General features: G+C 72.9%; 67 protein-coding genes, 1 tRNA gene and 1 pseudogene. 12 read left to right on the forward strand and 57 right to left on the reverse strand.

Translation table 11 applies throughout. The features are described from left to right. Window positions 1–142: 142 nt before the first annotated feature. The 24 genes from ACL02U_RS09560 to ACL02U_RS09675 form a co-directional block, all read right to left on the reverse strand. Window positions 143–1,210, reverse strand: a complete 1,068-nt coding sequence (locus tag ACL02U_RS09560; RefSeq protein ID WP_412790384.1) for a DUF5047 domain-containing protein — start codon at window positions 1,208–1,210, stop codon at window positions 143–145. Between the two features lie 10 nt (window positions 1,211–1,220). Continuing rightward, window positions 1,221–2,690, reverse strand: a complete 1,470-nt coding sequence (locus ACL02U_RS09565) for a hypothetical protein (protein WP_412790256.1) — start codon at window positions 2,688–2,690, stop codon at window positions 1,221–1,223. Next, window positions 2,687–5,698, reverse strand: coding sequence for a phage tail tape measure protein (locus ACL02U_RS09570; RefSeq protein ID WP_412790257.1), 3,012 nt, complete (start codon window positions 5,696–5,698; stop codon window positions 2,687–2,689). Before ACL02U_RS09570 ends, ACL02U_RS09565 begins: the two co-directional genes overlap by 4 nt. A 3-nt stretch (window positions 5,699–5,701) precedes the next feature. Beyond that, the gene (locus tag ACL02U_RS09575; RefSeq protein ID WP_412790258.1) at window positions 5,702–5,890 is read right to left on the reverse strand and encodes a hypothetical protein; all 189 of its coding nucleotides are present in this window, start codon (window positions 5,888–5,890) and stop codon (window positions 5,702–5,704) included. A 116-nt stretch (window positions 5,891–6,006) separates the two neighbouring features. Continuing rightward, complete coding sequence (locus ACL02U_RS09580; RefSeq protein ID WP_412790259.1) at window positions 6,007–6,522, reverse strand: hypothetical protein; 516 nt, start codon at window positions 6,520–6,522, stop codon at window positions 6,007–6,009. Further along, window positions 6,522–7,001: a hypothetical protein gene (locus tag ACL02U_RS09585; RefSeq protein ID WP_412790260.1), complete on the reverse strand. Its 480-nt coding sequence runs from the start codon at window positions 6,999–7,001 to the stop codon at window positions 6,522–6,524. The genes ACL02U_RS09580 and ACL02U_RS09585 overlap by 1 nt, the downstream gene beginning before the upstream one ends. A 70-nt stretch (window positions 7,002–7,071) precedes the next feature. Then, window positions 7,072–7,404 carry a hypothetical protein gene (locus tag ACL02U_RS09590; protein WP_412790261.1) on the reverse strand — a complete coding sequence of 111 codons (333 nt, stop codon included), beginning with the start codon at window positions 7,402–7,404 and terminating at the stop codon, window positions 7,072–7,074. Window positions 7,405–7,414: 10 nt separating this feature from the next. Beyond that, window positions 7,415–7,816 (reverse strand): hypothetical protein, encoded by a 402-nt coding sequence (locus ACL02U_RS09595; protein WP_412790262.1) that lies wholly within the window; start codon window positions 7,814–7,816, stop codon window positions 7,415–7,417. Beyond that, window positions 7,813–8,199 (reverse strand): hypothetical protein, encoded by a 387-nt coding sequence (locus ACL02U_RS09600; protein WP_412790263.1) that lies wholly within the window; start codon window positions 8,197–8,199, stop codon window positions 7,813–7,815. Before ACL02U_RS09600 ends, ACL02U_RS09595 begins: the two co-directional genes overlap by 4 nt. Beyond that, the gene (locus ACL02U_RS09605; protein ID WP_412790264.1) at window positions 8,196–8,612 is read right to left on the reverse strand and encodes a DUF6093 family protein; all 417 of its coding nucleotides are present in this window, start codon (window positions 8,610–8,612) and stop codon (window positions 8,196–8,198) included. The genes ACL02U_RS09600 and ACL02U_RS09605 overlap by 4 nt, the downstream gene beginning before the upstream one ends. After that, on the reverse strand, window positions 8,609–9,172 hold the full coding sequence (locus ACL02U_RS09610) for a hypothetical protein (protein ID WP_412790265.1): 564 nt from the start codon (window positions 9,170–9,172) through the stop codon (window positions 8,609–8,611). Before ACL02U_RS09610 ends, ACL02U_RS09605 begins: the two co-directional genes overlap by 4 nt. Window positions 9,173–9,190: 18 nt before the next feature. Further along, entirely contained in the window at window positions 9,191–9,526 is a 336-nt protein-coding gene (locus ACL02U_RS09615; protein WP_412790266.1) for a hypothetical protein, read from the reverse strand. 1 nt (window position 9,527) lies between these two features. After that, the gene (locus tag ACL02U_RS09620) at window positions 9,528–9,890 is read right to left on the reverse strand and encodes a hypothetical protein (RefSeq protein WP_412790267.1); all 363 of its coding nucleotides are present in this window, start codon (window positions 9,888–9,890) and stop codon (window positions 9,528–9,530) included. 18 nt (window positions 9,891–9,908) lie between these two features. Continuing rightward, on the reverse strand, window positions 9,909–10,763 hold the full coding sequence (locus tag ACL02U_RS09625) for a P22 coat protein - protein 5 domain protein (RefSeq protein ID WP_412790268.1): 855 nt from the start codon (window positions 10,761–10,763) through the stop codon (window positions 9,909–9,911). 18 nt (window positions 10,764–10,781) lie between these two features. Continuing rightward, window positions 10,782–11,570: a hypothetical protein gene (locus tag ACL02U_RS09630; protein ID WP_412790269.1), complete on the reverse strand. Its 789-nt coding sequence runs from the start codon at window positions 11,568–11,570 to the stop codon at window positions 10,782–10,784. A 49-nt stretch (window positions 11,571–11,619) separates the two neighbouring features. Further along, window positions 11,620–12,699, reverse strand: a complete 1,080-nt coding sequence (locus tag ACL02U_RS09635) for a hypothetical protein (protein WP_412790270.1) — start codon at window positions 12,697–12,699, stop codon at window positions 11,620–11,622. After that, window positions 12,696–14,162 (reverse strand): phage portal protein, encoded by a 1,467-nt coding sequence (locus ACL02U_RS09640; RefSeq protein ID WP_412790271.1) that lies wholly within the window; start codon window positions 14,160–14,162, stop codon window positions 12,696–12,698. The genes ACL02U_RS09635 and ACL02U_RS09640 overlap by 4 nt, the downstream gene beginning before the upstream one ends. A 15-nt stretch (window positions 14,163–14,177) precedes the next feature. Beyond that, window positions 14,178–15,809 carry a hypothetical protein gene (locus tag ACL02U_RS09645; RefSeq protein ID WP_412790272.1) on the reverse strand — a complete coding sequence of 544 codons (1,632 nt, stop codon included), beginning with the start codon at window positions 15,807–15,809 and terminating at the stop codon, window positions 14,178–14,180. Then, on the reverse strand, window positions 15,796–16,266 hold the full coding sequence (locus ACL02U_RS09650) for a hypothetical protein (protein WP_412790273.1): 471 nt from the start codon (window positions 16,264–16,266) through the stop codon (window positions 15,796–15,798). The genes ACL02U_RS09645 and ACL02U_RS09650 overlap by 14 nt, the downstream gene beginning before the upstream one ends. A gap of 309 nt (window positions 16,267–16,575) precedes the next feature. After that, entirely contained in the window at window positions 16,576–16,929 is a 354-nt protein-coding gene (locus ACL02U_RS09655; protein WP_412790274.1) for a holin, read from the reverse strand. Window positions 16,930–17,262: 333 nt separating this feature from the next. After that, a complete protein-coding gene (locus ACL02U_RS09660; protein ID WP_412790275.1) occupies window positions 17,263–17,715 on the reverse strand; it encodes a hypothetical protein in 453 nt (150 codons plus the stop codon). A gap of 83 nt (window positions 17,716–17,798) precedes the next feature. Then, window positions 17,799–18,383: a hypothetical protein gene (locus ACL02U_RS09665; protein ID WP_412790276.1), complete on the reverse strand. Its 585-nt coding sequence runs from the start codon at window positions 18,381–18,383 to the stop codon at window positions 17,799–17,801. Further along, window positions 18,380–18,892, reverse strand: coding sequence for a hypothetical protein (locus ACL02U_RS09670; protein WP_412790277.1), 513 nt, complete (start codon window positions 18,890–18,892; stop codon window positions 18,380–18,382). Before ACL02U_RS09670 ends, ACL02U_RS09665 begins: the two co-directional genes overlap by 4 nt. Then, a complete protein-coding gene (locus tag ACL02U_RS09675; protein WP_412790278.1) occupies window positions 18,889–19,422 on the reverse strand; it encodes a hypothetical protein in 534 nt (177 codons plus the stop codon). Before ACL02U_RS09675 ends, ACL02U_RS09670 begins: the two co-directional genes overlap by 4 nt. Between ACL02U_RS09675 and ACL02U_RS09680 the strand changes: the two genes are divergently transcribed. Next, on the forward strand, window positions 19,417–19,539 hold the full coding sequence (locus ACL02U_RS09680; RefSeq protein WP_412790279.1) for a hypothetical protein: 123 nt from the start codon (window positions 19,417–19,419) through the stop codon (window positions 19,537–19,539). The genes ACL02U_RS09675 and ACL02U_RS09680 overlap by 6 nt on opposite strands. Here the strand turns inward: ACL02U_RS09680 and ACL02U_RS09685 are convergent. The 3 genes from ACL02U_RS09685 to ACL02U_RS09695 form a co-directional block, all read right to left on the reverse strand. Next, complete coding sequence (locus ACL02U_RS09685) at window positions 19,518–20,327, reverse strand: protein transporter Sec31 (RefSeq protein ID WP_412790280.1); 810 nt, start codon at window positions 20,325–20,327, stop codon at window positions 19,518–19,520. The two genes, ACL02U_RS09680 and ACL02U_RS09685, sit on opposite strands and share 22 nt — an antisense overlap. A 69-nt stretch (window positions 20,328–20,396) precedes the next feature. Continuing rightward, window positions 20,397–20,579, reverse strand: coding sequence for a hypothetical protein (locus tag ACL02U_RS09690; RefSeq protein WP_412790281.1), 183 nt, complete (start codon window positions 20,577–20,579; stop codon window positions 20,397–20,399). After that, the gene (locus tag ACL02U_RS09695) at window positions 20,576–20,755 is read right to left on the reverse strand and encodes a hypothetical protein (protein ID WP_412790282.1); all 180 of its coding nucleotides are present in this window, start codon (window positions 20,753–20,755) and stop codon (window positions 20,576–20,578) included. The genes ACL02U_RS09690 and ACL02U_RS09695 overlap by 4 nt, the downstream gene beginning before the upstream one ends. Window positions 20,756–20,889: 134 nt before the next feature. Here ACL02U_RS09695 and ACL02U_RS09700 point away from each other — a divergent pair, with 134 nt between their 5' ends. Then, window positions 20,890–21,159: a hypothetical protein gene (locus ACL02U_RS09700; RefSeq protein ID WP_412790283.1), complete on the forward strand. Its 270-nt coding sequence runs from the start codon at window positions 20,890–20,892 to the stop codon at window positions 21,157–21,159. Window positions 21,160–21,274: 115 nt separating this feature from the next. Here ACL02U_RS09700 and ACL02U_RS09705 read toward each other — a convergent pair whose 3' ends face one another. The 23 genes and pseudogenes from ACL02U_RS09705 to ACL02U_RS09815 form a co-directional block, all read right to left on the reverse strand. Next, the gene (locus ACL02U_RS09705) at window positions 21,275–21,982 is read right to left on the reverse strand and encodes a hypothetical protein (protein ID WP_412790284.1); all 708 of its coding nucleotides are present in this window, start codon (window positions 21,980–21,982) and stop codon (window positions 21,275–21,277) included. A 93-nt stretch (window positions 21,983–22,075) separates the two neighbouring features. Then, window positions 22,076–22,636 (reverse strand): hypothetical protein, encoded by a 561-nt coding sequence (locus ACL02U_RS09710; RefSeq protein ID WP_412790285.1) that lies wholly within the window; start codon window positions 22,634–22,636, stop codon window positions 22,076–22,078. After that, entirely contained in the window at window positions 22,633–22,983 is a 351-nt protein-coding gene (locus ACL02U_RS09715; RefSeq protein WP_412790286.1) for a hypothetical protein, read from the reverse strand. The genes ACL02U_RS09710 and ACL02U_RS09715 overlap by 4 nt, the downstream gene beginning before the upstream one ends. Continuing rightward, window positions 22,983–23,162 (reverse strand): hypothetical protein, encoded by a 180-nt coding sequence (locus ACL02U_RS09720; protein WP_412790287.1) that lies wholly within the window; start codon window positions 23,160–23,162, stop codon window positions 22,983–22,985. The genes ACL02U_RS09715 and ACL02U_RS09720 overlap by 1 nt, the downstream gene beginning before the upstream one ends. Window positions 23,163–23,235: 73 nt before the next feature. After that, window positions 23,236–24,042, reverse strand: coding sequence for a WhiB family transcriptional regulator (locus tag ACL02U_RS09725; protein ID WP_412790288.1), 807 nt, complete (start codon window positions 24,040–24,042; stop codon window positions 23,236–23,238). Next, window positions 24,039–24,371 carry a hypothetical protein gene (locus ACL02U_RS09730; protein ID WP_412790289.1) on the reverse strand — a complete coding sequence of 111 codons (333 nt, stop codon included), beginning with the start codon at window positions 24,369–24,371 and terminating at the stop codon, window positions 24,039–24,041. Before ACL02U_RS09730 ends, ACL02U_RS09725 begins: the two co-directional genes overlap by 4 nt. Window positions 24,372–24,418: 47 nt before the next feature. Beyond that, window positions 24,419–24,574: a hypothetical protein gene (locus ACL02U_RS09735; RefSeq protein WP_412790290.1), complete on the reverse strand. Its 156-nt coding sequence runs from the start codon at window positions 24,572–24,574 to the stop codon at window positions 24,419–24,421. Then, window positions 24,574–24,741, reverse strand: coding sequence for a hypothetical protein (locus tag ACL02U_RS09740; RefSeq protein WP_412790291.1), 168 nt, complete (start codon window positions 24,739–24,741; stop codon window positions 24,574–24,576). The genes ACL02U_RS09735 and ACL02U_RS09740 overlap by 1 nt, the downstream gene beginning before the upstream one ends. Continuing rightward, a complete protein-coding gene (locus ACL02U_RS09745; RefSeq protein WP_412790292.1) occupies window positions 24,738–25,628 on the reverse strand; it encodes a hypothetical protein in 891 nt (296 codons plus the stop codon). Before ACL02U_RS09745 ends, ACL02U_RS09740 begins: the two co-directional genes overlap by 4 nt. A 75-nt stretch (window positions 25,629–25,703) precedes the next feature. Beyond that, window positions 25,704–26,141: a hypothetical protein gene (locus ACL02U_RS09750; RefSeq protein ID WP_412790293.1), complete on the reverse strand. Its 438-nt coding sequence runs from the start codon at window positions 26,139–26,141 to the stop codon at window positions 25,704–25,706. Then, complete coding sequence (locus tag ACL02U_RS09755; protein ID WP_412790294.1) at window positions 26,141–26,380, reverse strand: hypothetical protein; 240 nt, start codon at window positions 26,378–26,380, stop codon at window positions 26,141–26,143. The genes ACL02U_RS09750 and ACL02U_RS09755 overlap by 1 nt, the downstream gene beginning before the upstream one ends. Beyond that, window positions 26,377–26,871: a hypothetical protein gene (locus tag ACL02U_RS09760; protein WP_412790295.1), complete on the reverse strand. Its 495-nt coding sequence runs from the start codon at window positions 26,869–26,871 to the stop codon at window positions 26,377–26,379. The genes ACL02U_RS09755 and ACL02U_RS09760 overlap by 4 nt, the downstream gene beginning before the upstream one ends. Next, the gene (locus ACL02U_RS09765) at window positions 26,868–27,182 is read right to left on the reverse strand and encodes a hypothetical protein (RefSeq protein ID WP_412790296.1); all 315 of its coding nucleotides are present in this window, start codon (window positions 27,180–27,182) and stop codon (window positions 26,868–26,870) included. Before ACL02U_RS09765 ends, ACL02U_RS09760 begins: the two co-directional genes overlap by 4 nt. Then, on the reverse strand, window positions 27,179–27,502 hold the full coding sequence (locus ACL02U_RS09770) for a hypothetical protein (protein ID WP_412790297.1): 324 nt from the start codon (window positions 27,500–27,502) through the stop codon (window positions 27,179–27,181). The genes ACL02U_RS09765 and ACL02U_RS09770 overlap by 4 nt, the downstream gene beginning before the upstream one ends. Next, window positions 27,502–28,296, reverse strand: coding sequence for an ERF family protein (locus ACL02U_RS09775; protein ID WP_412790298.1), 795 nt, complete (start codon window positions 28,294–28,296; stop codon window positions 27,502–27,504). Before ACL02U_RS09775 ends, ACL02U_RS09770 begins: the two co-directional genes overlap by 1 nt. Then, window positions 28,293–29,345 (reverse strand): YqaJ viral recombinase family protein, encoded by a 1,053-nt coding sequence (locus ACL02U_RS09780; protein ID WP_412790299.1) that lies wholly within the window; start codon window positions 29,343–29,345, stop codon window positions 28,293–28,295. Before ACL02U_RS09780 ends, ACL02U_RS09775 begins: the two co-directional genes overlap by 4 nt. Beyond that, entirely contained in the window at window positions 29,345–29,575 is a 231-nt protein-coding gene (locus tag ACL02U_RS09785) for a hypothetical protein (protein ID WP_412790385.1), read from the reverse strand. The genes ACL02U_RS09780 and ACL02U_RS09785 overlap by 1 nt, the downstream gene beginning before the upstream one ends. Beyond that, window positions 29,575–29,769, reverse strand: a complete 195-nt coding sequence (locus ACL02U_RS09790) for a hypothetical protein (protein ID WP_412790300.1) — start codon at window positions 29,767–29,769, stop codon at window positions 29,575–29,577. The genes ACL02U_RS09785 and ACL02U_RS09790 overlap by 1 nt, the downstream gene beginning before the upstream one ends. After that, window positions 29,766–29,888, reverse strand: a complete 123-nt coding sequence (locus tag ACL02U_RS09795) for a hypothetical protein (RefSeq protein WP_412790301.1) — start codon at window positions 29,886–29,888, stop codon at window positions 29,766–29,768. Before ACL02U_RS09795 ends, ACL02U_RS09790 begins: the two co-directional genes overlap by 4 nt. Further along, window positions 29,885–30,637 carry a hypothetical protein gene (locus ACL02U_RS09800; protein WP_412790302.1) on the reverse strand — a complete coding sequence of 251 codons (753 nt, stop codon included), beginning with the start codon at window positions 30,635–30,637 and terminating at the stop codon, window positions 29,885–29,887. The genes ACL02U_RS09795 and ACL02U_RS09800 overlap by 4 nt, the downstream gene beginning before the upstream one ends. Further along, on the reverse strand, window positions 30,634–31,002 hold the full coding sequence (locus ACL02U_RS09805) for a hypothetical protein (RefSeq protein ID WP_412790303.1): 369 nt from the start codon (window positions 31,000–31,002) through the stop codon (window positions 30,634–30,636). The genes ACL02U_RS09800 and ACL02U_RS09805 overlap by 4 nt, the downstream gene beginning before the upstream one ends. A gap of 86 nt (window positions 31,003–31,088) precedes the next feature. Next, window positions 31,089–31,427 (reverse strand): hypothetical protein, encoded by a 339-nt coding sequence (locus tag ACL02U_RS09810; protein ID WP_412790304.1) that lies wholly within the window; start codon window positions 31,425–31,427, stop codon window positions 31,089–31,091. Window positions 31,428–31,482: 55 nt separating this feature from the next. After that, window positions 31,483–31,692 (reverse strand): annotated as a pseudogene (locus tag ACL02U_RS09815) (hypothetical protein); the annotation flags it as partial. 235 nt (window positions 31,693–31,927) lie between these two features. On the opposite strand from ACL02U_RS09815, the gene ACL02U_RS09820 reads away from it, so the two are divergent. Then, on the forward strand, window positions 31,928–32,308 hold the full coding sequence (locus ACL02U_RS09820; RefSeq protein WP_412790305.1) for a hypothetical protein: 381 nt from the start codon (window positions 31,928–31,930) through the stop codon (window positions 32,306–32,308). A 164-nt stretch (window positions 32,309–32,472) separates the two neighbouring features. Further along, a complete protein-coding gene (locus tag ACL02U_RS09825; protein ID WP_412790306.1) occupies window positions 32,473–32,661 on the forward strand; it encodes a hypothetical protein in 189 nt (62 codons plus the stop codon). Between the two features lie 54 nt (window positions 32,662–32,715). Here ACL02U_RS09825 and ACL02U_RS09830 read toward each other — a convergent pair whose 3' ends face one another. Both ACL02U_RS09830 and ACL02U_RS09835 read right to left on the reverse strand, forming a co-directional pair. Beyond that, complete coding sequence (locus tag ACL02U_RS09830) at window positions 32,716–33,687, reverse strand: tyrosine-type recombinase/integrase (RefSeq protein WP_412790307.1); 972 nt, start codon at window positions 33,685–33,687, stop codon at window positions 32,716–32,718. Between the two features lie 114 nt (window positions 33,688–33,801). Beyond that, window positions 33,802–33,874, reverse strand: a tRNA-Arg gene (locus ACL02U_RS09835). A 320-nt stretch (window positions 33,875–34,194) separates the two neighbouring features. On the opposite strand from ACL02U_RS09835, the gene ACL02U_RS09840 reads away from it, so the two are divergent. Further along, window positions 34,195–35,814, forward strand: coding sequence for a dynamin family protein (locus tag ACL02U_RS09840; RefSeq protein WP_412790308.1), 1,620 nt, complete (start codon window positions 34,195–34,197; stop codon window positions 35,812–35,814). A 282-nt stretch (window positions 35,815–36,096) separates the two neighbouring features. Here ACL02U_RS09840 and ACL02U_RS09845 read toward each other — a convergent pair whose 3' ends face one another. Continuing rightward, the gene (locus tag ACL02U_RS09845; RefSeq protein WP_412790309.1) at window positions 36,097–36,471 is read right to left on the reverse strand and encodes a hypothetical protein; all 375 of its coding nucleotides are present in this window, start codon (window positions 36,469–36,471) and stop codon (window positions 36,097–36,099) included. A gap of 42 nt (window positions 36,472–36,513) precedes the next feature. On the opposite strand from ACL02U_RS09845, the gene ACL02U_RS09850 reads away from it, so the two are divergent. From ACL02U_RS09850 to ACL02U_RS09860, 3 genes are all read left to right on the forward strand, one after another. Continuing rightward, window positions 36,514–38,304 (forward strand): GTPase, encoded by a 1,791-nt coding sequence (locus tag ACL02U_RS09850; protein WP_412790310.1) that lies wholly within the window; start codon window positions 36,514–36,516, stop codon window positions 38,302–38,304. A gap of 326 nt (window positions 38,305–38,630) precedes the next feature. Beyond that, the gene (locus ACL02U_RS09855) at window positions 38,631–39,098 is read left to right on the forward strand and encodes a single-stranded DNA-binding protein (RefSeq protein ID WP_412790311.1); all 468 of its coding nucleotides are present in this window, start codon (window positions 38,631–38,633) and stop codon (window positions 39,096–39,098) included. Window positions 39,099–39,442: 344 nt separating this feature from the next. Then, a complete protein-coding gene (locus tag ACL02U_RS09860; protein ID WP_412790312.1) occupies window positions 39,443–40,837 on the forward strand; it encodes a Cys-Gln thioester bond-forming surface protein in 1,395 nt (464 codons plus the stop codon). 70 nt (window positions 40,838–40,907) lie between these two features. Here ACL02U_RS09860 and ACL02U_RS09865 read toward each other — a convergent pair whose 3' ends face one another. After that, window positions 40,908–41,444, reverse strand: coding sequence for a hypothetical protein (locus ACL02U_RS09865; RefSeq protein WP_412790313.1), 537 nt, complete (start codon window positions 41,442–41,444; stop codon window positions 40,908–40,910). A gap of 264 nt (window positions 41,445–41,708) precedes the next feature. Here ACL02U_RS09865 and ACL02U_RS09870 point away from each other — a divergent pair, with 264 nt between their 5' ends. The 4 genes from ACL02U_RS09870 (at window position 41,709) to ACL02U_RS09885 (ending at window position 45,094) form a co-directional block, all read left to right on the forward strand. Continuing rightward, complete coding sequence (locus tag ACL02U_RS09870; protein ID WP_412790314.1) at window positions 41,709–42,029, forward strand: hypothetical protein; 321 nt, start codon at window positions 41,709–41,711, stop codon at window positions 42,027–42,029. Between the two features lie 261 nt (window positions 42,030–42,290). After that, window positions 42,291–43,955 (forward strand): energy-dependent translational throttle protein EttA, encoded by a 1,665-nt coding sequence (gene ettA / locus ACL02U_RS09875; RefSeq protein WP_412790315.1) that lies wholly within the window; start codon window positions 42,291–42,293, stop codon window positions 43,953–43,955. Window positions 43,956–43,961: 6 nt separating this feature from the next. After that, window positions 43,962–44,393, forward strand: a complete 432-nt coding sequence (locus ACL02U_RS09880; protein ID WP_412790316.1) for an acyl-CoA thioesterase — start codon at window positions 43,962–43,964, stop codon at window positions 44,391–44,393. Beyond that, the gene (locus ACL02U_RS09885; RefSeq protein ID WP_412790317.1) at window positions 44,390–45,094 is read left to right on the forward strand and encodes a hypothetical protein; all 705 of its coding nucleotides are present in this window, start codon (window positions 44,390–44,392) and stop codon (window positions 45,092–45,094) included. The genes ACL02U_RS09880 and ACL02U_RS09885 overlap by 4 nt, the downstream gene beginning before the upstream one ends. A 245-nt stretch (window positions 45,095–45,339) precedes the next feature. Here ACL02U_RS09885 and ACL02U_RS09890 read toward each other — a convergent pair whose 3' ends face one another. The 3 genes from ACL02U_RS09890 to ACL02U_RS09900 form a co-directional block, all read right to left on the reverse strand. Then, window positions 45,340–46,305, reverse strand: coding sequence for an ABC transporter ATP-binding protein (locus ACL02U_RS09890; RefSeq protein ID WP_412790318.1), 966 nt, complete (start codon window positions 46,303–46,305; stop codon window positions 45,340–45,342). A 67-nt stretch (window positions 46,306–46,372) separates the two neighbouring features. Further along, window positions 46,373–49,141 (reverse strand): FtsX-like permease family protein, encoded by a 2,769-nt coding sequence (locus ACL02U_RS09895; RefSeq protein ID WP_412790319.1) that lies wholly within the window; start codon window positions 49,139–49,141, stop codon window positions 46,373–46,375. Window position 49,142: 1 nt separating this feature from the next. Beyond that, the gene (locus ACL02U_RS09900; protein ID WP_412790320.1) at window positions 49,143–52,367 is read right to left on the reverse strand and encodes an FtsX-like permease family protein; all 3,225 of its coding nucleotides are present in this window, start codon (window positions 52,365–52,367) and stop codon (window positions 49,143–49,145) included. Window positions 52,368–52,581: the final 214 nt, after the last annotated feature.

Below are 52,581 nucleotides of genomic sequence, written 5' to 3' on the forward strand. Positions count from 1 at the left end.
CACCCCGGCCACCACGCGCGCCGTGATCTCGATACCGCTGACGGTGGCCAGACACGCGTCGCTACTGGAGTCGGTGGTGGCACGCCCCACGAGAGCGCCCTGCCCCGCCAGCGAAACACGCGAAATACCCAGGTCAGCCATGTCAGAGCACCCTCACCGTCAGAGCCATCTCACTGGGCGAGTACGGCAGCGACATGGCCTCCACCGCGCAGAGCGCATCGGTGAGACCAGCGCCCGTCACGGACACCAGGTCGCCGATCACGAGGCCCGGGTGCGGCACCATCGTCACGTCCAGCTTCCGGTACGCCTGGCGGCGCAGCTGCGCCAACTTCGTCGTCGCCGCCGCCCTGCACTGTGCGACCGTCGACATCAGCGGCGACTCGAACCGGTACGGCACCGGCAGCGGGTTGAACGGCCCACCCGTCCGATACGGGGACGTGCCGGTCGCGTCGTAGGCAACGCCCTGAATCTGCGTGCCGTCGCTGTCCTCGCCCTGCGCGACGACCACGTTGAACGCACCTGATCTGGACGACCCGCCGCGCCACTCCACGACGGTGCCCCCCACACCGTCGGTCAGCGACAGCACCGGATCCCCATCGTCGGACAGGGGCTCCACGAGCAGGTACCCGTCCTCAGTAACCCGGGCGGCTGCCGGCCACGCTGAGAGCACCTCGGCCAAAGCCCCTAGACGGTCGGTGTCCCACTGCATGCCGAGCGGCACGGCCCGGTCGGCGAGGGTGCCGTCGACGGTGACGGTGAGCGCCGGCTCGACGAGCGCGCGCACCGTGCTCACGAGAGTGCCGGACGGCTGGAACGGGGCGACGAATTTCGCTTCGTCGATGAGGCTGAGCAGGCCGTCGGCGGTCACGGTGACCGTCTCGCCATCGGTCCGCGAGTCGGTGATCAGGTACCAGCCGCGGTTGATCCACTCAGTGTGTCCGCCGCGCAGCTCCACGCCAGAGTCGATGCGCAGCCGCTGACCGTAGGCGGCGAGAGGGTGGTCGACGGTGCGGGGATCCCAGTCGGTGCTGCGGTCCCGTCGGGGCACCGTGAGGGTGATCCTCTCCGGCACGGAGTCCGATCGGTCCCGGGTCTCACCTCCTCCGCCGATGGGGATGTCCGCGGCGAGGAGTTCGTCGCCGAGCCAGGACTCGGCGCGCATGCTCATGGTGTAGCCGGCGAGGACGATGGCCTGCGCCTCGGTCGACATGTCCAGCACGTCAGCTCCCGAAATCGTAGAGGGCGATGTCCAGGAGCGTGCCGGGGAAGGCGTCGGCGATGTCCTGCAGGGTGTCGACGTTGTCGGCGATGTCCTGCAGGGTGAAGCCGCTCGCCTCCAGTACGTCCGACCAGGCCTCGGTCTCGGCGATGTCCAGATCCCACTCGCGGTACGGGATGTACCAGGCGCGCCGCTCGTCATCGGAGATCAGCGCGAGATGCCCGTCGACCCCTGCCAGGCTGGTGCTGGCCCGCACGAGGATGGTGCCCTCGGTCGCGTGGTCGAGGACGTCCTGAAGGGCGTCTCCGGCAGCGGTGGTCTCGGTGGAGACCATGACGGTGGCCTGCGGCGCCGACCTGGATTTCCCGACGACGATGAGGCGGCCGTTCACGTTGAACACGGACGCATCCCGAGTGCGCTTCTTGGAGGGCCAGTCCTTGATGGTGACGTGGGCGCCGACACCGCGGACGGCGTCGGAGATCACGTCGGTGGTGACGGTGTCCGTGAACGTCGACGAGTAGATGTTCCAGGTCAGGCCGTTCACGTCGGTGAGCACCGCAAGGTACTCGTAGGGCACTCCGAACGGCTGCTCCGCGTCGATGCGTAGTAGGGCGTCCTGCCCGGTGACGTCGACGTCGGTCGCCGCGCGCACCGCGGTCAGAGTGGAGCCGACCTGCCGGTAGAACGTCACGGTGGTGATGTCGTCCGCGGCCAGGCCCGTCGCCGTGACCAGCGTTCGCGGCGGGAACACGGTCTGCTGGGCGCCCTCCACATCGGCAGACGCCTCCCGGATGCGGAGCACGCCGGCCACGCCGGTGGAGGCGGCCGCGAGCGTTGCCGACACGGTCGGGGCCTGCGTGTCCGCGCCGGCCGACACTGTGGTGGAGGCGACCGCCAGGCGGCCCGCATACCCGGTCGACAGGGAGTCGTCTGCCTGCTCGGTGACGGTGCCGTAGGTGATGCCGGTCGCGGCGATGGCCTCGCTCGTCATGGACGCGGTGGACGTGTGCACGGTGTAGGCGAGGAGCGCGAAGTCCCCGGCCGCCCAGGTGAGGGCGTCCGCCGCGGCGGCGGAGAGGCTGGTGCCGCTGCTGGTGTCCTCACCGACGCTGACGGCCCACCGCCAGCCGGTGCCCGCGCTGCGGTCCAGGACGTGGATGCGGCCGGCGATGAGGGAACCCGTCGACCCCGAGGTGATCGACGTGGTCGGTGTGCTGTCGCCGCCCGTCGCCACCCGCACGAACCAGGTCAACCGCCGCGGGCCGGCGCCGCTGCCGAAGGTGCCGCCGCCGCCGACCGTGGAGGTGACGAGCGTCCAGCCTGACGGGGTGGCGGGTGTCGGGTCGTCGGTGTGCCCGGACAGCACCGTCAGCACGAGCAGCTGATCGGCCGTCGGCGACGACGGGTACGCGGGTGTGATGGTGTCGGCGTCCTCGGCGAGCGCGCCCGAGCCGCTGATCGAGATCGTCACCGCAGCGCCGCCTTCCCTGTCCGGGCCTGCCGGGCCTGCCGCTGCTCGGAGTCGCGGAGCATCGGCTGGACCGTGCCCTTGATGACGCCGAGCAGCTGCCCAGAGTCGAGGAACAGCTCCCCGGTGAACACGCCACCGCCTACTGCGGGCGGCGCGGCCGGAGGTGCTGCGCTGGCGTAGGTGCGCGCCGGCGTGGGCCGCCCGGCAGGCAGCCGGCCCTCGTTGAGCGCGTTCATGAACGACAACCCGTACTTGGCGACCGACGCGGCGCGCACCATGAACTCGCCGTTCGACCCCCACAACAGGACGTTGTCCGACGTGGACGTACCGGGCCCGACGACGGGTCCGCCACCTGGGTAGCCCGGGATGGGCCCGCCCTGCGCCCGGTGGAGCAGACCGCCCTGTGCCATCAGACCGGCGTTCGCCAGCCGCTTCTGCATGTTGGCGGCCACGTGCACGGTGAGCGTCTTGCCGTGCATGCGGTCGATCTGGTCCTGCAGATTGCTCAGGGCCCGCCGTGCGTCCCCGGTCGGCGCCGTGATCGTGATCTTCTTGCCGCCGGGCAGGATCTTCACCTGGTAGCCGGCGGCCCGCAGGTCCTTGATCGCCGATTTGGTGGGCGCCTTGATGGTGATGGATTTCCCCGCGGGCAGGTCCAGCACCGACCGGTACAGATCCTCGACCTCCTGGGTGGCCTTTACCGTGCCCGGTGCGGTGACCTTGGTGGCCTCGCTCTCCGGCAGCCGCGCGTAGGCGCTGGTGAGTTCGTCGATCTGCTTCTGCGTGAACCCGGCCTGCTTCATCGTGCGCTTCAGTGCGGTGATGTCCTTGGCCAGGACGGCGTTGCCGGCCGCGACGCTGTCCTTCTGCTCGGAGACGGCCTGGGCGTGCGCCATGGCCGCCTTCGCCGCGTCCAGGAACGCACTCTTGACCTGGCGGCCCTTCTCCGACGTCTCGCTGAGACTGTGACCGTTGTCCTTGACCGTCTTCGTCAGGTCGTGCAGCGACTGCTGGAAGCTGATGCTCTTCTCGGCGGCACTGATGTTGGCCCCGTTCAGCGCGTCGAGGGAGTCCGACAGCTTCTCGGCCTCGCTGCGCTGGTCCTGCATCTCCGCCTTGGTCTTGGCGATCTCCGTAGCCAGGTCGCCCTGCGAGCCCGCCGCCAGCTTGCTCTGCGCGTCACTGGAGGCGAGCGCGTCGGTGTACTGCGGCAGCAGGGTGAGGAACTTCTCCGTCGAGGTGCCGCTCTCGTGGGCGGCCTGCGCGAACCGCTGGAAGTTGGCCGCCGCCTCCTCAGCGTGACCGGAGGAAACAAGCTGCGCCAGCGACTGATCGATCGCGTCCAGTTTGTCGTGTGCCTCGTCCAGGGGAATCTGCGCCTCGCCCAGCCCCTTGGTGAGGTCGAGGGTGAGCGAGTTGACGATGTCGGTGGCGCGGGCGCCTCCGGTCGGGTGGGCCACGCGCTGGATTGCCTCACCCAAGCCGTCCAGGTCGTTGCCGAACTTGCTGGCCATCTCGCCGGAGACCTTGCCCCTCTGGGCGAAGTCGACCATGGAGTTAGTCAATTTCGATACGTCGGGGGGCGCATCCTTGAACTGGTTGCGGATCTTCTGCACCGCGTAGGACACAGCGAGCAGGCCCGCGACGACGAGGCCGGTCTTACCCAGCGCACCCATGGCCGTGCGGGTCCGGGCCGCGGTGAGGCCCATGTCACGCAGCTCCCGCTTCACCGTCATGATGCGCGGCAGGAGCAGCAGCATGCCCGATGCGGCCAGGCCGAGTGCGCCGACGACACCCAGCGTGAGCGTGGCGGCGGACTGCAGCTCCGGGGGAAGCGAGTTGTACGCGTTCACCAGGCGGGTGACCCACTGCACCATGTCGCGCAGTACCCCGTTGGCGGCGGTCCCGGACTGGATGAGCGCCGTCTCCAAAGCGCTCTTCATCAGCTCGAAGTCGCCGATGAGGTTGTCCATCTGGGTGGCCGCGGTCCTGGCCGCGTACCCCTGGTCGTTGACCTTCTTCGTGTACTCGTCGACGCCCTTCGCGCCCAGCTGGTACAGGACGTTCGCGGAGCGCACCGCGTCGGATCCGAAGATCACCCCGAAGGCCGCGCTTCGGGCCTCCGGCGTCAGGTTCTTGAACGACTTCTGCAGGCGCCCCGCGAGCTCCGACAGGCCCACGAACTTGCCCTGCGAGTCGTAGGCGGAGAAGCCCAGCTTGTCCATCATCGCCTGGGCTTCCTTGGACTGCGGGGTCAGCCGCTGCAGCATCGCCTTCAGCGACGTACCGGCGTCCGAGCCGATCAGCGCATGGTCGGCAAACGCGGCGACCGCGGCGGTGGTCTCCTCCAGCGACAGGCCGGTCTGGTGGGCGACCAGGCCGCCCGCGCGGATAGCCAGCCCCATCTGGTGCACGTTCGTGGCGCTCTTGTTCGCGCCGGCGGCGAGGACGTCCGCGACGTGCGCCATGTCCTTGCCGGTCAGGCCGAACGTGTTCATGGCCTGAGCCGACGTGATCGCGGCTTCCTTCAGGTCCAGTTGCCCGGCCGCCGCCAGCGCCAGCGACCCGGTGAGCGCACCGCCCACGATGTCGGCGGTCTTCACACCGGCCCGGGCGAGTTCGGCCTCAGCCTGCGCGGCCTGCGTCGCCGAGTACTTCGTCGTGCGCCCTGCGTCCAGCGCGGCCTGCCGCAGCTTCTGCAGCTCTGCCCCGGACGCGCCCGAGACGGCCTTGACCTCGCTCATGGCCGTCTCGAACTTGGCTGCGGCCCCGGCGGCGAGCGCGAACGCGGCGATGAGCGCCAGAGAGCCGCCACGGGTCGCCTTCAGCGCCGTGCGCTGGCTGGTCGCGATGCGGTTCATCGTGGCCGCGGTCCGCCGGGACGCGTCGTTCATGCTGGTGCGGATACTCGCCGACGTCCGTGACGCTGTCCGGGCCGCGTTCCGCATGCCCGCGTTGAATCCGCTGGTGACCGCGCCGACACGCACCAGCACTGTGCGGTCCGTCATGTCTCACCCCCGGGTGACGTGGACGTGCAGGCCGCGCGTGTCGCCGCCCTGAGACTCGAACTGAGCGACCGTGCGGGCCGCAGTCGCGCAGGCGTGGCAGCGGGTGATGTGAGCGGTCCACGCGCCCTCGCTGCCGGGGGCGGTGGCGTCCTGCCAGGACTGCCCGCAGTCCGGGCAGGTGTCCGCCTCCACCTCGGCCAGGGCGAGCGCCCACGCCCGGTCGTCGTCCAGCCACAGCGGCTCCCCCGGGCCCGGCCACGGCCGGCCCAGGAAGATGCTGCGCGGGACGCCCCAAGCGCGCGCGGTCTCTACTTCTCGCCGGTGTGGGAGGCGAGGATCGCGGAGGCGGCCAGCGAGAAAGGGACGGAGGTCGCCTCGCCGTTCACAGCCCAGGCGGCGCCGATCAGTTCGTCGCGCTGCCCGTTGTTGAGGCGCTCGAACAGGGCGTCCACCTGCTCCGGGGTCATGACCGGGTCGACGGCGGAGGCGGCCACCAGCGCCGGGGCGAGGGTCTCGGCGTCCCACGCCTGGTCCTGGTCCTCGCTGGGGTGCTGCGCCACCAGGTCGGACCAGGCCAGCCGGCCGAGCGCGCGGAACGTGAACTCCACCTCGGCGGCGCGCATCTTCTCGCGGGCGGCCGAGATCTTCTTGGCGATCTCCACGCCCGGGTGCTGGTCGGCAATGCTGGTCGGCGTCCACTCCGACACGGCCCGCAGCTCAGCCTCCAGCCGCTCCACCTCGGCGGCCACATCCCCGGCCAGGCAGATCCGCACCGTGTGCTCGCGCGGCTTCGCTTTCTTGAGGATGTCCTTGATGTCGGGCATCAGGCGACCACCGCGGACGTGTCCGGCTCGGCGCGGAGCTTCATCGGCGACGTGAACTTGGCGACCTCGTTCGGCGCCGGCGGGATGCTGTTCCGCTCGCCGCACTCGACCGGGTACACCTCCACCTCCTGCCCGGCGGTCCAGGCGGTGGTGTAGGCGAGGACGCGGCGGACGACCAGGTAGCCCTGCGTCTGGTAGGTGAGCGTCGACCACGGCAGGTCGTCGCCCGCGGTGTCGCCCCGCTTGAACGTGACCTCCGGGCTGAAGGAGCGTCGGCCGGCCCGCATGGTCGTGAACGTCGAGCCCAGCGAGCTGTTGTCGACGTCGGCGGTCTCGGCCGGGATGCCGAGGCCGTCGGGCGTGATGCGCAGCGTGAAGTCGCTGCCGGCGTCGAGTTCGGCGACGGTCGGCGCGGAGATGTCGGCGATCGCGGAGACCCAGTAAACCCTGGTCTTTCCGTCGTTGATCACGTCGGACATGACGTGTCCTCCCTTGAGGGCATAGAGAAAGCCCCGTCAGGGCGGGGCGAGCATGGGGTGGGTGGGCTGGTCAGACGCGCAGTGCGGCAACGGTCACGCTGGTGGTGTCGCTGTACGAGATCGACGCCAGGCCCGAGTCGGAGGCGTCCGCGAACGGGGTCACGGGGATCGGGATCATCTGCTCGCCCGACGCGCCCACGGTCACGGTCAAGTCCGGGTTCGCGACGGACCCGTAGTAGTTCCCGGGTGTCGCCGCGGTCACCGTGATCGGCGACGCGCCCCCGTTGACGACGTGCAGGAACGTGTTCGCGCCCGGCTTGAGTTTGTCGCCGCCGGCGGCCGCCGCGGTGTAGACGGGTTCCAGGCCGTCGGCGGTGATGGCCTGGACGGTGAGAGTGGCCACGAGGAGCCTCCTAGCTGGTGGATCGGATCATGAACTGGATCGGCGCGAACCAGACCGGCGGGGACACGTCGTCGTCCCGGACGGCCGGAGGCCCGCCCAACTCCTCCGGACGGAACCCGGCCCGGCCGGACACCGTGAGCGGCGCCGCCATGGCGGCACGGACCTGGTCGGCCACCCACAGGCAGCGCTCCTGATCCGGGCCGATCGCGGTCACCTGCATCAGCCCGTCGAAATCCGTGCGGACATCGGCGAGGGACTCCGACACCGACCGGCCCGGGCCCATGTGTACCACCGCGTACATGCCCGACCCGGGCACCGGGGACGGCGCCACGCCCAGGCCGACGGTCAGGCCCGCGTCCTCGAGGGCGGCCACCACGGCGTCGCGGTGGGGCAGCACCGCGGGGGCGGTCATGACAGCACCTGGCGGCCGACCGCGGCCGCGATCTGCTCCGCGAGCCGGGGCGCCTCCGCGGCGAGGGCCCGGGCCCCGTCCATGTGCGGCGGGTTCCGGCTGGACCCGTACTCCAGCAGGTTGCCCAGCGCACCCTGCGGGCGGCCCTTGTCGGGCCCGATCTCCGCGATCGCGCCGCCCGTGTAGTGCCGCATGTCGTAGGAGATCGACGCCGGATACAGACGCGCGTGCCGTCCGGCGCTCGCCGCGGCGTTCGCCCGCCAGTCCCGCTTGACGTTCACCGCGCCGCGCTCCACCACCGCCCGCACCCGCACCTGCACCTGGGGGCCCGCCCGGTACAGGTCCCGAGACAGGCGCTGCACCTGACTCACATCCACGCTCATGACCGCTCCTCTGCGATGATCCGCCACGCCGTCGCGGTGGCGCTGTACTGGGCCCCCTGCACCCACAGCCGCACGCCCACCAGCCGCGGGTTCGGGGACGCGTTGACGTCCGCGACGTCGCCCGCGGCCGGCCGCTCCCCCGAGTCGGGCAGCTGCGTCCCGTAAGGGAGGGTGATCCGGTACTGACGCAGGTGCAGCTCCTGCTCCCCGGCCTGCACCTGGGACACGGCCAGCTGGGCCGGCCGCACCCGGGCCGGGCCGGTGTAGAAGATCACCGCGGGCGGGCCCGGCACGGTCTGCCCGGTGTCCCGGTCGAAGACGTCAGCTCCCGGCCGGTACAGGGTGATGGTGTCGAGCATCAGCTCCTCGGCGGCGGCCCGGCCGCGGGCGAGGAACGCGTCCAGGCCGATCACAGTCCCACCACCCAGACGCAGCGCTCGCCGAGGTCGCGCTGCAGCGCGGTGAGTTCGCCGGGCAGGAGGTCCCCGGCGGCCTGGACGGACTCGGCCGCATACGTCTCACGGAAGTCGTCGATGGCCCGTTCCCGGATCCCGGCGTCCATGCCGACCGGGGTGTTGGCCAGCCGGTTGGCGACCTGGCAGGTCAGTTCCACAATGCCGTCGGGGAGCGTGTCCCAGCCTCGCTCGTAGGTGACCTGCACCCGGGTGATGTCGCAGTCGTCGGCGAGGCGCAGGTGTACGCCGTCCCACCACCAGCCCGTCAGCGCACTCGTCGTCCCGTCCGAGGCGACGGCCTGGACGTCGGTGACCGAGATGACCGGCGGCGCCGGCAGCTCCAGGCAGATGCTGTGCACGGGCAGCTGCACGGTGACGGTGCTGGGGGTGATGGGCTGGCCGGCCGCGCGCCGGATCCTGACCGACGCGCGGGCGAGCAGGGTCGTAGCGGAGTCGGCGGGCAGGCTGTAGCCGTAGGTGACGGAGTCAGCGAGCGTCGCCAGGGAGGGAAGAGCCATGGGCGGTGCCCTCCCGTCTCAGCTGCTGGGGGTGCCGTACGTCTCGATGAGGTCGGCCTTGGTCATGCCGTCCGCCTGCTCGGCGTCGGCTCCCTGGACGACGGCCCAGCCCACCCACTCCGCCTTCGGCGCGTTCTTCGCCGGCTCGGCGGTCGGCAGCCCGGGCGGCTGCTCGCCGGGCCCGGGCGGCGTGCCCAGGGCCGGTCCGGCCGGCTTCTCGGTGTAGGGGCTGCCGTCCTTGTTGACGCGGCGCAGCATGCCCTTGGTCAGGCGCTCCTGGATCGGCTCGGGCAGCGGCAGGTCCATGGCGTGGATGCCGCCGCCCTCGCCGAGGAGGTAGATCGTCTCGGCCATGTCAGGTGTTCCTCGGGACCTTGAAGGCGGTGACGGTCATGGCCTGATCGGTCTCGAAGATCAGACTGCCGTCGCTCTGCAGGAAGCGGCCGGACTCCACCGGGCCGACCCATTCGGTGGCCGACGAGCCGACCGAGACGGCCAGGTCGCCCTGGCCGGAGGCGATCGCCAGCGGCAGCTCACCGGCCAGCACGGTGACCGTGCCGGCGGTGGCGCCGTTGACGACGCGCAGCACGGTCAGCTCCGGGAAGGCGTCGGAGACCTGCCCGCCGTTGCCGGCCCCCGCGGTGACCGCGGTGCCGGCCGGGTCGGCGAGGTTGCTGTTGGGGACGAGGTCGCTGTACGCGACTGCGGTGCGTGCCATGGGGTGTGGCCCTCCTGATCAGGTCTGCGACGCGATGGCCGTGGCCAGCGCCTCGGGGCGGACGACCTTCGCGCCGTACAGCGCCAGGCCCTTCACCGCATCCGAGAAGGACGACTCCGGGCGGTAGGCCTCGGTCTTGTTGATCTGCTCGGCAAAGCTGATCGCCGTGTTGTTGCCGGCGGTGACCACGTAGTCGTCGCCGGTCGGGTTGGGGCAGTTGTTCGACATGTAGATGTCGAATCCGCCAGCGCGGCCGATGAACCCGTTACGCAGGGCGGCACCGGAGTCGGCGGCCTTCTCCGCGTTGATGAAGTTCGGGTCCAGCAGGGCCCGACCCTCCAGCCACGACGGCACGACCATCCAACGGCCCTGGCGGGGCACGTTGGCGTCGTCCAGGGCGACCTTCAGCGGGACGACGATCTTCGAGTAGAAGTACTCCGGGTTCCCGGTCGGCACGCTGATGGTGCCGAGCTGGTTCGCGGCCTGCGCCTGCGTGTACAGGCTGGCCACGTACTGGTCGACGACGTCCGCCAGTGCGTAGGACGCCTCGCTCATCGCCTGCGGCATTACGTCGCCCCGGGCCTGCCGCTTGTCGACGTCGTCGACCTTGAACGCCCAGTACTTGGACTGGTCGACGACCAGGGTGCGCTGCGCGTCGTTGAGCTCCTCCGGCGTGATGACCGTGGAGTTGGGGTCGTAGGTGCCGATCGTCGGCCGGGAGATCGAGGTGATGCGGACGGTGTCGCCCGCGTCCTGGATCTCGCCCTCGTAGTCGCGGTTGACCATGCCGGGGCCTGCGTACACCAGCTGCTTACGGAGCGCGACCAGGAGCTTGGCGGACCAAATCTCCGGCCGGAAACGCTTGATGGACATCGGTTTCCTCTCGGGTGGCTATCCGCCGAGGTAGTCGCGGAGCTGACCCTTGCGGTGAGCCTCGTCGATCTGCTCGGGCGTCATTTTCTTCACTTGCTGCTCGGTGAGCTGCTTGGGCCCGCCGGTGCCCTTGCGGGCGCCGCCGTCCCCGGTCCCCTGGAACCTGGACTGCCCCTTTGCGGCGGCGCCCAGGTAGGGGCGTTCCTTGAGGAGGTCGTCGATCGCGTCGGCGATCTCGTCCTCGTCGACCTGGCCGTCCTCGTCGACCTCGAACTGGGACACGTCGAGGAAGTGGAGGGCGTCGCGTGGGTTGGTGAGCTTGCCCGCGGCGGCGGCTCGGATTTCCGAGCGGACGATGCGGGCGTTCGCGCGGGCGGTGGCGGCCTGGGTCGCCTCGTTGCGGATGCGCTCGGGGTCGTCGGCGTCGCCGGAGCCCTTGAGCTTGTCGCGTTCGCCCTCGGCGGCCTTGCGCCGCTCGCGCTCCTTGCGGAGCTTGTCCTTCATGGAGGCGAGCGCCTTCTTGCCGGGGTCGCCGAGTTGGTCGGCGCCTTCCGGGTCGGCGTCGTCGTCCTGGCCGTCGCCGTCGCCGCCGTCGGTGTCGCCCGCGTCGTCGCCCTGGTCGTCGTCGGCGTCGTCTCCTGCGTCGCCGTCGCCGTCCTGGCCGTCCCCGTCGTCATCGTCGTCGGCGGCGCCGAGGATCGGCCACACCGGATACAGGCCGGCCTCGTCCTCGCCGGGGCGCGGCTTGCGCCAGCCCAGCGCGGTGCGGCCGGTGACGGGGTGTACGGGCAGGGTGGATGCGGTCATGGTGATGCGTCTCCCATTGCGGAAGTCGGGCCCGGGCGTTGCGTCCGGGTCAGGTCAGGTAGCCGAAGCGGCGCAGCATGCGGATGGCGTCCTCGCGGTCTTCGGCCAGGCGGTAGATCTCCTCGGGCAGCAGCCGGGGAGAGCGCAGGTGGAAGGTGGGCAGGCGGCCCACTTCGCTGCGGGAGCGGGCGAACCGGGTGCCGGTGCGCTGCTCGGTGCGCGCCCTCTCCGAGCGGTAGAAGGAGCCCCGCCGCGTGGTGCCTTCCCGTGTTGCGGCCACGCGCCGCCCGTAGGCGGTCGTGGTGTGCATGCCGCGGCGGGCGTTGACGATCTGGCTCATGTCGGCGCCCTGGCGGATGGCCCGGGCTCCGGCCTGCGTGAAGACACGGTCCTGCTCCGTCGTCGACAGGCTGTCGAAGTAGGCGCGCGGGCTGACGAAGCCGCGGGCGGTACCGCCCGGCGCGGTGTGCGGGGAGAAGCTGTCGCCGTGCAGGCCGCCGCGGTGCTGACGGCGGGCGACCAGCGTGGTCGGCAGATGGATGCAGTCGCAGCGCGGATGCCGCTGAAAACCCGCATTCCAGCCGTACTCGCGGCCGGCGAGGATGATGCAGCGCGAGCACGCCGGGGGCTGCACCACCCGCACGTATCCCTGGATCGTGCGCAGGCCCGTCATGGCCACCCCGACGGCCTGGCGGCCCGCGTCGGCGACCTCCGATCGCACGATGGTGCCCAGCAGGTTCTGGCCCGCGCCGAGCGACTCGGCGACGGAGTGCCCCTGCGCGAGCGCCCGGTAGGTCATGACGAGAGGCCGCGACAGCAGCGTGTCCAGCGGGCGCCCGTCCGCGGCGACACCGGAGAACGCGGCCGCGTCCACGGTGGCAGCGTCCGGCTGCGGTGCGGCGCCCTGCGAGGCCGCCGCCGCGGTGACGTAGTCGTCGGCACCGGTAGCAGCCGAGAGCTGCGCGGCACTGAGGACGGTGAACAGACGCGGCCCCACCACGGCCCACGACGCGCGCAGGTCCGCCGAGTCCAGCGACCGCCACTCGCGCAACGCGGCCGCCACCGCGGTGACCGCGAGCCTGCGCTGACGGCCGGCGTACCGCTGCGCCAGGACCAGGGGCTCGGTCACGGCTGCCCACTACTGGCAGGCGGCGACGGAGCCGGGCCCGGCGCGCCCGGGCCGGGCCCGCTGTTCATGAGAGCGGACACCGGGTCCAGCTCGGCCTCCCGGGCCCGCATCTCCATCAGCTGGGCGACCTCCGGCGGCGTCAGCCCGAACCGGCCGGCCAGCCACTCGAACGGGAACCCGATCTGCTTCAGCTTCAGCAGGCTGTCCGTCAGCTGGGCGAGGTTGCGGGACTGCGGGTCCTTCCACAGCACCGTGCCCCCGGCGAGCGCCCGGCCCTTGGCGTCCTCCCCGCGGGCCAGACACACCAGCTGGAACACCTCACGCAGCGCCTGCCCGAACCACAGCTGCTTCTCCTCGACCCGCTTCACCAGGCCCGTCTCCGCCGCGATCAGCGCGTCCCCGGAGAGGTTCGCCATGCGGCCGATCAGGTAGTGCTGCGGGGTGCGGGTCTGCGCGGCGATATGGCCCACGCAGACTTCGATCACCTCGGTGTAGGCCGTGAGCTGCGCCGCTGGCCAGGAGTCCGCCTTCGCTTCTGGGTTCTCCAGCCACAGGATGCGGTCGGTGACGAACTTCTTCAGGTCGATGGGCCGCTCGCCGACCTTCTGCCCGGTCGCGTCCAGGATCGGCACCTTCGGGATCTCCGCGCCGGTGATGATGCGCTGCGTCAGCGAGGCGTAGTCCGCGTTCGTGAACAGCATCGCCCACAGCAGGTTGATCGCGTCCTGCATCGCGATCACGCCGGACACGTCCGACACCGGGTCGGAGGCCAGCAGGGGCCTGTTGGGCAGCTCCACCATCGGCACCACACCCATGGGGTTCGGCTGGGGGTTCGGCTCCCGGCCCATCTCCCGCGGCGTCCAGGACTCCACCACGACGTCGGCCTCAGCCATCTGCGGCGATTTCTGGTCCCCGGCGGACAGCGGCCGCTCGAACTTCCATACCTCGTCCGGCAGGTACAGCGTCGCGAACTCGCGGTGCCCGTCCTGCCACGACTTCAGCGCCGCCCGCCGCCGCCGGCGGGAGCCGGGCTGGTACTGGACCACGGCCGACGAGGCGTCCTCGAAGGTGACCTCCGGCGTCTCCTCGTCGGCCGGGTTGCCCCACACCAGCACGAACGCGCGGGCGGCGTTGCCCGCGCCGAGGAACCCCAGCTGGCTGTCGGCGTCCAGGCCGTTGCGCTGCCACACCTGCCACAGGTCACTGTCCGCCCGGTCCTCGCCGGGCACCTGCACACCGGTGACGGTCAGCCGCTCCACCGGGCTGTCGGCGACCGGCTGCGTCCAGTTGTCCGAGAAACCCTCGTACCGGTCCGCGCAGTACTTGCGGAACTCCTCGGACGCGAACTTCAGCGGGTGTTTGCCCCGGTAGTAGCGGTCGTGCTTCAGGACCGTGCCCGACCGGGCCGTCAGCTCCGCGGCGAGCACGTCCACCAGGCGCCGGGCCTGCTCCTCCGTAGCCACACTCGCCCCCTCTCCTCAAGCCGTGTAGGCGTAGTACTTCGGCGGCGGCGCAGCCTGGCCCGCAGCGATCGCATCGCACGCCGCCTCATGCGCGAGGACGGAGACCACGGCCAGATCGATCTTCTGCGTGTGCGTCGCCTTCCGCAGGACGTAACGCTTCGCCGGCCGGGCCGCCTTACGCGCGTTGCGGACGTGGATCGACGTTGTCTCACAGCCGTCGTGCCGGAACGTCGTGTCCTTCTTCGTGACGTCCGTGAGCAGCTGCTCGCACGCCGCGTGCATCTGCGCCACCCGGTAGGTCTGCCACTCGATGACCCGCTTCTCGCCGTGCCGGGCCTGCCAGGCCGCCATCTCGCTCGTCCAGTACGGCGGATCGCCGTACATGCGGACCACGGTGAACCGCTCGAACAGCTCGTCCACGGCGGCGTCGACCTCGAGCCGCGGTACCTGACCGTCCCAGTCCTCCGGATCCCAGATGCAGGGCCGGCTGTCGGGCCCGTACGTCGGCGTGAACTGGTAGCCGTCCAGCGTCTCCGCCCGGATACCGGTCCAGTCGTCCACGTCACTGCCGTCGAAGCCCAGCGCGACGGCCGCCCCCTCCGGCACCTCCTGCACGGCGAGGCGGGCGTCCCAGCGATCCTGCTGCAGCCAGGTGCCCATCCCGGCCGTGATGCGGTTGCCGTAGAACCGCTCGGCCTCGGCTGGCTCCTTCTCCATCAGCTCCGAGGCCTCGCCCTCGATGGAGTCCAGATCGACGTGGTGGCTGCCCTGGTACACCACGGCGTGGATCTTCCGCCGCTCGCTCTTCTTCGCGTAGTCCAGGCCCTTGGGCGGCAGCCGGTGATACCGGTACACGTCCTTGACCTTGGTCTCCGCGGTCTTCTGCGCGACGGAGTTCTCTGTGGGGTCCCAGGCGTTCGACTGCTCCAACGACCGACCGGACATACCCGCCAGGCCACGCCGCTGCGTGGTCGCGACCTTCGTCATGCCGTTGCCGTCGGTCCAGATGCCCGTCTCGTCCTGCACGGCGAAGGTGATCGGATTGCCCAGCCGGGACTGCGCACTGGCCGTAACGACGTCGATCCGGCCGTCGTTCGGCAGCCGGATGAACTGCTCACCCACCCGCATGATCTCCGACAACGGCCCGTTGCGGATCATCTCCTGCAGCGGCCGGTACGTGTTGTCGGTCTGGTCCTCAGACGTCGCCGTGATCTGGATCAGCGGCTTGTTCCACGGCCGGCCCATCGGCTCGCCCGGCTCGTACTCGTACACCCAGCCGCAACCGCACCGATGATCCGCACAGCGGTACCGCTCCCCGCCGCGCGCCCAGCCAGCGAACAGAACCGGGCCCACGCCCTCCGCGGCGACGACGGATGCCGCCCAGGGGCCCTTGCCGGACTTCTGCGGCGCCACCGCCTGGACGCGGCGGTAGTGGAACGCCGTCGACAGCTGACCCAGTTGGGCCTCAGGCCGCACTCGGTACAGGTTCGCTGTGATCCGCAGCTGCCAGTCGTACATCTCGAACGGTCGGGGCGCCGGATCGACGCTACCGACAGCCTGCAGCTTGCAGTGCCGGGCGATCCACGTCGGGGCGATGAACAGCGTGGGGAAGTCGAGCGAGCGGGTCCCGTCGTCAGCCGCTACCACCGGCGGCCGCCCTGATCCGGGCCCGGGCGTCATACACCGTGGCCGCCGCCGGGTCGGCGCTCACCGGCGCGTCCTCACCTTCCCGGGGCCGATCGACACGCCACCGGTTGGCGCGCATCCCCGGGGTGGACAGGCCCAGCGAGTCGGCCATCTGCCGTACCAGCGTCGACAGCGCCACCGACGATCCGCGGGCCTCCGCCTCCGCCAGCCGACGCACGTACAGCGCCACCTCCAGCTCCTGCCCGTAGCGCTCCCACATCAGCGCCTGCGGCATCCTCCACAGCCGCTCCCACAGCTCGGCCTCGCGGTCGGCCTCCTCGGTCAGCGGCCAGTCGGGCGTTGCGCCCTGGCGGCCCTCGGCGGGCAGGACCGTCCACTCGCCGGCATCCCGCTCGCGGCGGAGCGCATCGGGGTCGGGGGCCGGTCCGGAACGGGTGCGTGCTCCACCCTTCGGCATGTTGATCACTCCAGTTGGCCGCATTGCGCAGCGTCGTGCCATCACCTTGCGTGACAGCGGAGCATGATCAGCGGGCCTCTGAACCCGGCTGACTTCCCAGCCACCTCCCCGGCGGTCCGGGCGTGATCGTGATCAAGGGGTCCTCCCCCTGGTGATCATCACTGATGGTGACGGTTTGTTGATCGTCGCTCTTGGTTCGGTGGCGCTGCGTCGCGCTGGCTCGGCGAACGATCAGTGAAGGGATCGATGTCGCTCGATCGGCTCGCTCGTCCAGCGCATCGTCGTCGTCCAGCAGCGTGGGCCCGCGCCTTACTGGTTCCAGCCGCCGGGCTGGTGTCGGGCGGTCTCCCTGCTGTGGCAGGGCCCGCAGAGTCCGCGTCCATGCTGCGGGTCGTCGGGGTCGAGCCCTTGGGCGGCGAGTTCGCGTCGGCTGAGGGGATGGTGGTCGGCGTGCACGCTGGGGGCCCGGCCGCACAGGGTGCAGATGGGGTCGCGGGCGAGGACTGCGGGCCGGAAGCGCTGTTCGTGTTGTCGGCCGTAGCCGCGTTGTCGTGCGCTGCCGCGCTGCTGTTCGGCCTGTCGGCGGTGCTGGGGGCAGCGTCCGCCCTGGGTGTACTCGGGGCAGCCGGGGACGGGGCAGATGCGCCAGCGGGGCTTGGGCATCGGGTCCTCCCGCTCTACCGTGTGTCGTCTCGGTCCGGGTGGTCCGGGGGTGTCGACTGGGGGTGGCTTGTGCCGCGGGTGGATACGCCGTTGGGCGTTGTGGTGGCGGGGATCGTGCTGGTGATCGGGTGTCGTCTGATCACGTGGTGGCCGGGTGTGATCGTGGGCACGGCCTTGATCTTGGGCGGGTTGGCCGCGGAGTGGGGCGGGCGGAAGAACCGCCGGCCTGACGCCTGATCGGCCTCACATGAGAAAGCCCCGCGGTGGCGGGGCTTCTGTGTCCGGGCATGCCGGGCGTGGGGCCAGGATGCCTGGTGATCGTCCGATGCGCAACTACAGGGCGTCCTGGGCCCACGCCTCGCAGGCCTGCTCGGTGCGGGCACGCTGGCGCCACAAGCTGCCCATCGGGGTTGCGGTGCCGGTGTGGGCGAGGGTGGCGGCTGCGGCGGCGAGCATCGGCGGGGCGACCCAGCCGGGGACCGGCAGCGTCTCGTGCGGCCAGGTGCAGGAGCCGTCCTCGCGGAGGCGGGCCCACTGCCAGGCGGGGCCGCGGTCGTGGTCGTCGTCGCGGCCGGTGTGCCAGTCCCATACGAGGATCAGCCCGTGCGGGTACCGGTCCGCGGGGATGCCGGACGTTTCGGGGGTGAGGGTGATGACGCCGCGGAGGTGGGGCACGTCGTAGGAGTCCTCCACGAAGGCGTCGGCCTGTTCGGGCGTCAGCTGGGCCTCGGTGAGCGCGGTCTCGATGGCGGTGATGTACGGGGCGTGCGGGAGCTGGCGGGTCATGAGCGTGATGGTCCTCTCTGGGTGTGACAACTGCGGTAGATGGGCTGGTAGACGGGCGGTAGATGGGCGGGTAGACGTGCAGGTCAGGCGGCGGTAGATGGGCCGGTAGACGCCTCCTCGGCCGCGGTCGGGGAAGGGGCGTGCAGGTCTCTGCGGCGCACCCCCCAGGTCGGCACGCCGGCCACCTTCACGCCGCGGTGCACGGGCACCCCCAGCTGTTCCAGGCGGGTGCGCATGTCGGTGACTGTGCGGCCCTCCCACTGCCCCTGCGCCTGGAGGTGGGCGAGGACGGTACGCAGGTGCACGCCGGAGCGGTCGCCCATGAGGTCCAGGAGCAGGGCGCGGATCGCGGTGCCGTCCGGCTGCGCTGCGGGCTCTTCGGCGGCGGGCTCTGCGGGGGTCGGGCGTCCGGCTCGCCAGGCGGCGAACGTCCAGCAGGCGGTGAGTAGCCACATCAGTTGGGGGACGGCGCGGACGATGCGCCACAGGGCGTAGAGGCCGAGGAGGACCAGGCCGAGGCGGGTCCAGCAGCCGAGGGCGGCGCGCCAGCCGGTGAGGTCTGTGCGGCGTCCGCGGGCGATCCATGCGGCGGTGCGGGCGCCGAGACGGTGGGCGAGTGTGCGGGAGCCGGCGGCGAGGCGGGTGGCGGGGCGGGCGAGTCGGCTCACAGGACACCTGCTCCCTCGAAGAGCCCTGCCACGGCGTCGCCGACGCCGTTGAGAGCGCTGGGGAGCCAGTGCAGGGCGCCGGCTACGCCTGCGGTGAGTAGCAGGACGGAGCCGACGTAGGCGCCGCCGATGATCCGGCGGCGGTCCTTCTTCCCGGCCTGCTTGTAGGCGAGGACGGTGAGGGTGATGGCGATGGTGACGATGATCGCGCCGGTGGTGCCGAGGCCGACGAGTTGGCCGGGGGTGAGGGCGGCGGCCGGGCGGGTGCCGGTGAGAGCTTGGCCGGTCTTCTCGCCTGCGCCGTTGCCGAGGGTGCCGGAGCGGGTGTGTGCCCAGCCGAGGAGGCCGCCGGGGCAGGCGGCTGCGCAGGCGGAGGCGCCGAAGCCTTTCCCGAATGCGGCGAGTTGCTTTGGTTCCCGGCCGCCGGTCCACCAGGGGTGGAGGTTGCAGGTGAGGATGATCAGGGCGAGGAGGAGGCCGCCCAGGGTGAGCGTGGTCGTGGCGGTCATCGGGTGACTCCGGTGAGCAGCAGGATCGGGTCCCACCAGTTGAGGACGCCGAGGGTGCCGAGGAGGGCGGTGACGAGGAGGAAGCGGGGCACGACTCGGCTGGTACGCCGGTCGAGCGTCCACGTGGTGAGGACGGCGACTGTGGCGATGACGTAGGCGGCTCCGATGCTGGCTTCGGTGCGGGCCTGGTGGAGGGTGTGGGCCCAGAGGCCGACGGGGCTGTGGCCGCCGGCCCAGGGGGTGAGGGCGGCGAGGATGGCGGCGAGCATGCGCCAGGTGGTGAGGCGGTCCCAGAGGCGTGCCCAGAGGGGTGGCGTGGGGTCCGGATCGGTGTCCGGCCAGGTCAGCACGATCTCGTGGGTGTGGCGGACGTCGACGGGTCCGGGGTCCGGGGTGGGCGCGGCAGGCTGCGGCTGGGGCGGTGTGCGCCAGGGTGGGGCCTCGTCGGGCTCGGGCGGCCGGGCGGGCAGCGGGGTGCCGGCGGGGATGACGCGGGTGGGTGTGACGAGTCGGGGCTCGGGGTCGTGCATGGCGGGGTCCTGGTGGCCGAGGGGGCGGGCGTGGAGGCGGCGAAGGTGGTGGCGTGCGCGCAGCTCGTCACCGCCGGGTGGCGGCTGCGCGCCCATCAGCCGGCCAGCCGGATGTAGCGGGCGACGGTGTCCTCGCGGGCGTTGGCGTCGGCGACCTTGCGGACGTACGTGAGCACTTTGTCCGGCTCGCGGATTCCGGAGTCCAGGGCGGTCCGGACTGCGTCCTTGATGGTCATGGGCCCGGCCGTGGCCGGCTCCGGGGTGGCGTCCGGATCGTCGGCGTCCTGTCCGGACTGGTCCGGACTGGGCAGTGCGGCCCGTTCGGCGGCGACGAGGGCGTGCGCGCGCTGCACGCGGCGCCGGGCGGGGATGAGGGCGAGGCTGGCGCCGGCGTCGGCGAGTTCCTGCTCGATCCAGGCGCGGGTGCGGTCGTCGAGGGGCGGGGCCTGGTGGTGGAGGACGACGGTCCACAGGCTCTTGGCGAGGCCGGAGACGACGGCGCCGACGATGCCGATGACGAGGTGTCCGAGGAGGTAGCCGTGTGCGGCGACGGCGAGCATGGCGACGGCGAGGGCGGAGTGGCCCATGCGGCGTGGGAGGGCGGCCTGCTGGCGGTCGTAGCGGGCGAGCCATTCGACGGCCATGCAGGCGATCCATGCGAGGTCGAAGACGGCGGCTGCGCCGTAGGCGGCGGGGGCGATGACGATGCGGGTGAGGAGGTCGCCGATGCTGGCGGTGGACCAGGTGACGGAGGCGGCGACGACGAGGGCGGCGGTGGTGGTGACGCCGGTGAGGATGATGCGGTCCCAGTCGCGGGGGGGCGCGGGTACGGGCACGGTGATGGGGACGAGGCGGGTCTTGCCGTCGATGGTGTGGGGCACCAGCTCGGTGCGGGTGGTCTTCACGGGTTTCTCCGGGGGCGTGGTGGCCGGCCTCGCGCTGGGGGTTGTGCGCGGGGCCGGCTGGTCTGGTGGTCAGTCGCGGAAGAGGCGGCGGGGGAAGGGCTGTCCGGCGTTGTCGCCGTCGCGGTGGACGCGGGTGCGGTGGCGTTCGCGGCGGAGGCGGGCGGCGCGGTCGGTGGCGGACTCGCGGTCGGCGTAACGGGTGGCGGCGAGTTCGCGGTCGCGGCCGCTGGCGAAGGGGTTGCGGATTTTCACCGGCTGGCCGCCTGCTCGTTGCCGTGGGCCCGGGCCTGGGCGAGTTGGAGGCGGGCGGCGGCCTGCTGTCCGGGCTGTTGGGCGGCGGCGTAGTCGGCGGCGGCCTGGCGGTGGAGGGCGGCGACGCGGTCGCGGGGGCTGGGCTGGTGGTCGGGCGGCTGGGTACGGTGTCCCATCAGGGCCTGCTCCTTCGTCACGGTTGCGGGTAGGTCCGCCCCGGCCCGGAGTTGCCGCTCCATGGGCCGGGGCTTTGTTGTTGCCAGGTTCAAAGTAGCGACCTTGTTGCCACGTGGCAACAAGGTCAGACAGGATGGTGCCCGTGGCCGATGCCGAAGGAGGGCCGGACATGGTGTCGTTCCGAGAGCTTGCGCGCAGACTCGTCGCCGACGGGATCGTGGAGACGATCTCGCATCAGCGCCTGTCGAAGATCGCGCGTGATGATCCGGACTTCCCGCCCGTCGCGAAGATCGGCAGCTCCAACGCTGTCGACTACCGGCTTGCTGCGCCGTACTTCCGCACGCGAGTCACACGTCCCGGGTGGCGTTCGGACCTGAAGGGGAAGCCGGGCGTCGAGGAGTAGCCGCAGGCCTCTGGACGCCCGTTGGAGTGGGGCGTACCGTCTGAATCCGCAAGAACACCACCCTACCGGTGTTCGGCCCGCCGACTGCCCCTGCGGTCGGCGGGCCTCTTGCGTTTCAGGCGGCTGCGCCCTGTCCGGTCCAGGTGCGTTCGCAGGCCTCGCACAGCACGACCGGGGCCGCCCCGTCCGCGCCGAGGACGACGACCTCGCGGGCGCGGCAGTGGGGGCAGGGGTACGGCACCGCGGTGCGGCGGCGGAGGATCGCGAGGGCGAGGCCGACGCGGGTGCCGGCCTCCGTGGCGACGTGGGCGATGCGGTCGTGTTGCTGGACGGTGAGGGGCCGGAACGGGCCGGGCACGCTGGCGAGGCGCTGCTGGAGCCACACCGCGGCGTGCACCGGTGTGCGGGTGGCGGTCGCGGTCCAGGACCAGCGTCGCGGGTCGGCGGCGTCCCGGGCGGCGAGCATGACGGCCTGGCGGTGGAGTTCGTCGGTCCAGCCCTGCCGGGTTGTGACGGTGACGGCGGGCCGCTGGGCGACGGAGGCGAGCCAGTCGGCGGTGCCGATGAGTGCGAGTTCGGTGGTGCGGATCGCGTCCAGCGCGGTCAGGTTGAGCGGGGCGCCGCCGTTGGGGACCTCCAGCTCGTCCCGGCCGGTGCGGGCGCGGGCGACGTGCTGGGCGTCGGCGAGGTCGAGGGCGGCGAGGTAGTCGCTCATCCGGCCGGCGGGGGGCCAGGGTGCGGCGACGTGGGTGTCGAGCATGTCGGTGAGGAGGTGCCAGTGGTCGATGACGGTCTGGAGGTGCTGGTGCGGGGTGGTGGTCATCGTGTGCTCCTGGGGGCGTGCGGGGCGGTACGGTGAGTCCACCTGGGGGCGCGCCTGGTCTGGGGAGATCGTCGGCGCGCCCCTGCGTCGTGGTCAGCGGCGGGACAGGGCGGCGATCCGCTGGTACTTCTCGGCGGTGGTGTGGCCGTCCCACTGCGCGCGCGGGTCCGCGGGGTCGACGCGCTGAACGTGCTGGAACAGTTCGACATCCCGGGGCGCGATGTGCCAGGAGAGCTGGCGTCCGGCGACGGTGAGGAACAGCAGGTGCCAGCCGTCTTCATCGTCGATGTCGAGGGCCGGGGCCAGGACGGCGTGGTCGGGGTGGAGAGCGGCGAGCCAGGCGATGAGTTGGGCGCGCTCGCGGTAGGCGCCATCCCGCTCGGCTTCGGCCTGCTCGGCGCGCTGAATGGCTACGGCTGCGGCATCCAGGTTCCGCTGGCGCATGCCGCTGACGAGGTGTAGTTGCTCGCGGGCGTCGTCGCGTTCGGCGATCAGCGCGTCGAGTTGATCGCTGGTGATGGTGTCGACGGTGAGGCGGTCGGACATGTGCTGCTCCTGGTGGGTGGGGATGTGGCGGGTGCGGGCGGTGGCGTGGCCCCAGCACCAGCCGGTGGAGAGGGCGAGGATGGTGGCGAGGGCGAGGGGGTAGATCACGGGCGCGCCCCGTCCTGCCGCGGCCCGGCGGCGGTGTTCCTGCCCTCGACCCTGGCGAGGATCTGCATGGCGGCGTCCATGTCGGCCTGCGTCGGGTGGGGCTCCCTGCGTGGGGCGTCCTGCATTTCGGTGCGGCAGTCGGGGCAGGTGCCGCTGGACCACCCGGCCGCGAACGCGGCACGGCGGACGGCGGTCTCGTCGGGCCACATTCCGGCGCGGGCGGCGGTGGGCTGCGGTTCGAGTGCGGCCAGAGGGATGTCTTCACCGGGCGCGTAGCCGTCGGGGATGGACAGCCAGCGACGGCAGGGGCCGGAGCACTGCATGCGGTAGACGACGTTGATGGTCATCAGTTCTCTCCGCCCGGCTGAGCCATGGTGGTGGGCTCGGGATACCGGCGGCCGTTGACGGTGACGGTCGCCTTGTGCGCGGCGGCGGCCTCCTCGATGCGGGCCTTCAGGTCCTCGTAGTCGGGCAGTGCGAGGTCGTAGGCGTCGATCTCGATGGTGGCGGTGATGCGGTCGTTCATGGTCGTCTCCTGGTGGTGTGGTGGGATGTGGCTGGCGGCCGCCCCGGTAGCAGCGGGGCGGCCGTTGGTGTGCTCACGCGTCCGCGGCCTCGGGGCGGGCACGCCAGGCGTCCAGGACGCGCTTCGGGAGCTGACCCATCCGCGGGCAGTCGACGCCGTTGGCGGCAGCCCAGGCGCGCACCTCGCGCGTGTCGTAGTCCCGCACCGGCGCGGCCCGCTTCTTCCGCGGCTTCGCCGGGGCCAGCTCCTGCTCGCGGGCGCGGAGTTCGGCGAGGCGCTGCTCCAGCTCGGCGGTCTCGCTGGTGATGGCGGCCAGCTCCTGGTCGGCGGCATGCCGTTGGCGGAGGCCGGTGAGGGCGGCGCGGGCGCGGGCGGCCTGGGCCTGGACGTCGGGGTCCTGGTGCTGGTCGCCCCACTTCAGCAGCTGGCCGACGGGGATCCCCCGCGGCGGCGGGGCGGGTGCGGCGGCGAGGGCCGGCTCGGGCATGTCGGCGAGCTGGTGGATGGGCTGGGCCATGTCGTCGGGTCCTTCCGGGGTGTCGGTGAGGTTGAGGCGGCCGTGGCGGGCGGCGTCGGGGCCGCCCTGGGCGTCGATCTCGTCGAGGAGGCGGCGCAGTGCGGAGACGGTCATGTCGGTCGGCTCTCGGCTGGCCTGGAGCTGTCGGCGTTCGGTGGCGGTGAGGCCGCCCCAGACGCCGAAGCGTCCGTCCCGCGGCTCCAGGCGGAGGGCTTCGTGGAGGCACTCGGCGCGGACGGGACAGCCGGCGCAGATGGCCAGGGCGGCGGCGGTCGCGGTGCCGCCCGCCGGGTACCAGCGGCTGGTGTTGTGGCCGGCGCACGCTGCCTGCTCGCGCCAGGTGGCGTGCGTGGCGGTGGTCACGGCGCCGGTCGGCTGTCGATGTCGGCGATCCAGGCGGCGCACACGGCGGCGACCTGGACCAGCTCAGCGCGCAGCCGGGCCGGGTCGCGCTCGGCCTCCACCTCGGCGACCTCCTCGGCGAGGATGTCGGCCCACGTGCCGTAGCCGGAGCCGAACGCGGCCTCGCACCAGCGGCGGCGCATGTCGGCGTACTCCTGCTGGCTCTTGTTGCCGGTGCCATCGGGGTGGTGCTGGTCGCCGAACTTGGCCAGCTGCCGTTGGCGCTCGGTGTCGATCTCCTCGGCGAAGGCGCGGACGCCGGGGGTGGTGAAGATGCTCGGGTAGCTCATGGTCACTTCCTGTCTGTGCGCGTGGGGTCGGGGAACCGGATGAGGGCTCAGCTGGTGGGCGGTTTGCTGGTGAGGTGCCACCAGGTGCAGGGGCACCGGTAGGGGTGGAGGGTTTGGTCGAGGGCGAAGGTGGCTCGGCGGGCGGCGCGGTCGGCGGCGGTTTGGGTGGCGAATCGCTTCTTGGTGGGGGTTGGGCAGGGCATTAGGCGGCTTCCTGGGGGCGGGTGGGGCGTTGGGCGCCTGGTGTGCCGACGACGTCGCAGAGGGCGTTCCAGTGGGCGTCTCGGTCTTCGTCGGTCCAGGGGCGGGGTCGGTCGGGGGCGGGGCGGCTGGGGGCGTCCTCGGCGAGGAGGCGCTCGTACGGCGTCATGACGCGGTCCTCTCGGCGGTGAGGCGGGGCTCGCAGCGGGCGTGCACACGGCGGTCGGGGCGGCGGGGGTCGGGCATGATCCGGCGGTCGCACACGGGGCAGGTGGGCCAGGTGGTGTGGTCGGCGGGGTCCGACTTCGGCGGCGCGGCCCGCGCTGGTGGCGGGGCGGTGTCGTGGGGGTGTTCCTGGTGATCTGACGGCTCTTCGGGAGCGGCCACTACCTGAGGTTGAGGAACGACCTCAGCCCCGTCATGGGAACCCCATGGGTAACCCCCTGGGGTGTAAGGGGGGCGGTCCCCCCAACCGGTAAGGGGGCGGTCCCCCTTTCTCGGGTAGGGGGCGGTCCCCCTTTCTGAATCTCGGTCAATGCCCTCAAGTTCGGGGGGCGGTCCCCCTTTCTCCGTGGATTCGAGTTCGGGGGACCGCCCCCCTTTCTCGTCCGCCCACGGAGCGACCTTCCGCTCGGTCTTCCGCTTCTGCCGGGCGTCCTCACGGAGCGCCTTCACCCCGTCGAGGTAGGCGGCCGCAGCAGCCCAGTCCGGGGCCGGGATCGGGGCGAGGACGTACAGCACGGAGCGGCCCTTGCGGCGCTCCCCGACCGCCTTGACGACCCCGGCTCGGACCGCGGCCTCCAGGCGGTCGCGAGCGTCCTTCGGGTCGGCACCCGCGGCCTTGGCGATGGCCTGGAGGGAGAACGGGCGCCGGGTGTCGCGGTAGCGGAGGGTGCCGTCCGCGTTGGCGATGGCGCGGAGCGTGTAGAGCAGCGTGTGCAGGTTCGACCGCTTCAAGGAGGCCGGCATGTTCGGCATCCAGGTCCAGGCGAGGACGTTCCCGAAGGCGTTCGGGACGCTGCCGCTCGCGCGGGTGTCCTGCTCCTCGTTGCTCACTGCCTCTTCTCTCTGTGGTGCTGGGTGGGGCGGTCCGGGCCCGGGGCCGCCGTGGTGGGGCCCCGGGCGGCCGGGTCAGCGAACGAACTCGGCGCGCCGCTTCTCCTCCAGGCGGGCGCGGTGGGCCTTCAGCTCCTCCTCGGAGGGCTTCGTGCGGGTCACGTCCAGCAGGGCGGCGTCCGGGCGCTGCGGGCCCTCGCCGACCTCGTCGAGCGTTCCGTCGATCTGCCGGCCCCTCCACATCGCCGCCTTGGCGTCGGCGAGCGCGGCGGCGTCCTCGTCGGAGCGGGCGACCTCGCAGCCGGTGACACGGACCTTGACCTGCGGGTCCTTGTCCTCGTCCTCGGCGTGCCCGGTGTAGGACTTGGAGGTCAGTTCGACGATCGCGAAGACGGTCCGGCCCGGCTTCTCGAACAGGCCGCGCCGCATCTCGCGGGTCATGGACGCTTCGAGGGCTGCGGCGGCGGAGTCGAGTTTCACCGCGGGGACGTCGGCGGGGGTGAGCTTGGGCATCAGGTTCCTCTCATTCGGTAGGCGGCCGCGGTCTCGGCGGCCTGGGCGGCGAGGGCCTCCTCCGCGCACACCTTGTGCGCAGCGCTGCCCTTGGAGTCGCGGAGCTGGGTGTCGTCGCCGCAGTAGCGGCAGGGGCGGGCGTGCTCGTAGTCCCAGTGCCGGGAGTCACGCCAGTCGAGGTGCGTCCCGGGCGCGTACGGCTGCTCGGGCGGGGCCCGGCGCGGGCGGCGGCCGGTCACGGCAGCAGCCCGGACGCGAGCGGATCCTCGCCGGCCGCCAGGCCGCGCACGACGAGGACCAGCTGCCCGCCCTTCACCACGCGGCCGAGGCGCATGTCCGGGCCCAGGACGCGGGTGTGGTCGTCGTCCTCGAACATGCCCGCGTCGACCAGCCCGTCCACGGCCGCCTTGAAGCTGCCGTACCAGTTGGCGGGGTCGCGGCGGCGACCGTTCGTCGCCGGGCAGAGCAGCCCGAGGACGTGCGCACGCTCGAACAGCGGGCTCGGGCGGGCGGCCGCGAGCGCGTCCAGCAGGGTGGGGCACTCGGACACGGCCTCCCTGGCGGCGGCCCGGATCGTCGCGGTGAGCTTGCCGCGGTCGCGCTGGTGCATCCGCTTGTTCGCGTTGATCAGCGGAAGGCCGGCGGGCAGGGTGATGACGTAGGGCCGGGAGGGCCCGGCCACCGTGGTGGCGGCCGGACGCTCCGGGTCGAACAGGGTCGGCGCGCTCACTCCGCACCGCCCGGGGTGTCGACGGTGAGGTGGCCGGCCTCGCAGCGGTGCGCACCGTGGTGGAGGACGACCGGGACGTCCCCGCCGCAGGGCGGGCAGTGCCGGTAGCCGGTCGGCGCGACCGCCCCGGGCACGGGTGCGGGCAGGCGCGGGCCGAGGAGGCTGTCGAGGGACACCTCGATGCGCTGCGGGCGCCGGGCGCGGCGGTGGCGGCCGGACGGGACCGGGCGCACCCACCAGCGGGCCAGATGCGTACCGGCCACCAGCGCGCCCGTCAGCGACGCGGCACCGACCGTGATCCGCTCGATCACCGCGACCACCTCTTGTCCTCGCGGCGGGACTGCCACTTCGCGCCCTCCGCCATGGCGGACGTGTTGAGACCGAGGGCGTCGTCCAGGCGGGCCTGGAGGCCGTCGGCGCGCTTCCGCTCAGCGTTCCGCTCGGCGATCAGCACACCGACCTGCTCCCGAAGGCGGGCGACCTCAACGGGGTCCGCCTCAGCGACTTGACGGGCACTGGTAGCGGCCGCGTTGCGGAAGGCGCTGCTCTCCTTGCGGGCCTTGGCGGTCGCCTTGAGGGCCAGCTGGTAGCGGATGTACAGGTCGGAGTACTTGCGGCGGCGGACGAACATCACGCCTCACCGCCCCGCGGCTTCGGCGTGCGCTCCTCGTAGTGCCGCCTGCCGAGCGCGTCGAGGGTCTCCTCGTCGCCGTTCTCGTTCTGCACCAGCACGTGCAGCAGGCGCGCGTTGCCCAGCTCGTAGCTGATCTGCTCCAGCCGGCCCAGCGTCGTCTTCGGGTTGATGATCTCGTCCCGGTAGTCGGCCGCCGACCGCTGCGGGGCCTCGCCGCGCTCCACGTGCGCCGCCTCCGGCTCCGGGTCGCCGGTCGGGATCATCCCGGTGTTGAACAGCAGCGCCCGAAGCGCCAGGGACTGCGCCTTCGCAGTGCCCTTGTCGCCAGAGTCGAGAGACTCGCCCGCCGACTTCAGCAGCGGCAGACTGTCGCCCATCGGGCCGAGGACCTGCCACGTCACGACGACAGTGCACTCCCGCATCGGGTTGCCGCGGCTGGACTTGGTGTCGCGGTAGGTCGTCGCCATGTCGACGGCCATGACCGTGATCCCGTGCCGCAGCGTGGCCGGGCCGAACGCGTTGAGCGCCGCCTCGATGCCGCGGAAGTGGTACTTCAGCTTGCCGTTCTCGATGTGCCGGTCACTCTTGGCCACGGCCCGCACGTCGGTGCGGACCCGCAGCCACGCCAGGTGCACCGGCACCAGGTCCGGGGACGGGTAGGTGTCGCTCGCCTCGTAGTCCAGCTCGGGCAGCGGGTCACCCGCGGGCGGCGCGGTGTACGCCGGGGCGGCCGGGACCGCGGGCGGGGCGTCGGCGGCGTGCTGCTCGGCACGCTCGGTCAGGGACGTCATGCGGTGAACTCCTCGCGCACGTACTTGGGGATGGCGATGCGGTCGTGCGGGACGTCGGTCACGCACGCGCGGTAGGCCTCGGGGAACTCCTCAGCGAGGCGGGCCAGGTCCGGGGTCTTGCGGAAGGACTGCTCGATGGAGAAGAAGGGCCGGTCCTGCCGGGCAGCGGCCTGCGCGCCGCCGAGGACGCCGAGGAGCTTCGCCTTCGCGGCCTTCTTCCGCCGCCGGCCTTCGCTCTCCAGAGCGGAGGCCTCCATGTACTCGGTCATGGCGTCGACCGCATCGAGGTCGCGGTCGACGACGACCACGCCGTCCCGGTCCGGGTGGAGACGGTCGTACAGGTCGATCAGCGCGTCCGGCGGCTCTTCGCCCGTGGCGGCTGGGGCCCGCCCGGGCACGATGTGGTCGTGCCACAGCCGGGACGCCTCCGCGTGGAGGTACGCGACCAGCTTCACGTGCTCCTCGCGGCGCACGGTGTACTGCCGGTAGTCCTGACCGCCGATCAGGCACACGACGTGGATGTGGTCCAGGCCGGTCACGAGGATCTGCCACAGCACCTGCGCCAGCACGTCGTCCGGCGGGCCCTGCCTCCACAGGTGCGCGATGAACGCGTTGCGGGTCTTCACCTCCAGCGCGCACAGGGAGTGCTGCGTGCGGTCGAGGGGGCACTCGGTGCACAGCCGGTCGAGGGTGCACATCGTCCATGGCTCGTCCACGTTGGCGATCAGCCCGACCGGTTCGACGACGGTCCGGTTGCGGCGGGCCCAGTCCCGGGCCAGCGGTTCCTCAAACAGGACGCCGAAGTGCGCGGCCTCGCTGAACTCGTCGTCGTGCGGCAGGCGGCCGAGCTTGTCGTGGAAGACGTGGAGTGGAGTCTTAAAGCCGCTGAGGCCCATGACGGCGGGCAGGTCGCTGCTGCCGATGCCTTGGCGGCGGGCGTCCAGCCACACGTCTCGCGGGGCGGTGTGCTGGAGGATGAGCTGACCGGTCGGGGTGACCGGCCCGGCGGCCGGGGCCACCACGGCCCCGGCGCGCGCGGTCGTCTTCATCAGGCGGTACCGCCCTTCGTGCTGATGGGGTGGTAGATGCGGCGGCCATCGACGTCGACCGCGGCCAGGAGCCCGGACCGGGCCAGGCCGCGCAGGTCCTTGCGCGCCGTGTTCCGGCCGTACGTCGGCCACGCCCCGGCGAGCAGCCGCTCGGCGAGCTGCGTGGTGACCGGGCGGCCGTGCGCCCGTATGGCGGCGAGCAGCCGCGTGCGGCGGGTGAGCGTCTCCATCAGCACGCCCTCCGGTCCTGCTGCGCGGGCAGCGGCCGGGCGGCCAGGTGCCGGCGGGTGGCCGCCATCGACGGGTGCCGGATCTCCGACGCACCCCGCGGGGCGGCCGCCAGCTCGCAGTCGACGTGCACCCAGATGCCGCCGGTCTCGTAGTCGCAGTCGTCGCCGTCGCAGCCGAGCGGGCGGGGGATCATCGGCGACCACCCCGCAGCCGCAGCAGGACGGCGACCAGCGACGGGGCGTCGCACGCGCAGTAGATGAACCAGACGAACCCGATGCTGCCGAGCCACAGCAGCCACTCCAGGGCGGTCACTGGTCGGCCCCCTCGTCGTAGGCGGAGGCGACCTCCAGGGCGGTCACCACGTAGCCGGTGACCGTCTCGGTCTCGCCGTCCTCGGTCACGGTGACCAGCTCGGCGACGCCGTCCTCCTCGTCCTCGATCCAGTCGAAGACGGGAGCCGCGCCCGCCGCCCACGTGCGCCGCTCCTCCGCGACGCAGTGCGCGCGGGCCTCCGCGGCCGTGGTGTAGAGGCCCATCACGATCGAGTCGTGCTGCGCTCGGAACACCGTCCCCGGCTGCTCGGCGAGCGCGTTGCGCAGCAGCACACCCACCGTCAACGCCGGGTTCGGGTCGCCCGCGTAGTGCACCAGCAGCAGCCGACGCACCGTCGCCAGCGCGCCCGCACCGGTGTCGGCCGGCCGCTCGTACGCCGCGAGCCGGGCCTGGGCCGCGCGCAGTGCCTGCACCGCGTCGTCCAAGGCCTCGTTCGTGGAGTGCCGCTCCGCCTCCAACTCGGCGACGCGGGCCCGCGCCTCACGCAGCTCCTCGCGCACGGCGTTCTCGACCTTCATCCGCTCGCCGCGCTCCATCACCAGCCGAGCAACCTCAGCCGCCGCCTCAGCGAACTTCGCCCGCACCTGTTCGTGCTCGGCGGCCGTCTCCGGCGACTGGAGCAGCTGCGCCGACTCCAGATCGCACGCGATCCCCGCCGGCGTCTGCCGACCGTTCGCCATCGCGCGGCAGATCACGTCCGCCGCCGTGGACACCAGCCGCGCCTTCACGCCGACACCGCCTCAGCGGCCTGCGGCGTGCTCGCGACCTCGGCCGTCAACGGCACCTCGAAGCCGGTCAGGTGCACCGGCACACCCCGGAACACACCGTCCGCCGACAGCCACACGGACTCGGCCGACGCGTGCAGGGCGACGTCCGCCGGGGCGATCGCCAGCACCGTCCGCCACGCCTCGAAGGCGACCGGGGAGTCGAGCTGGAGGCCCAGACGGGCGGACTGGGACAGGCACGGCCTGTGGATCGTCACGTAGGCGCCGGGCAGGTCGCCGAACATGCCGATCAGCTCCGCCAGCGCCTCGGCGGCCGGGGCCTGCTCGCTGATCGGGCGGACGGTCGGTTGGGTAATCTCGTCGGTCACGGTGACCTCTCTTGATCTGGTAGGGGCGCCGTAGTCGTCGGCTCGCCGGGCCGGGAAGTCGGGCGGGCCGTCGGCGCGTTCAGGTGTCAGGCGGCGGAGTTGTCCGCGTCGGACAGCACCCGCTCGATCCGCCGCGCCTTGGCCGCCCGGGCCTCCTCGCTGCGGATCCGCCGGGCCTGCGCGGACTTCAGCGCCAACTCGCGGTAGTGCGCGGACTTCAGCGCCTCAGCCGCGTCGGCGATCTGCTTCTCCGTGCCGGTCGGGTGCAGCTCCCGGGCCTGCGCCACGAACCGGTCGTGATGCGACGCCTTCCGGGCCTTGGCCGTGCGCGCGGACCGGTCCGTCGTGCGAGCCCAGCTCTTGTAGGCGGCGATGCGCATCTGCATCGATCGCTCGGCCGTGTTCAACGTGTTCTCCTCGGTCATCCGCATCCACGGATGTGGATGCTCGGGGCAGGAAAAGGGCGCCGCGATGGACGCCGACAAGCTCCGCGATACGGGTCGCGACCGCGTCGGTGACCGTGGCGTACCGGCCGTGCAAGAGGTCGTCCACCCGCGTCTTCGAGATGCCGGCGGCGCGCGCCAGGCCTCGGACCGAGAGGGGCCCTCCGGGAGCTCGATGCATCAGCTTCCGGAGAAGGTCACTGTCGGTGAGGTTCAGGCGTTCAGTCACGGCTCTCCCTGCGGTCATCCACGTCCGTGGATGTGGATACTCAAGCACACCGTTCGTGCGGTGTCCAGCTTCTGTGCGCCCGATGCGCCCGATGCGCCCCCCGCGATTCAGTCATCCGGCTTGAGCGCCGTATCATCCACATCCGTATTCATGGACAATGAATCCGCAACGCCGAAAGGTTGTAGGTGCTGACCTGCAATTTCGTCGTCAATTGCGAGCGGTGTCCTGGGACACCTGAGGGAAGAGGGCTCTGATGATCCAGCGCACCGCACTGACGGAGCTGGTCCAGCAGCACGTCGGCACCCACACAGGCCCCGGCAAGATCAGCGTCGCCGCATTCACCAAGAAGGCCAAGGACCCAGAGACCGGCTACCAGCCCAGCAACGGCCTCGTGGGAAAGATCGTGCGAGGTCAGAGCTACGGCGTGACGCCCGAGCTGGTCGGCGCCATCGCTGCCGGCCTGGGCCTGCCCCGCGCCGTAGTCGCCGCCGCTGCGCACCTCCAGCTCATCGGCTACGAGGAGGCCGACCTGGAGGGCGGCGCGCCGGCCGCCCTGATGCGCCGCCTCGGCGTCGAGCCGGGCGCTCCGGAGCGGGCCGTGGCCGAAAAGTGGGCAGCAGAAACCGGGGAGTAGCCCCGCAAAAACCCACGCATACCCCCCACGGTTTCTCGCGGGTTTCGCTTGCATGCTGCATTAATGCGACTACGGGGCGTAGAGTGACGTGACCTCGCGCACACCGAACGCGTGTACGAATCCAGCGTGTCTGGAATCGGCCACGCGGGATAAGGGGGGTCAATGTGACCGTGCATCTCGAACGCGCCACTCTCACCACCGGCGTACCCGTTATGCACACCGTCAACGGGGACCAGGTCCGCGCCGCCTACGATCCCCACCAGATAGAGGAAGCCGCCACGCTCGCCTGGCTCTGCGTTCGCGTGCCCAGACTCGTGCGTGACGGCTTCACCGTGACGTACGCGACCGCCTGACAGCAGCCGCACCCGGGAGGGGTGGCCCGAAGCCGCCCGGGCCCTCCCCCTCCACTACAGCCGATCAGCCGGACTCAGCCGAGCATGCGCCGACCGGGCCCGCTCCGCACCCGCCGACGCCGCGTACCGCGACAGCATCTGCCGCGACCTCCACCCCGTGATGCGCATGAGGTCGTCCTCGTTGCCCCCGTTTACCTTCCACAGGTGCGCGAAGGTGTGCCGGAACTGGTGCGGATGCAACTCGTCGATCCCGGCCTCCGCACACCGTCGCTTCAGCATCGTGCCGACCCCCCAGATCGTCAGCCGGTGCCCTTTCTGCCCGCGGTCGCCCCACCACAGCCACATGCCCTCGTCCAACGGCCGGCCCTTGTGCTTCGCCGCCGCCCGCAGGTAGCGGTCCAGCGCCGTGGCGCACGTCCGGCCGAACGGCACCGACCGGTACTTATCCCCCTTGCCGAGAACCTGGAGCACCATCAGGTCCAAGTCCACGTCCCCGACGCGACGCTCCGTCAGCTCCGACAGGCGTACACCGGTGTCGAGGAACAGCATCAGGATCGCCGTGTCGCGCCGGTCCGCGAAGGTCTTCCCCTTGCACACCCGGAAGAGTGCAGTGAGGTCCTGCTCGCGAATGACGGGCACCTCCTTCTCAGTGACGGCGGGAGGCTTCATCGTCCGCATGGGGGAGCGGTCCAGCTCCTCCTCGTCCACCAGCCAGTTGAAGAAGGTCTTCAGTGCGCGGAAGTGCTGGTGCGCGTTCGCGGGGCTGGTCCGCGTGATGGTGGCGGCCACATACGCCTGGACGTGCTCGCGGTGGACGTCATCCAAGTCGGCCGGCGCGGGGCGGCCTGGGGTGCCGTCGTCGCTGGAGGTTGGCCGGTACCCGCTGTCCTCGTCGAGGAGGTACGCGGCGAAGGAGCGGACGGCGTGGCCGTAGATCCGGAGGGTGTTGTCGCTCTTGTTCTCGCTCTTGAGGGCGCGCAGCCAGGAGGCGGCGAGAGGCCCGATGTTGTAGCGCTCATCTGCCATCGCCACACCATGGCGTACACGATCGTGGATGGTCAAGGCGCTTGCCCCGGTAACGATGTGCATCGGGCCAGGCAAGAGAAAAGACCAGCGTTTCCGCTGGTCAAGGGGTGTTTGCGCCCCCGGCAGGACTCGAACCTGCGGCCAAGCGCTTAGAAGGCGCCTGCTCTATCCACTGAGCTACGGGGGCCTGGTGCGGTGGCCTCGTTACGATGCCCTGGTCTGGGCTGATCCGCGACGTTGCCGGGGACAAGGATAGGGCTCCCGGATCCTTGCCCTGCTCGCTTCACCTTTGTGGTTCGCTGTGGAGGTTCAGTGAAGCGGTCCCGATAATCGCAGGCGGGTACGAATCGTGCATCGCTTTTGACGCCTCACGCCTCGGGTGTTGTGCACTCGTTATGGCTGGACTGCGCCCCTGTCCCGCTCACCCCTTCCGTCCGTTGTGCTCTGTTGGCGCGCTGGCATGCCTATATGCTTCAGAATTCCCCTAAAATTGGGCATTCTTCACATGTGGTGACCTTGGACGTACGGCCTCAGCTGCTCGACGCACTCTCCGCGCTGCGCGACCGTGTCGCGGCCGCACGCTTCCCGCTACCCCTGACGGGGGCTCCTCGCGCGCGTGCCAACCGCGACGAACTGCTCGCCCAGCTCGACGACTACTTGGTGCCCCGCCTACGGCAGCCCGAAGCCCCCTTGCTGGCCGTCGTGGGCGGCTCCACCGGCGCCGGGAAGTCGACCCTCGTCAACTCACTGGTGGGCCGGCGGGTCAGCGAGGCGGGCGTGCTGCGTCCGACGACACGGACCCCGGTGCTGGTGTGCCATCCGGAGGACCAGCACTGGTTCAGCGGAATGCGGGTGCTGCCCGACCTCACACGCCTCTGGGCTCCGCCCCCGGGCCGTCGGAACGCGCGGGACGAGGACCTGCTGCTGCCCGGCGAGGACCGCCGACGGGTGCTGCGGATCGAGACCGTCGACACCCTGCCACCGGGCCTCGCCCTCCTCGACGCACCCGACGTCGACTCCCTCGTCGCCGACAACCGGGCCCTGGCCGCCGAACTGATCTGCGCGGCCGACATCTGGGTGATGGTCACCACGTCCGCCCGCTACGCCGACGCCGTGCCCTGGCACCTGCTCCGCACCGCCAAGGAGTACGACGTCACCCTGGTGACGGTGCTCGACCGGGTACCCCACCAGGTGGTCTCCGAGGTCTCCCGGCAGTACGCCGCCCTGCTCACCAAGGCCGGCCTCGGCGACGCTCCCCGCTTCACCGTGCCCGAGCTGCCCGAGTCGGCCTGGGGCGGCGGGCTGCTCCCGGCCACCGCGGTCGCGCCGCTGCGGAGCTGGCTGATCCACCAGGCGCAGGAGCCCGGAGCGCGCCAGCACGCCATGGCCCGCACCGCACGAGGCGTCCTCGACTCGCTGAAGGCGCGGCTGCCCGAACTCGCCGGCGCCACCGCCCAGCAGTACGCCGCCGCCCTGCGGCTCACCGCCGCCGTCGACGGCGCCTACGACGGTGAGCACACGCGGGTGCGGGGCCGCCTGCAGGCCGGCGCGGTCCTCGCCGGCGACGCACTCAAGCGCTGGCGCGCCTTCCCGCTCGACTGCACCGCGGGCGAACTCCTCGACGCGCTGGTGGAGAGCCTCGCCGCGTTGGTGCTGTGCGCCGTCACCGCGGCCGACGAGCGCATCGACGAGGCCTGGCGGCGCGAGCCCGCGGCCGACGCCCCCGGAATGCTGGACCGCGATCCGGGTCCGGAACCGGCCGAGCACCGGATCGGGCTGGCCGTACGGCGGTGGCGGCGGGAACTGGAGGAGTACGCCGAGGAGGAGGTGCGCGAGCTCGAACGGAACGCCGCGCCGGATCCCGAGACGGTCGCCGCACTCGTCGCCACCGCGCTGCTGGGCGGCCGTCGCGCGCGGTCCGCGGGGGAGACCCTCGCCGAGCGGATCGGTGCACACGGCGCGCTGCGGCTGCGGGACAAGGGCGGTCGACTGCTCGCCGACCACCTCGACCGGGTCGTGCACGCCGAGCGTGAACGCCGCCTTGCCCCGCTCGACGGTCTCGACGTCCACGCCGAACCGCAGGCCGAACTCATCGCCGCGCTGTCCGTACTGCAGAAGGAGAGGTGACCGGTGACCGCTGTCACTGACCAGGACCAGACGGAGCACGCCGATCACTCCGGAGAGGGAACCGTGCAGGACGACGACCGCCGCGCAACCCGCCCCGACGCCCCGGATGCCCGCCGGGCCCCGGACGCGCCGGAAGCCCCGGAAGCCAAGGGCGTCCTCGACGTTCCGGGCACCCCCGACCCGACTGGAGCCCCTGCTGCCTCCGACCCCTCGGAGGGCTGCCGGGGAGATGACGGCGCACAAGGCACACGGAGCCCTCAGGACTCACGCGGTCCACTGGTCTCACGAAGCCCGCAGGGGCCACAGGCCGCGCCGGGCACGCCCAGCGCGGGGGGCCACCGTCACGGCGGCGAGCACGGCGGCGAGCACGGCGGCGAGCACGGCGGCGAGCACGGCGGCGAGCACGGCGGCGAGCACGGCGGCGAGCACGGCGGCGAGCACGGCGTTGAACACGCCGTCGAGCACGGCGGCGCGCACGACGGAGGACACGACGGCCAATACGACGGCCGGTACGACGCTCAGCGTGACGGCCGGCACGAGCGCGGACCCGACGCCGGACCCGGTGCGCGGCGGCCCGGTGCCGGACGCGAGAGCCGTCACGCAGGACGGGACGGCCGTCACGCAGGACGGGACGGCCGTCACGCGGACGGTTGTCACCCCGAGAGTCCTCCGGGGGCAGCCGAGCGCGGCCCCCGGCACGTGGACACCACCGCGCCGGCGGAGCCCGGCCCCGACGCGGACACGGGCACCGCCGACCGGACCGAACCCTCCGACCAGCGGTCCGGCACCTACTGGGACGACGGACTGATCGCCCGCCGCGTCACCGAGGCCGCCGCCGCGGCGGAGCAGGCCGCCGCGGTCGAACCGCGGGCGAGCAGCCCGCAGACGGTGATGCCGCCGGCGTACGACGGGCCGCTGCGGTCACGTCTGGACGCCCTGCGGGAGCTGGTCGGGCTGTCCCGCACCCGGCTGGACGGAAGGACGCTCGCCGAGGCCGGCCGGGTGCTGGACGAAGCGGCGGCCCGGCGCAGGCTGTCCGGCCAGCACACCGTCGTCGCCCTCGCGGGCGCGACCGGGAGCGGCAAGTCGCAGCTGTTCAACGCGCTCGCCGGGGTGCCCATCTCGGAGACCGGCGTGCGCCGTCCGACCACCGCCGCGCCCATCGCCTGCAGCTGGAGCGACGGTGCGGCGAGCCTGATCGACCGGCTCGGCATCCCGCCCCGGCTGCGGCGGCGCCCGGTGCAGAGCCCGGAGGCGGAGGCGCAGCTGCGCGGACTGGTCCTGGTGGACCTGCCCGACCACGACTCCGCGGCCGTGCAGCACCGTGAGCAGGTCGACCGCGTCCTGCGCCTGGTGGACGCCGTCATCTGGGTGGTCGATCCGGAGAAGTACGCAGACGCCGTCCTCCACGAGCGCTACCTGCGCCCGCTGGCCGGGCACGCCGAGGTGATGTTCGTCGTGCTCAACCAGATCGACCGGCTGCCCGGCGAGGCCGGCGACCTCGTCCTGGACGATCTGCGCAGGCTGCTCGACGAGGACGGCATCGCGCTCGGCGAATACGGCGAACCGGGCTGCACCGTGCTTCCGCTGTCCGCGCTCACCGGCGACGGCGTCGGTGAACTGCGCGAGGCACTGGGCCGGTTCGTCGCGGAGCGTGGCGCGGCGGCACGCCGCATCTCCGCCGACGTGGACAGCGCCGCCGCCGGACTGAGGCCCCTGTACGCCACCCGGCAGCGTGCCGGACTCAGCGAGGAGGCGCGGGAGGAGTTCGCCTCGCGACTCGCCGAAGCGGTGGGCGCCACCGCGGCGGGCGAGGCGGCCGAGCGGGCGTGGCAGCGCAACGCGAGCCGCGCCTGCGGGACGCCCTGGCTGCGGTTGTGGCGCTGGTACCTGGACCGGCGGGAACCCCCCACGGGCCGGTTGCCGCTGCGGGCCCGGGCCGAGGAGGAGGCCACGGCGCGCCAGCGGGTCGAGCAGGCGGTGCGGACGGTCTCCGACCGGGCCACGGCCGGGCTGCCCGCACCCTGGGCGCAAGCGGTGCGCGAGGCCGCACTGCGAGGCTCGCAGGGGCTGCCCGAGGCGCTGGACGAGCTGGCAGCGCGAGCCGGCCTGCCTCCCGGGCGGCCTCCCCGGCCGGGCTGGTGGCCGGCGGCGGTACTGGCACAGGCGGCGATGACGCTCCTTCAGGTCGCGGGCGGAGTCTGGCTGGTGGGCCAGATCGTCGGCGTGCTGTCGCCGAACCTGGGGGTGCCGGTCCTGCTGATGGTCATCGGCATCGTCGGAGGGCCGCTGGTGGAGTGGACGTCCCGGCTCGCGGCGCGCGGCCCGGCCAGGCGCTACGGGCAGGAGGCCGAGCGCCGCCTCAGAGAGGCTGCGGCCGGCTGCGGCCGGGCGCGGGTGCTGGACCCGGTGGCGGCCGAGCTGCTGCGGTACCGGGAGGTGCGGGAGCAGTACGCGAGGGTGGCGGGCGCGGGGTTCGCCGTGCGCTGAACCGGGCCGTACCTCCGTCCCCGGCGAGAACGGGGCCCGGAGCCCATGGAGGGAGGCGGGCTCGGGGAAGGCGGCGGGCTCGTGCACGGGCGCGGCTCGCTCGTCCGGGTGGCGGACTTCTCCACAGGCGCGCAGTCCTCCACAGCACTCGGCGGGAGTCGGCCGCAGCGGGCAGTCTGGGTGCACGTGATCGCGGCGGACGCGATCGCCACCGCAGCGGCGGGGCGCGGCTCGGCGGCCGCGCCCCGCCGCTGCGGACGCCGCCCGTGGGAGGTACCCGCGAGCGTGCCGGCCCGGTCGTGCGCCGGGCGAGGGAGGTGCGGTCGATGAACGAGACGATGCTCTGCGTGGTGGGCAACGTGGCGACACAGCCGGTGTACCGGGAGCCGGCGTCGGGTCCCTCGGCACGTTTCCGGCTGGCGGTGACCTCACGCTACTGGGACCGCGAGAAGGCCACCTGGACCGACGGCCACACCAACTTCTTCACCGTGTGGGCCAACCGACAGCTCGCCGTCAACGCGGCTGCCTCCCTCCAGGTCGGTGAACCGGTCCTGGTCCACGGCCGGTTGAAGGTGCGCACGGAACCGCGCGAGGGGCAGACGCGGACCTCCGCGGACATCGACGCGGTCGCGATCGGCCATGACCTCGCACGGGGGACGTCGGCCTTCCGCCGCTCGGGCCGCCCGGAGGCGGTTCCGGTCGTGAACCCGCCGGAACCGAACTGGCAGTCGCCGCCGCCCGCCCCGGCGGAGCACACCGGCCAACAGCCCCGGCGGGCAGAGGCTGTGACATGAGGTCAGATACGTTCGGCACGCGGAGGAGCGCCCCCGGCTCCGACACGCCCCTCCCCATGTTCACGCGTCCCGTCGTCCCCTATGCGCCGAGCGCGATGACTCGCCCTCCCGCAAACCCTCCGCCGACCCGGCGAGGGCCGCCTGCGCCAGTCCCTCGCGATAACGATTCCGATTCGGATCGATCTTCGGGCGGGACGCGGGCGAAGTCGGGGTGCCCGGGATACCTAGGATGCCGAGCAGAGCCGACGAGGCTCCTGATTCTGCTGGTGGGACCGCATAGCCCCCATGTCGACGGGTCCTGCTCGGAGGGGAAACCTGTGCTTTCTGCGTTCACTGCGTCGCCGTTGCCGTCCGACCGCGGGCGGAGGGCGGCGGTCCGCGCCGCCGCCGCGGCGCTGGTGTCCGCAGTCGCCGCCGTCGGCCTGCTGGGGTCGGCCGGACCGGCCGCCGCCGACGGGTCCACGCAGACCCGGGGGGGTGCGACCGCCGTCATGGGCGAACTGAAGACCTACGGCACCGCCGTCCTCCACGAAGGAGGCGAGGACCGGGAAGTCCCGGCCGGCCTCTACGAGATGTCCGTCGACGGCGGCGGCACCCTCCAGACGTACTGCGTCGACCTGCACAGCCCCACCCAACGGGACGCCGTCTACCACGAGACCGCCTGGAGCGGCAGTTCGCTGGGCACCGACAAGGACGCCGGCCGGATCAACTGGATCCTCCGGCACTCCTATCCGCAGGTGAACGACCTCGCCGCACTCGCCGAGAAGGCCGGTATCCACGGTGCCCTCACCGAGCAGGACGCCGCCGCCGGCACCCAGGTCGCGATCTGGCGCTACTCGGACGGCGCCGACGTGGACGCCGCCGACCCGCAGGCCGAGCAACTCGCCGACTACCTCCGCAGAAGCGCCCGGAACACACCGGAGCCGAAGGCTTCGCTGGCCCTCGACCCGCCCGCCGTCTCCGGGCGGCCGGGCAGCCGGCTCGGCCCGGTGACCGTGCACACCGGCGCGGACACGGCGACGGTGACGCCGCCGGCGGAGGCCGCGGCGAGCGGGGTGCGCATCGTGGACAAGGACGGCAGGCCGGTCACCTCCGTCAGGAACGGCAGCCGCCTCTTCTTCGACGTGCCCGAGGACGCGGCCGACGGTTCCGCCGAGTTGACCGTGCAGGCCTCGACCACCGTGCCGGTGGGGCGGGCGCTGGTCTCCGAGAGCCGCAGCCAGACGCAGATCCTGGCCGGCTCCAGCGAGTCGACCGTGTCGGCGGTTGCCGACGCCGCCTGGGCGGGCCAGGGCGCGGTCGCGGCCCTCTCCGCGAGACGGAACTGTGCCGAGGGCGGAGTCGACATCACCGCGGTGAACGCCGGTGACGTGCCGTTCACCTTCACGCTGATGGGCGCCGAACACACCGTCCCGGCCGGCGCTTCGCGGACGGTGACCATCCCGCTCCCGGAGGACCAGGCCTACGACCTGCCGATCACCGGCCCCGGTGGTTCGGGCCGGCGGTTCACCGGTGTCTTCGACTGCCGGACCCAGGACAGCGCGTCCGACATGACCGTGCAGACCGTCGCCGAGCCCAGCCCCGCCACGGCCGTGGCCGCCGACACCGGCACCGACCTCGCCGACACCGGCGGCTCGGCCGCCACACCGCTGATCGCGGGTTCCGCCATCGGCCTCGTCGTGATCGGCGGAGCGGCCCTCCTGATCGCCGGCCGGAAGAACCCGCCGACCCGGCGCTGACCGGGGGACGCCACGGCAGGGCGGGGACCGACCGTTCGGGGCCGCTCTGCGTCCGCCCGGGGCCGCCCGGTCACAGGAGCCGAAGCAGTACCACCAGGACGATCGGCACGGGGAGCACACCACCCACCACGCGCCGGCGGACGTCCCCGGGCACGATGAGTGCCAGGAGCGCCAGCGGGTACGGAGCCGCCAGCGGAATCGTCGAGAGCAGACCTACGATCGACGACACTTGATGGCCGAAGACCAGGATGGCCCGCAGGGCGACCCACCCGGCCGTCCCGGCTGCGAGGACCTGAACCGTGAGCAACCAGCGCTGAGCGCGGCCTGCGGTCACACGGGACCCGGCGATCGTCTCGTGGACGATCATGACGCCCGTCCACGCGAAGAGCGATACGACGGCCAGGATGACGAGCAGCCCGAAGGCGGCGGGCCCGCCGTCCCCCAGAATCGAGTCCGGATGCCAGAAGATCTCGATGACGCTCCAGACCGGGACGCCCAGGACCAGGCCCGCCGCCCAGGTGGAGACGATCTCCTTGCCCAGACGGTCCGACCACCACCCCTGCAGGGCCCGCCCCCACAGCGTGATCTTGCGCAGGCTCTCGCTCATGCCCTCGGCCTCCCCTGTCTGCTCGGCCGCCCGGGCCGGCCTCCGAGAGCGTGGCATACGCCGGGGTGCCATCAGCCACGCGCCCCGGCCGGAGACCGTCGATGTGTGAGCGCTGGACCGTACCCCGGCCTAGGAGGCCGGCCGGCGCCGACCGCCAAGGCCGCGGCTCACTGGCTACGGCCTCCCACCGAGAGCCCGAGCTTTCCCAGCCGGTGGCTCGCTGCCGGCCTTGACTCGATCCGTGGGCTCTGATCGGCTTGGCCCATGGCCGTGGACCCCGGCGAGTACGACAAGGCGATGCCGATCGTGGCGGCCCACCTCGCGAAGATCGAGCGGGCTGTCGGCCGGACCCGCGCCTCACATGCGGGGCAGCCGTTCGCGGCGGTCCATCGGGCATTGGCCGAAGCACTGCGGGACGAGGGCGCCCAACGCGTCGTGCCCCAGGTCGTTGAGGAGTTGGCGCGCCAGATCTCCGAGGCAGTCGCCGGGCCCTCCGAATCCGCGGGGTGGGTGTCCGACCCCGTGACAACGCCCGCGCGCGGCGGTGGACACCCACGGACGGCGATGGATGATCGCCGCAGTTGAACAGTGCCCTGGCCCAAGGCGGAGCGCCTGCTCGGATCGCCTCGGGACGAAAGGTCGCGGGCTACGGGCCGTCCGTGGGCCGTGCGAAGGCGTCCGAGGCCCACCGACGGCGACCGGCAGTGACGGGCGCGCCGCGGCTGCCTGCCGCGAACGCCCAGGTCAAAGGGGCGGGACCATACGAGTTTCCCCCCGGGGGTGGCGGTACGGCAAGATGGGGTGTATCTGCCCACTGCCAGATTTCAAGCTGCCGGACGGTTTCTCTTGGCTGAGTTCATTTACACCATGCGCAAGGCGCGCAAGGCGCACGGCGACAAGGTGATCCTCGACGATGTCACCCTGAGCTTCCTCCCGGGTGCGAAGATCGGCGTCGTCGGCCCGAACGGTGCCGGTAAGTCGACCGTGCTGAAGATCATGGCGGGGCTGGAGCAGCCGTCGAACGGCGACGCGTTCCTCTCGCCCGGGTACAGCGTCGGCATCCTGCTCCAGGAGCCGCCGCTGAACGAGGAGAAGACGGTCCTGGAGAACGTCCAGGAGGGCGTCGCCGAGATCAAGTCCAAGCTCGACCGGTTCAACGAGATCGCCGAGCAGATGGCGACCGAGTACACCGACGAGCTGATGGAGGAGATGGGCAAGCTCCAGGAGGACCTCGACCACGCCAACGCGTGGGACCTGGACTCCCAGCTGGAGCAGGCCATGGACGCGCTGGGGTGCCCGCCCGGCGACTGGCCCGTCACCACCCTGTCCGGCGGTGAGCGCCGCCGCGTCGCGCTCTGCAAGCTGCTGCTGGAGCAGCCGGACCTGCTGCTGCTCGACGAGCCCACCAACCACCTCGACGCCGAGTCGGTGAACTGGCTGGAGCAGCACCTGGCCAAGTACGAGGGCACCGTCGTGGCCATCACCCACGACAGGTACTTCCTCGACAACGTCGCCGAGTGGATCCTGGAACTCGACCGCGGGCGCGCCTACCCGTACCAGGGCAACTACTCCACCTACCTGGAGACCAAGCAGACCCGTCTGAAGGTCGAGGGCCAGAAGGACGCCAAGCGCCAGAAGCGGCTCAAGGAAGAGCTGGACTGGGTGCGGTCGAACGCCAAGGGCCGGCAGGCCAAGTCCAAGGCCCGCCTGGCGCGGTACGAGGAGATGGCCGCCGAGGCGGAGAAGATGCGGAAGCTGGACTTCGAGGAGATCCAGATCCCGCCGGGCCCGCGCCTGGGCAACGTCGTCGTCGAGGTGGACGACCTGCACAAGTCCTTCGGCGAGAAGGTCCTCGTCGACGGCCTGTCGTTCACGCTGCCGCGCAACGGCATCGTCGGCGTGATCGGCCCGAACGGTGCCGGCAAGACCACCCTGTTCAAGATGATCCAGGGGCTGGAGTCCGCGGACTCCGGCAGCATCAAGGTGGGCGACACCGTCAAGGTCTCCTACGTCGACCAGGGCCGCGAGAACATCGACCCGAAGAAGACGCTGTGGGAGGTCGTGTCCGACGGGCTCGACTACATCAACGTCGGACAGGTCGAGATGCCGTCGCGGGCGTACGTCTCCGCCTTCGGCTTCAAGGGACCGGACCAGCAGAAGCCCGCCGGCATCCTCTCCGGCGGCGAGCGCAACCGCCTGAACCTGGCGCTCACCCTCAAGCAGGGCGGCAACCTGCTGCTCCTCGACGAGCCGACCAACGACCTCGACGTGGAGACCCTGTCCAGCCTGGAGAACGCGCTGCTGGAGTTCCCCGGCTGCGCCGTGGTCGTCTCCCACGACCGGTGGTTCCTGGACCGCGTGGCCACCCACATCCTCGCCTACGAGGGCGACTCCCGGTGGTTCTGGTTCGAGGGCAACTTCGAGTCGTACGAGAAGAACAAGATCGAGCGGCTCGGCCCGGACGCCGCCCGTCCGCACCGCGCCACCTACAAGAAGCTGACCCGGGGCTGATCGATCTTGCGGCATCTCTACCGCTGCCCGCTGCGCTGGGCGGACATGGACGCGTACGGCCACGTCAACAACGTGGTCTTCCTCCGCTACCTGGAGGAGGCCCGTATCGACTTCCTGTTCCGCCCGGACAAGGACTTCCAGCAGGGGTCGGTGGTGGCCCGCCACGAGATCGACTACAAGCGCCAGCTCGTCCACCGGCACACCCCGGTGGACATCGAGCTGTGGGTCACGGAGATACGGGCGGCCTCCTTCACCCTCACCTACGAGGTCAAGGACGGCGAGGAGATCTACGTCCGCGCCTCCACGGTGATCGTGCCGTTCGACTTCGAGGCGCAGCGGCCGCGCCGTATCACGGCGGAGGAGAAGGAGTTCCTGCGCGAGTACACGGAGGCGGCGGAGAAGACCGACGCCGACGAGGGGGAGGCCGTCGCCGCATGACGGCGCTCCACCTGGCCGACGAGACGGAGGCGTCCGACCTCGCCGCCTTCCTCTCCCGGTTGCTCCACTACGACCGGGGCGCTGCGGTACGCCTGCAGTCGGCCGGCACCACGCTCGCCGTGTTCGGCCGGCCGCCCGCCTTCGAGGTGCTGACGATCCGCTCGGTGCGGCTCGCCAAGCCGTACGAGAGAGGCCTGGAGGTCACGCTGGACGTGACCGTCTCGGCCGGTGAACTGCTGGAGTCCGTCGACGAGTCGGCGGCGACGGCCACCGTGCCCGGCGCGGTGACCGGCCCCCCGTGGGCGGGGGTGCTGCCGCCGCGCGGCGGCTGGCGGCGGGAACCGGGGCTGCCGGCGCCGGAGGCGCTGCGCGCGCTGGTCGGCGCCCTGGTCGCGGAGTTCCGTGACCGGACCCGGGAACTTCCTGCGGAGGAGCGGACCCGGAGCGAACTCGACCGTCTCGGCCGCGAGATCTGGTCCCGCCGGGTCGGGCGGACACCCCTTCCGGTGCGTGCGGTGCACGCCGCCCAGTCGCTGGGCTTCCTGCGGCCCGCGGAGCGGCCCCGGCCATCCGGTGAGGAGGCGGGTGAGGCGGGCACGGCACTGCTGTCGTCGGGGGCGTGGCTGCGGCTGAGGACGCCGTACGGTTCGGTCGCCGTGCGCACCGCGGGTCTCGGGTCACTGGACGTCAGCGTCCGCTGAGTTCCCCGCCGGCGCCCTACCGGGTTCGGCCTGCCGCCTGCCGCCTGCCGCCTGCCGCCTGCCGCCTGCCGCCTGCCGGGGTGCCGGATGCCGATCGGCCGTGCCCAGGGGGCCTGGACGTGCCCAGGGGTCCCGGAAGTTCCCAGGGGTCGGACGTGCCAGGGGCGGACCTGCTCGGAGCGCGGCAGGCGTGCTTGGAAGAGCCCGCCCGGCCGTGCCGGCCCGCGCCCTGCACGGGGGCGCGCTCACCCCTCCTGCCGGTCCGGCCAGACCCCGATGTGATCCGCCTCCAGCTCCAGCGCGACCCGGTCCCGCATGTCCAGGGCGTGCAGGTACTCGTCGGGCAGTTGCAGGCGGCCCGCGCGGTCGAGCACGGCGTACTCGCGCGCCACCACCCGCTCGTGGCCGGTGGCCTCGTCCACCTCGCTGTGCCGCAGCACCTCCGTGGCCGTGCGGCCGTCGCGGATGGCGACCGTGCGGCGCACCTCGCCGGCGACCGCCTGATCGTGGGTGACGATGACCACCGTGGTGCCCAGGCGTTCGTTGGCGGTGCGGAAGGCGGCGAAGATCTGCTCCGCGGTGTGCGAGTCGAGCTCGCCGGTCGGCTCGTCGGCGAACACCACGGACGGTTCGTTCGCCAGGGCCACCGCGATGGCCACGCGCTGCTGCTGGCCGCCGGACATCTCCTGCGGACGCCGGCCCCGGCAGTCGGCCACGTCGAGCAACTCCAGCAGTTCCAGGGCGCGCCCGGCGCGCGCCCGGCGGCCCCGCGTGCTCCCCCCGCGACGGCCGCGCAGTTGGAGCGGCAGGGCGACGTTCTGGGCCGCCGTCAGATACGGCAGGAGGTTGCGGGACGTCTGCTGCCAGACGAAGCCGACCACCTCTCGGCGGTAGGTGAGACGGTCCTTCGCGGACATCGTCAGCAGATCGTGCCCGGCGACGCGGGCCGCGCCCGCGGTGGGCGTGTCCAGTCCGGCGAGGATGTTGGCCAGGGTGGTCTTGCCGCTGCCGGACGCACCGACCAGTGCCATCAACTCGCCCTTGCGGACCAGGAGATCGAGGCCCTGCAGGGCCTGCACCTCCACCCCGCCGGTGGAGAAGACACGGACCAGGCGGTCGCAGGCGATGAGCGCGTCGTGGCCGTACGCCGGGGCGTTCCGGGCGGCCGCCGCCCGGTCGGCCAGGTCGGTGAGCGTGGGGTTCGTGGTCATCGGGGGCCTTCTCCTCCTTCTGTCGCCGTCGGCTCGCCGCGCCCGCCGCACAGGCCGCACAGTCCTGTCACCGGGCGTCACCCGCCCGCAGTTCCCGTACCGATCCGCGCCGGCCGGCCCGCCAGGCCTGGACGCCCGCCACCGCCACCGCGAGGACGAGCAGGCACAGCGCGGGCGCCGCGAGCGACAGCGGGTCGGTGCGCAGGACCGGGGCCCTGTCGGAGCTGCCCGGTGCCGTGCCGAGGGCGAGGGCGGCGAGGTCGACGCCCGGGGCGAGCAGGCGTACGGCAGCCCAACCGGTCAGGATGCCGCCCACCGCGGCCGGCAGGGCCTGCGGCAGTGACTCCAGGACCAGCAGCCGGCGGGCCTGGGCGCGGGTGAGGCCCATGGTGCGCAGGCGGGCGAGCATGGCGGCACGTTCGGGCGCGGCCCCGGACAGCGCCAGCAGCAGCGCCAGTGCGGCGTAGACCGCGCCGGCCGCGACCGCCGCCGTGTAGACGTCCTCCGCGCCGGACTGGAGCGGCGAGTCGACGTACCGGGCGCGTTCCTCGTCGCGCAGTTGCACCCCGCCGTCCTCGGGAGCGGCGCGGCGCAGGGCGGCCGCGTCCGGGTGGTCGCCGGTCAGCAGCAGCGCGGTGGGCCGTGCCGCCGTGCGGTCCAGCCCGGCCCGGTCCACCACCAGGAAGTCGGTGCCGGGCACCGCCGGGGTGCGGTCCCGTACGGCGGCGATGCGGACGCTGATGGTGCTGCCGTCCGGGAGCCGGACGGAGAACGGTCCGCTGCCGTACATGTCGGCGACCATCGGCGAGGCCAGCGCGGGCAGCGGCGCGGCGGCTCCTCGCCCAGGTGCCAACGCGCCCGCGGGGAAGGCGCCGAGGCGGGTGTGACGGGCGAGCGCCGCGTACGGGCCGGGGTCCACGCCCGCCACCGGCAGGGTCACCCGTCCGTCCGTGGGCTGCGCGTCCTGGACGAGGGCCACCTCGGTCACCCCGCGCACCCCCGGGACGTGCCGGATCCGGTCGGGCAGCGAGGCGGGCAGCGCGGACGGTGCCTCGATGCGGGCGTCGGCGCCCACCGACATCAGGGCGGCCCGGTCGCGTGCCGCGTGCACGCCTGCCAGCACCGAACCGCCGAAGGCGGCCGTGGTCAGCGCCGTCAGCAGGGCCAGTAGTGGCAGGGCGGCGGAGGCCGGGGTGCGGCCCGCGCGGGCCAGCGCCAGCGGGGTCACCACGCCGCGCAGCCGCCGCACCGGCCCGGCCAGCCGGCGCAGCGGCAGCGGGTGGAGGCGCACCAGGACGAGCGAGGCGATCACGCCGAGCAGCACCGGCGCCGCCGGGACCAGCGGGCCGCCGCCCGCTCCCGGCCCGCGCAGCGACACCACCGCCGCCACCGCCAGGGCGAGCAGGGTGAGTTCGGCGACCGTGCGGCGCCGGGACGGGCGGACGTCCGCCAGGTCCCGGCGTGCGCCGGCCACCCGCACCCGCAGGTGGGCGGCCGCGGCGCGCAGCGGCAGTGCGAGGCAGGCGACCGCGGTGACCGCGGCCGCCGCCGCGACGGCCGCGGCGGTGCGGCCACCGGGCACCGCCCACAGGGCGGCGGCGAGCCCGGCCGCGCCCGCGGGCACCGCGACGGTCGCCGTCTCGGCGAGCAGCCTGCCCGCCGTCCCGGCCGGGGAAGCGCCTCGGGCGCGCAGCAGGGCGAGTTCGGCGCGCCGCCGGTCGGCGGTGAGGCCGCCCGCCAGTACCAGGACCACGGCGGCGACCGTACCGGTGCCGACGGCGGCCACGCCGACCAGCGGGCGGACGCCGGAGCGCAGCCGCGCGTAGGAGCCGAGGACGGAGTCGAGTTCGGTGGTGACCTCGGCGCCCGGTCCGGCGAGCGTCCGCACCGCCCGCAGCCCGGGGCCCGACTCCAGGGCCGCGACCCCGGTTTCCAGCCCGCCCAGGTCACGGCCGTGCAGCGCGCCGAGGGAGGGGGCGAGGTTCCAGTAGCGCACCGGGCGGCCGGTGGTGCCCAGCAGCGCGGGGGCCGCCTCGGGGGCGAGCAGGAGTGTGCCGAGCCAGTACCGGTCGGCGTTCGGCCCGCCGCCCGGCGTCGCCGTCAGCGCCGGGGTGCGCAGCAGCGGGTCGGTGGACCAGTAGGCCCCGCCGGGGGAGCGGGGGGCGAGGACGCCGGTGATCCGGACGGTGAGCGGGGTCCGCTCGAGGCCGGTCGCCACGTGGACGACCGAGCCGGGTCGCAGATGCAGGGCCGCGGCGGTGCCGGCGGTGACCGCCGCCTCCAGCCCGGCCGTGTCCGCGGTGACCGCCCCGCGCGCCCGCGGCGGCCGGCCGGCGGTCGTCCGGGCGTGCGCGGCCAGGCCCTGCTGGGCGACCAGGTGCAGCCGGGGGGCGAGTCCGCCGGGCCGGGGCAGCCCGGTGTCGACCGCGGTCAGCGCCACGGTGGTGCGCACGCCGTACGCCGACTGGTCCGGGTCCGCGGCGAGCGGCCGGCGGACCTGGCCGAGGATCTTCGCGTCCTGCGCGGCGAGTGCGCCCGGCAGCAGGGCCCGGGCCGCCTCCTCGAAGGTCGGGGCGGGTTGCGGCGGTGCGTACACCTGGACGGTGGTGCGGTCGGGGCGGGCCTCGGAGAGGGACCGGGCCAGGCCGGCGTCCTCGTACCGGTCCACGGCGCGCGGCAGGACCGCGGCCAGGCACGCGGTGAGCGCCACCAGCAGGGCCAGCGCGGCCGCCGTGCCCGGGGCGGCCCGCAGCCGGGTGCGCACCCAGGGCGCGGGCACCGCCCGTCCCGCCCGTCCCGGACGGCGGAGCGGCGGCAGCCGGCGCGGGAACGGCATGTCACTCACCTCCCGTCGCGCGCAGCGCCGCCGCCGGCCCCGGGCGGCGGTCGCGGCGCAGGGCCAGCAATGCGGTGACGGCCAGCGGCGGCACGGCGACGGCTGCCAGCAGGACGGCGACCGGCCCGGGCGGCAGGTCGACGAGTACCTCCGGGACCGGGCGGGTCGCCCGGTCGGTCACCAGGACGAGCGGGATCACCGTGCGGGTCAGCAGCGTGCCGAGGGCCGTGCCGACGAGGACCGCCGAGGCGATCAGCACGCCGTGCTCCGCGGCGATCACCCGGGCCGGCCCGCGGCGCGGCGCGCCCAGCGCGCGCAGTACGGCGAACTCCGCGTCCCGCCGGCGCAGCGAGCCCGCCGCGCTCACCGCGAAGCCGACGGCGGCCAGCGCGGCGGCGGCCGCGGCGGCGGCCGAGAAGGCCGCCTGCGGGCCCGCCCCGAACGGGTCGTCCCGCAGCCGCTCGGCGATCTCGTCGCGGACCAGCACCTGCCCGGGGTCCACGTCGGGCAGGGCCCGCAGCGCCGCGGCGACGGTGCCGGGATCCGAGGTGCGCAGCCACCACTCGGTCGGCGGCACGCTCGTGCCGTACCGGGACTGCAGGGCCCGGTTCACCGCGCGCAGGTCGACGAGGAGCGCGCCGCCGGTGTCCGCCTCGGAGGTGGTCGGCAGTTCCCGTACCGAGCGCACGATCCGCACCGGCACCGTCCGCCCGCCGAACGCCACGTCCAGGCGCTGCCCGGGGCGGGCTCCGGTGGCGGCGAGGAAGCGGTCGGTCGCCACGCCCGTGATCTCGCCGGGGGCGGGCTGCGCGACCCGTACCCGGAGCGTGAGCACACCGATCACCCAGGTCTCCTCGGGCGGGGTGGAGCCGGTGCCGTACTCGACGGTCGGCGGATCCGACGAGGTCACCCGCGGCCGGGCCGGCGGGTCGCCCGACCCGGATCCCGCCCCGGCGTCGCCGGTTTCCGCGACGGCCGTCCAGGAGGCGTGCAGCGGCAGCCTCCGTACGGTGCCGTCGGCGGTGGTCGCGGTCAGCGCATCGAGGGTGAGCCGGTGCCGTTCGGCGTGGCCGACCGGCTGGGGCAGCACGAGCTGGAGACCGGTCAGGGTGAGCGGGCCGGGGGCCGGGCCGAGGTCCGGGCTGAGCGGGTGGGGGTGCCCGTCGGCCGCGAGCCGCCCGGCCTGCAGCCGGTACGGGGTGCCCCAGCGGTCCTCGACGGTGAGCGCGACATCGGCCGAGGTGGGGGCGCCGGTGGCGTGCAGGGTCGCGGTGAGCCGCAGCCGGGTGGTGCCCGCGGGGATCCGCACGCCCGCCGAGGGTGCCTTCGGGCCGAGGCCGGCGAGCAGCGCGCGGACGGGCACGTCGGCCAGGTCGGGGCGCAGCAGCAGGGTGCCCGCGGCGTGCGAGGTGTCCATGGCGAGCACCGTCGCCGTCCGGTCGCCGGAGAGCGGCAGTGTGGTGCGCACGGCGGGTGAGGCCGCGTCGACGTGGGCGACGGAGGCGAGCTGCCCGGTCCGGCCGACGGTGTTCTCCCCGGCGGCCGTCACCCGCACCGGTGCCCCGGCCCGGAAGTCGGCCTGATCGTCCTGGGAGCGCGCCCAGGAACCGCCCTGCCCGACGGCCAGCATGCCCAGTGCGACGGCCGGCACCAGCAGCAGCACCGGGCCCGCCTGCCGCTCCGGCCGGCGGCTGAACCGCCAGCCCGCCAGCGCCGCGGTCAGGCCGCGTCCGGCCGCCGCCCGGCGTTCTGCGAGCCGGGCCGCCGGCGGCAGCAGCCGGAGCGCCACCAGCGTCCCGGCGAGCAGGATCAGTGCGGGCGCGGCGACCAGCAGCGGGTCGGCTCCCGGGGCCGCGGTGCCGTCTTGGCCGCCGGTCGCGCGGCCGTGCAACTGCCAGTAGGCGGCTGCGGCCACCGCCAGCAGCCCGATGTCGGCACCGGCGCGCACCGCGCCCGGCAGCGGCCGGGCGCGGTGCGCACGGAAGCCGGTCGCGGTCAGCGCCGGCAGCGCCACCGCCGCCGCGCAGCCCACCGCGACGCCCGCCGACACCAGCCACACCGCGGCCCGTCCGGCGGGCGGCACGTCCAGCCGCAGCCCGATCCGGGCCGGTGCGCCGTGCCCGGCCAGCAGCCGGGTCAGCGGTCCGGCGAGCAGGGGTGCGCACACCGCGGACGGCAGCGCGAGCAGCAGCGCCTCCACCGCGGCCAGTCCGGCGAGCCGGGCCCGGGACGCGCCACGCGCCCGCAGCAGCCGCGTCTCGTCCGCCCGCTCGGCGGTGAGCAGCCGGGCCACCAGCAGCAGGGTGCAGGCGGCGAGCAGCGCGAGCTGGAGGGAGACGACCAGCAGCGTGGAACGGGAGACGAGCAGCGAGCGGTGGACGCGGTCCAGGACCTCGGGCAGGCCGGTGGCCGCGGTCGTCATGCCGCTGAGCGCGGGCTGCCGGCGCAGCCGGGCGGTGCCGGTGCGGGCCGATTCGCGCAGCGGGTCGATGCGGCCGGTGGTCAGGGAGGAGAAGTCGGCGGATGCGAGCCACCCGGAGTCCCCGGCGCTCACCCGGCCCCCGGTCAGCACCCCGGGGGCGGCGAGCAGCGGGCCGTACGTGGTGAACCCGGACTTCTTCACGCCGCGCCCGCCCAGTTCGTCCAGCCGCCAGTACGGGGCGCCCGGGTCGGCGGGCCGGTAGACGCCGGTGATCCGTACCCGGACGGCCGGGCCGCCGAGCCGGTCGGTGACCGTGAAGCGTGCCCCGGTCCGCAGGTGGAGCAGCTGCGCGGCCGTCTGCGGGACGGCGGCCTCGACCTCCGTCCGGCTGCCGCCGGCGGCGGGCATACGCCCGTCCACCAGGCGCACCCGGCTGCGGTCGAGTGCGGCGAAGTGGGTGAGGTCCGGTTCCGCGGACCGTTCGGACGGCGGCCGCAGCGAGCGGGGCAGCGCGTACGGGCCGGACCGCCGCAGCGTGCGCACCGTCACCGGCAGCCCGTCGAACGTCGTCCGGGCCGCCGCGCGTACGGCGGCGTCGGCTGCGGCGCGGGAGGGGGCGGGGACGTCGGCCTTGACGATCAGTGCGGTGTCTGCGGCATTGTGCGGGTCGGCCAGCGCACGGCGCAGTGCGGCGTCGCCGATCGCGCTCCCGTACGCGGTGAGTGCGGCGAGCACGGTGGTGGTCAGCAGGACGGTGAGCAGTGCGGCGGCGAGCAGCGGGCGGTGCGCCCGCGCACGCGGCATGACGAGTCCCGCAGGTCCCCCGTACCCCGTCACCCGGCCCCCCGCCGTAGTTGTCCAGACCTCCGGGCGATGCTGTCAGAGGCAGGAGGAGCGGGGCAGCGCCCGGACGCCACGCTTGACCGGATCGTGACCGGGATCCGGTCCCGGACGACCGGAATGCGGACTTCGGCCGGTCATCGGCGGTCGCGGAGGAGCATGTCCGGTCTATGCCAGT

The sequence above is a fragment of the Streptomyces sp. MS06 genome (assembly GCF_047200655.1).
Taxonomy (GTDB): domain Bacteria; phylum Actinomycetota; class Actinomycetes; order Streptomycetales; family Streptomycetaceae; genus Streptomyces.

Bases quoted from the DNA above. Each gene is read 5' to 3' on its own strand.
- ACL02U_RS09560 (WP_412790384.1), bottom strand. From the start codon at position 1,210: ATGTCGACCGAGGCGCAGGCCATCGTCCTCGCCGGCTACACCATGAGC.
- ACL02U_RS09570 (WP_412790257.1), bottom strand. From the start codon at position 5,698: ATGACGGACCGCACAGTGCTGGTGCGTGTCGGCGCGGTCACCAGCGGA.
- ACL02U_RS09580 (WP_412790259.1), bottom strand. From the start codon at position 6,522: ATGCCCGACATCAAGGACATCCTCAAGAAAGCGAAGCCGCGCGAGCAC.
- ACL02U_RS09585 (WP_412790260.1), bottom strand. From the start codon at position 7,001: ATGTCCGACGTGATCAACGACGGAAAGACCAGGGTTTACTGGGTCTCC.
- ACL02U_RS09595 (WP_412790262.1), bottom strand. From the start codon at position 7,816: ATGACCGCCCCCGCGGTGCTGCCCCACCGCGACGCCGTGGTGGCCGCC.
- ACL02U_RS09600 (WP_412790263.1), bottom strand. From the start codon at position 8,199: ATGAGCGTGGATGTGAGTCAGGTGCAGCGCCTGTCTCGGGACCTGTAC.
- ACL02U_RS09610 (WP_412790265.1), bottom strand. From the start codon at position 9,172: ATGGCTCTTCCCTCCCTGGCGACGCTCGCTGACTCCGTCACCTACGGC.
- ACL02U_RS09615 (WP_412790266.1), bottom strand. From the start codon at position 9,526: ATGGCCGAGACGATCTACCTCCTCGGCGAGGGCGGCGGCATCCACGCC.
- ACL02U_RS09620 (WP_412790267.1), bottom strand. From the start codon at position 9,890: ATGGCACGCACCGCAGTCGCGTACAGCGACCTCGTCCCCAACAGCAAC.
- ACL02U_RS09625 (WP_412790268.1), bottom strand. From the start codon at position 10,763: ATGTCCATCAAGCGTTTCCGGCCGGAGATTTGGTCCGCCAAGCTCCTG.
- ACL02U_RS09630 (WP_412790269.1), bottom strand. From the start codon at position 11,570: ATGACCGCATCCACCCTGCCCGTACACCCCGTCACCGGCCGCACCGCG.
- ACL02U_RS09650 (WP_412790273.1), bottom strand. From the start codon at position 16,266: ATGCCGAAGGGTGGAGCACGCACCCGTTCCGGACCGGCCCCCGACCCC.
- ACL02U_RS09655 (WP_412790274.1), bottom strand. From the start codon at position 16,929: ATGCCCAAGCCCCGCTGGCGCATCTGCCCCGTCCCCGGCTGCCCCGAG.
- ACL02U_RS09660 (WP_412790275.1), bottom strand. From the start codon at position 17,715: ATGACCCGCCAGCTCCCGCACGCCCCGTACATCACCGCCATCGAGACC.
- ACL02U_RS09670 (WP_412790277.1), bottom strand. From the start codon at position 18,892: ATGACCGCCACGACCACGCTCACCCTGGGCGGCCTCCTCCTCGCCCTG.
- ACL02U_RS09675 (WP_412790278.1), bottom strand. From the start codon at position 19,422: ATGCACGACCCCGAGCCCCGACTCGTCACACCCACCCGCGTCATCCCC.
- ACL02U_RS09695 (WP_412790282.1), bottom strand. From the start codon at position 20,755: ATGGGACACCGTACCCAGCCGCCCGACCACCAGCCCAGCCCCCGCGAC.
- ACL02U_RS09700 (WP_412790283.1), top strand. From the start codon at position 20,890: ATGGTGCCCGTGGCCGATGCCGAAGGAGGGCCGGACATGGTGTCGTTC.
- ACL02U_RS09705 (WP_412790284.1), bottom strand. From the start codon at position 21,982: ATGACCACCACCCCGCACCAGCACCTCCAGACCGTCATCGACCACTGG.
- ACL02U_RS09715 (WP_412790286.1), bottom strand. From the start codon at position 22,983: ATGACCATCAACGTCGTCTACCGCATGCAGTGCTCCGGCCCCTGCCGT.
- ACL02U_RS09720 (WP_412790287.1), bottom strand. From the start codon at position 23,162: ATGAACGACCGCATCACCGCCACCATCGAGATCGACGCCTACGACCTC.
- ACL02U_RS09730 (WP_412790289.1), bottom strand. From the start codon at position 24,371: ATGAGCTACCCGAGCATCTTCACCACCCCCGGCGTCCGCGCCTTCGCC.
- ACL02U_RS09735 (WP_412790290.1), bottom strand. From the start codon at position 24,574: ATGCCCTGCCCAACCCCCACCAAGAAGCGATTCGCCACCCAAACCGCC.
- ACL02U_RS09740 (WP_412790291.1), bottom strand. From the start codon at position 24,741: ATGACGCCGTACGAGCGCCTCCTCGCCGAGGACGCCCCCAGCCGCCCC.
- ACL02U_RS09750 (WP_412790293.1), bottom strand. From the start codon at position 26,141: ATGCCCAAGCTCACCCCCGCCGACGTCCCCGCGGTGAAACTCGACTCC.
- ACL02U_RS09770 (WP_412790297.1), bottom strand. From the start codon at position 27,502: ATGTTCGTCCGCCGCCGCAAGTACTCCGACCTGTACATCCGCTACCAG.
- ACL02U_RS09775 (WP_412790298.1), bottom strand. From the start codon at position 28,296: ATGACGTCCCTGACCGAGCGTGCCGAGCAGCACGCCGCCGACGCCCCG.
- ACL02U_RS09780 (WP_412790299.1), bottom strand. From the start codon at position 29,345: ATGAAGACGACCGCGCGCGCCGGGGCCGTGGTGGCCCCGGCCGCCGGG.
- ACL02U_RS09785 (WP_412790385.1), bottom strand. From the start codon at position 29,575: ATGGAGACGCTCACCCGCCGCACGCGGCTGCTCGCCGCCATACGGGCG.
- ACL02U_RS09790 (WP_412790300.1), bottom strand. From the start codon at position 29,769: ATGATCCCCCGCCCGCTCGGCTGCGACGGCGACGACTGCGACTACGAG.
- ACL02U_RS09810 (WP_412790304.1), bottom strand. From the start codon at position 31,427: ATGACCGAGGAGAACACGTTGAACACGGCCGAGCGATCGATGCAGATG.
- ACL02U_RS09820 (WP_412790305.1), top strand. From the start codon at position 31,928: ATGATCCAGCGCACCGCACTGACGGAGCTGGTCCAGCAGCACGTCGGC.
- ACL02U_RS09830 (WP_412790307.1), bottom strand. From the start codon at position 33,687: ATGGCAGATGAGCGCTACAACATCGGGCCTCTCGCCGCCTCCTGGCTG.
- ACL02U_RS09855 (WP_412790311.1), top strand. From the start codon at position 38,631: ATGAACGAGACGATGCTCTGCGTGGTGGGCAACGTGGCGACACAGCCG.
- ACL02U_RS09865 (WP_412790313.1), bottom strand. From the start codon at position 41,444: ATGAGCGAGAGCCTGCGCAAGATCACGCTGTGGGGGCGGGCCCTGCAG.
- ACL02U_RS09870 (WP_412790314.1), top strand. From the start codon at position 41,709: ATGGCCGTGGACCCCGGCGAGTACGACAAGGCGATGCCGATCGTGGCG.
- ACL02U_RS09885 (WP_412790317.1), top strand. From the start codon at position 44,390: ATGACGGCGCTCCACCTGGCCGACGAGACGGAGGCGTCCGACCTCGCC.
- ACL02U_RS09890 (WP_412790318.1), bottom strand. From the start codon at position 46,305: ATGACCACGAACCCCACGCTCACCGACCTGGCCGACCGGGCGGCGGCC.
- ACL02U_RS09895 (WP_412790319.1), bottom strand. From the start codon at position 49,141: ATGCCGTTCCCGCGCCGGCTGCCGCCGCTCCGCCGTCCGGGACGGGCG.
- ACL02U_RS09900 (WP_412790320.1), bottom strand. From the start codon at position 52,367: ATGCCGCGTGCGCGGGCGCACCGCCCGCTGCTCGCCGCCGCACTGCTC.